General features: G+C 69.6%; 51 protein-coding genes and 1 tRNA gene (2 of these 52 cut by a window edge). 31 read left to right on the plus strand and 21 right to left on the minus strand.

What is annotated here, in order from left to right; genetic code table 11:
* Positions 1-488 carry the 5' end (the start) of a nitrate reductase subunit beta gene (gene narH / locus HBK84_RS10760; RefSeq protein ID WP_131333533.1) on the minus strand. 1255 nt of this gene lie to the left of the window's left edge, so 488 of the gene's 1743 nt are visible here — the first part of the coding sequence; its start codon is at positions 486-488; its stop codon lies off the left edge, out of view.
* The gene (locus tag HBK84_RS10765; protein ID WP_167318875.1) at positions 488-4222 is read right to left on the minus strand and encodes a nitrate reductase subunit alpha; all 3735 of its coding nucleotides are present in this window, start codon (positions 4220-4222) and stop codon (positions 488-490) included. The genes narH and HBK84_RS10765 overlap by 1 nt, the downstream gene beginning before the upstream one ends.
* A gap of 409 nt (positions 4223-4631) precedes the next feature.
* Between HBK84_RS10765 and HBK84_RS10770 the strand changes: the two genes are divergently transcribed.
* From HBK84_RS10770 to HBK84_RS10780, 3 genes are read left to right on the plus strand one after another with little or no spacing between them, the layout of a single operon-like run.
* On the plus strand, positions 4632-5021 hold the full coding sequence (locus tag HBK84_RS10770; protein ID WP_167318876.1) for a hypothetical protein: 390 nt from the start codon (positions 4632-4634) through the stop codon (positions 5019-5021).
* 3 nt (positions 5022-5024) lie between these two features.
* The gene (locus tag HBK84_RS10775) at positions 5025-5636 is read left to right on the plus strand and encodes a molybdenum cofactor guanylyltransferase (protein ID WP_167318877.1); all 612 of its coding nucleotides are present in this window, start codon (positions 5025-5027) and stop codon (positions 5634-5636) included.
* A 22-nt stretch (positions 5637-5658) separates the two neighbouring features.
* Positions 5659-7050, plus strand: a complete 1392-nt coding sequence (locus tag HBK84_RS10780; RefSeq protein ID WP_167318878.1) for a molybdopterin molybdotransferase MoeA — start codon at positions 5659-5661, stop codon at positions 7048-7050.
* 284 nt (positions 7051-7334) lie between these two features.
* On the opposite strand, the gene HBK84_RS10785 is transcribed toward HBK84_RS10780, so the two are convergent.
* A complete protein-coding gene (locus HBK84_RS10785) occupies positions 7335-7838 on the minus strand; it encodes a DUF456 domain-containing protein (RefSeq protein ID WP_085106516.1) in 504 nt (167 codons plus the stop codon).
* A gap of 233 nt (positions 7839-8071) precedes the next feature.
* Between HBK84_RS10785 and HBK84_RS10790 the strand changes: the two genes are divergently transcribed.
* Positions 8072-10819, plus strand: a complete 2748-nt coding sequence (locus HBK84_RS10790; protein ID WP_144931580.1) for a multicopper oxidase domain-containing protein — start codon at positions 8072-8074, stop codon at positions 10817-10819.
* Positions 10820-10872: 53 nt separating this feature from the next.
* Here HBK84_RS10790 and HBK84_RS10795 read toward each other — a convergent pair whose 3' ends face one another.
* Positions 10873-15945: an NAD-glutamate dehydrogenase gene (locus HBK84_RS10795; RefSeq protein WP_167318879.1), complete on the minus strand. Its 5073-nt coding sequence runs from the start codon at positions 15943-15945 to the stop codon at positions 10873-10875.
* Positions 15946-16297: 352 nt separating this feature from the next.
* Between HBK84_RS10795 and HBK84_RS10800 the strand changes: the two genes are divergently transcribed.
* On the plus strand, positions 16298-17131 hold the full coding sequence (locus HBK84_RS10800) for a formate/nitrite transporter family protein (protein ID WP_167318880.1): 834 nt from the start codon (positions 16298-16300) through the stop codon (positions 17129-17131).
* Positions 17132-17144: 13 nt separating this feature from the next.
* On the opposite strand, the gene HBK84_RS10805 is transcribed toward HBK84_RS10800, so the two are convergent.
* Positions 17145-17690 (minus strand): histidine phosphatase family protein, encoded by a 546-nt coding sequence (locus tag HBK84_RS10805; RefSeq protein ID WP_167318881.1) that lies wholly within the window; start codon positions 17688-17690, stop codon positions 17145-17147.
* 196 nt (positions 17691-17886) lie between these two features.
* The gene (locus HBK84_RS10810) at positions 17887-18333 is read right to left on the minus strand and encodes a YsnF/AvaK domain-containing protein (RefSeq protein WP_064845575.1); all 447 of its coding nucleotides are present in this window, start codon (positions 18331-18333) and stop codon (positions 17887-17889) included.
* 105 nt (positions 18334-18438) lie between these two features.
* Between HBK84_RS10810 and HBK84_RS10815 the strand changes: the two genes are divergently transcribed.
* The 3 genes from HBK84_RS10815 (at position 18439) to HBK84_RS10825 (ending at position 20855) form a co-directional block, all read left to right on the plus strand.
* Complete coding sequence (locus HBK84_RS10815) at positions 18439-19074, plus strand: tetratricopeptide repeat protein (RefSeq protein ID WP_035964882.1); 636 nt, start codon at positions 18439-18441, stop codon at positions 19072-19074.
* A complete protein-coding gene (locus HBK84_RS10820) occupies positions 19071-20120 on the plus strand; it encodes an aldo/keto reductase family oxidoreductase (protein ID WP_167318882.1) in 1050 nt (349 codons plus the stop codon). The genes HBK84_RS10815 and HBK84_RS10820 overlap by 4 nt, the downstream gene beginning before the upstream one ends.
* A 183-nt stretch (positions 20121-20303) precedes the next feature.
* Positions 20304-20855 (plus strand): DUF2617 family protein, encoded by a 552-nt coding sequence (locus HBK84_RS10825; RefSeq protein WP_167318883.1) that lies wholly within the window; start codon positions 20304-20306, stop codon positions 20853-20855.
* 33 nt (positions 20856-20888) lie between these two features.
* Here HBK84_RS10825 and HBK84_RS10830 read toward each other — a convergent pair whose 3' ends face one another.
* Entirely contained in the window at positions 20889-21365 is a 477-nt protein-coding gene (locus HBK84_RS10830) for a thioesterase family protein (RefSeq protein ID WP_064845578.1), read from the minus strand.
* 117 nt (positions 21366-21482) lie between these two features.
* On the opposite strand from HBK84_RS10830, the gene HBK84_RS10835 reads away from it, so the two are divergent.
* The 3 genes from HBK84_RS10835 (at position 21483) to HBK84_RS10845 (ending at position 23476) form a co-directional block, all read left to right on the plus strand.
* On the plus strand, positions 21483-22121 hold the full coding sequence (locus tag HBK84_RS10835; RefSeq protein WP_240918982.1) for a YdcF family protein: 639 nt from the start codon (positions 21483-21485) through the stop codon (positions 22119-22121).
* A gap of 288 nt (positions 22122-22409) precedes the next feature.
* On the plus strand, positions 22410-23273 hold the full coding sequence (locus HBK84_RS10840; protein WP_167318884.1) for a metal-dependent hydrolase: 864 nt from the start codon (positions 22410-22412) through the stop codon (positions 23271-23273).
* A gap of 119 nt (positions 23274-23392) precedes the next feature.
* Positions 23393-23476: transfer RNA gene (locus HBK84_RS10845), tRNA-Leu, on the plus strand.
* A gap of 179 nt (positions 23477-23655) precedes the next feature.
* Here the strand turns inward: HBK84_RS10845 and HBK84_RS10850 are convergent.
* From HBK84_RS10850 to HBK84_RS10860, 3 genes are all read right to left on the minus strand, one after another.
* Complete coding sequence (locus HBK84_RS10850) at positions 23656-23868, minus strand: DUF2087 domain-containing protein (RefSeq protein WP_035964901.1); 213 nt, start codon at positions 23866-23868, stop codon at positions 23656-23658.
* A gap of 168 nt (positions 23869-24036) precedes the next feature.
* A complete protein-coding gene (locus tag HBK84_RS10855) occupies positions 24037-25509 on the minus strand; it encodes an LGFP repeat-containing protein (RefSeq protein ID WP_167318885.1) in 1473 nt (490 codons plus the stop codon).
* 235 nt (positions 25510-25744) lie between these two features.
* The gene (locus HBK84_RS10860) at positions 25745-26584 is read right to left on the minus strand and encodes an arylamine N-acetyltransferase (RefSeq protein ID WP_167318886.1); all 840 of its coding nucleotides are present in this window, start codon (positions 26582-26584) and stop codon (positions 25745-25747) included.
* Between the two features lie 129 nt (positions 26585-26713).
* On the opposite strand from HBK84_RS10860, the gene HBK84_RS10865 reads away from it, so the two are divergent.
* The gene (locus HBK84_RS10865; protein WP_167318887.1) at positions 26714-27457 is read left to right on the plus strand and encodes a hypothetical protein; all 744 of its coding nucleotides are present in this window, start codon (positions 26714-26716) and stop codon (positions 27455-27457) included.
* Positions 27458-27545: 88 nt separating this feature from the next.
* A complete protein-coding gene (locus tag HBK84_RS10870) occupies positions 27546-28685 on the plus strand; it encodes a trans-acting enoyl reductase family protein (protein ID WP_167318888.1) in 1140 nt (379 codons plus the stop codon).
* Here HBK84_RS10870 and HBK84_RS10875 read toward each other — a convergent pair.
* The gene (locus HBK84_RS10875; protein ID WP_167318889.1) at positions 28663-29793 is read right to left on the minus strand and encodes a DUF808 domain-containing protein; all 1131 of its coding nucleotides are present in this window, start codon (positions 29791-29793) and stop codon (positions 28663-28665) included. The two genes, HBK84_RS10870 and HBK84_RS10875, sit on opposite strands and share 23 nt — an antisense overlap.
* Positions 29794-29922: 129 nt before the next feature.
* Positions 29923-30393 (minus strand): MarR family winged helix-turn-helix transcriptional regulator, encoded by a 471-nt coding sequence (locus HBK84_RS10880; protein ID WP_085106529.1) that lies wholly within the window; start codon positions 30391-30393, stop codon positions 29923-29925.
* Between the two features lie 151 nt (positions 30394-30544).
* Between HBK84_RS10880 and HBK84_RS10885 the strand changes: the two genes are divergently transcribed.
* Genes HBK84_RS10885 through HBK84_RS10895 form a run of 3 tightly spaced genes read left to right on the plus strand, consistent with a single transcriptional unit; the run spans position 30545 to position 32585 of the window.
* Positions 30545-31201: a carboxymuconolactone decarboxylase family protein gene (locus tag HBK84_RS10885; protein WP_370520537.1), complete on the plus strand. Its 657-nt coding sequence runs from the start codon at positions 30545-30547 to the stop codon at positions 31199-31201.
* Entirely contained in the window at positions 31198-32208 is a 1011-nt protein-coding gene (locus HBK84_RS10890; protein ID WP_167318890.1) for a pirin family protein, read from the plus strand. The genes HBK84_RS10885 and HBK84_RS10890 overlap by 4 nt, the downstream gene beginning before the upstream one ends.
* A gap of 29 nt (positions 32209-32237) precedes the next feature.
* Complete coding sequence (locus tag HBK84_RS10895) at positions 32238-32585, plus strand: GNAT family N-acetyltransferase (protein WP_167318891.1); 348 nt, start codon at positions 32238-32240, stop codon at positions 32583-32585.
* A gap of 33 nt (positions 32586-32618) precedes the next feature.
* Here HBK84_RS10895 and HBK84_RS10900 read toward each other — a convergent pair whose 3' ends face one another.
* On the minus strand, positions 32619-33224 hold the full coding sequence (locus HBK84_RS10900) for a bifunctional 2-polyprenyl-6-hydroxyphenol methylase/3-demethylubiquinol 3-O-methyltransferase UbiG (protein WP_167318892.1): 606 nt from the start codon (positions 33222-33224) through the stop codon (positions 32619-32621).
* Positions 33225-33344: 120 nt separating this feature from the next.
* Between HBK84_RS10900 and HBK84_RS10905 the strand changes: the two genes are divergently transcribed.
* The 10 genes from HBK84_RS10905 (at position 33345) to HBK84_RS10950 (ending at position 41890) form a co-directional block, all read left to right on the plus strand.
* Positions 33345-34676, plus strand: coding sequence for a DUF2254 domain-containing protein (locus tag HBK84_RS10905; RefSeq protein ID WP_206069154.1), 1332 nt, complete (start codon positions 33345-33347; stop codon positions 34674-34676).
* A 46-nt stretch (positions 34677-34722) separates the two neighbouring features.
* Positions 34723-35019, plus strand: a complete 297-nt coding sequence (locus HBK84_RS10910; protein WP_131333570.1) for a hypothetical protein — start codon at positions 34723-34725, stop codon at positions 35017-35019.
* A gap of 330 nt (positions 35020-35349) precedes the next feature.
* On the plus strand, positions 35350-35652 hold the full coding sequence (locus HBK84_RS10915) for an urease subunit gamma (RefSeq protein ID WP_035964916.1): 303 nt from the start codon (positions 35350-35352) through the stop codon (positions 35650-35652).
* Positions 35653-35665: 13 nt separating this feature from the next.
* The gene (locus HBK84_RS10920; protein ID WP_167318894.1) at positions 35666-35989 is read left to right on the plus strand and encodes an urease subunit beta; all 324 of its coding nucleotides are present in this window, start codon (positions 35666-35668) and stop codon (positions 35987-35989) included.
* Positions 35986-37713: an urease subunit alpha gene (gene ureC / locus HBK84_RS10925; protein ID WP_144931617.1), complete on the plus strand. Its 1728-nt coding sequence runs from the start codon at positions 35986-35988 to the stop codon at positions 37711-37713. Before HBK84_RS10920 ends, ureC begins: the two co-directional genes overlap by 4 nt.
* A gap of 146 nt (positions 37714-37859) precedes the next feature.
* Positions 37860-38345 (plus strand): urease accessory protein UreE, encoded by a 486-nt coding sequence (gene ureE, locus HBK84_RS10930; RefSeq protein WP_167318895.1) that lies wholly within the window; start codon positions 37860-37862, stop codon positions 38343-38345.
* A complete protein-coding gene (locus HBK84_RS10935; protein WP_035964923.1) occupies positions 38345-39166 on the plus strand; it encodes an urease accessory protein UreF in 822 nt (273 codons plus the stop codon). The genes ureE and HBK84_RS10935 overlap by 1 nt, the downstream gene beginning before the upstream one ends.
* Positions 39167-39200: 34 nt before the next feature.
* Positions 39201-39812 carry an urease accessory protein UreG gene (gene ureG / locus HBK84_RS10940; RefSeq protein ID WP_085106540.1) on the plus strand — a complete coding sequence of 204 codons (612 nt, stop codon included), beginning with the start codon at positions 39201-39203 and terminating at the stop codon, positions 39810-39812.
* Positions 39809-40810: an urease accessory protein UreD gene (locus tag HBK84_RS10945; protein WP_240918983.1), complete on the plus strand. Its 1002-nt coding sequence runs from the start codon at positions 39809-39811 to the stop codon at positions 40808-40810. The genes ureG and HBK84_RS10945 overlap by 4 nt, the downstream gene beginning before the upstream one ends.
* An 18-nt stretch (positions 40811-40828) precedes the next feature.
* Positions 40829-41890 (plus strand): HoxN/HupN/NixA family nickel/cobalt transporter, encoded by a 1062-nt coding sequence (locus tag HBK84_RS10950; protein WP_167318896.1) that lies wholly within the window; start codon positions 40829-40831, stop codon positions 41888-41890.
* On the opposite strand, the gene HBK84_RS10955 is transcribed toward HBK84_RS10950, so the two are convergent.
* Positions 41851-42867: an urea transporter gene (locus HBK84_RS10955; RefSeq protein WP_167318897.1), complete on the minus strand. Its 1017-nt coding sequence runs from the start codon at positions 42865-42867 to the stop codon at positions 41851-41853. The two genes, HBK84_RS10950 and HBK84_RS10955, sit on opposite strands and share 40 nt — an antisense overlap.
* A gap of 149 nt (positions 42868-43016) precedes the next feature.
* On the opposite strand from HBK84_RS10955, the gene HBK84_RS10960 reads away from it, so the two are divergent.
* Positions 43017-43766: a sulfite exporter TauE/SafE family protein gene (locus tag HBK84_RS10960; protein WP_167318898.1), complete on the plus strand. Its 750-nt coding sequence runs from the start codon at positions 43017-43019 to the stop codon at positions 43764-43766.
* 79 nt (positions 43767-43845) lie between these two features.
* Here HBK84_RS10960 and HBK84_RS10965 read toward each other — a convergent pair whose 3' ends face one another.
* The 3 genes from HBK84_RS10965 to HBK84_RS10975 form a co-directional block, all read right to left on the minus strand.
* Positions 43846-45069, minus strand: coding sequence for an MFS transporter (locus tag HBK84_RS10965; protein WP_167318899.1), 1224 nt, complete (start codon positions 45067-45069; stop codon positions 43846-43848).
* A complete protein-coding gene (locus HBK84_RS10970) occupies positions 45066-45677 on the minus strand; it encodes a GntR family transcriptional regulator (RefSeq protein ID WP_064845601.1) in 612 nt (203 codons plus the stop codon). The genes HBK84_RS10965 and HBK84_RS10970 overlap by 4 nt, the downstream gene beginning before the upstream one ends.
* A gap of 260 nt (positions 45678-45937) precedes the next feature.
* A complete protein-coding gene (locus tag HBK84_RS10975; protein WP_167318900.1) occupies positions 45938-46465 on the minus strand; it encodes a rhomboid-like protein in 528 nt (175 codons plus the stop codon).
* Positions 46466-46891: 426 nt separating this feature from the next.
* Here HBK84_RS10975 and manD point away from each other — a divergent pair, with 426 nt between their 5' ends.
* Together manD and HBK84_RS10985 are read left to right on the plus strand one after the other, a co-directional pair.
* Entirely contained in the window at positions 46892-48121 is a 1230-nt protein-coding gene (manD, locus tag HBK84_RS10980; protein WP_167319206.1) for a D-mannonate dehydratase ManD, read from the plus strand.
* The gene (locus HBK84_RS10985) at positions 48118-48657 is read left to right on the plus strand and encodes a gluconokinase (protein ID WP_240918989.1); all 540 of its coding nucleotides are present in this window, start codon (positions 48118-48120) and stop codon (positions 48655-48657) included. Before manD ends, HBK84_RS10985 begins: the two co-directional genes overlap by 4 nt.
* 167 nt (positions 48658-48824) lie before the next feature.
* Here HBK84_RS10985 and rlmC read toward each other — a convergent pair whose 3' ends face one another.
* Complete coding sequence (gene rlmC, locus HBK84_RS10990; protein ID WP_167318901.1) at positions 48825-49964, minus strand: 23S rRNA (uracil(747)-C(5))-methyltransferase RlmC; 1140 nt, start codon at positions 49962-49964, stop codon at positions 48825-48827.
* A 124-nt stretch (positions 49965-50088) separates the two neighbouring features.
* Between rlmC and HBK84_RS10995 the strand changes: the two genes are divergently transcribed.
* Together HBK84_RS10995 and HBK84_RS11000 are read left to right on the plus strand one after the other, a co-directional pair.
* Positions 50089-51042, plus strand: a complete 954-nt coding sequence (locus tag HBK84_RS10995) for a hypothetical protein (RefSeq protein WP_240918990.1) — start codon at positions 50089-50091, stop codon at positions 51040-51042.
* A gap of 215 nt (positions 51043-51257) precedes the next feature.
* Positions 51258-53009, plus strand: coding sequence for an alpha/beta hydrolase (locus tag HBK84_RS11000; RefSeq protein ID WP_167318902.1), 1752 nt, complete (start codon positions 51258-51260; stop codon positions 53007-53009).
* A gap of 162 nt (positions 53010-53171) precedes the next feature.
* Here the strand turns inward: HBK84_RS11000 and HBK84_RS11005 are convergent, their stop codons facing one another.
* The 3 genes in view from HBK84_RS11005 to HBK84_RS11015 are tightly spaced (each overlapping or abutting the next) and all read right to left on the minus strand, a layout consistent with a single transcriptional unit that may run on beyond the window.
* Complete coding sequence (locus tag HBK84_RS11005) at positions 53172-55970, minus strand: glycoside hydrolase family 2 protein (protein WP_167318903.1); 2799 nt, start codon at positions 55968-55970, stop codon at positions 53172-53174.
* The gene (locus HBK84_RS11010) at positions 55967-57073 is read right to left on the minus strand and encodes a DUF1839 family protein (protein WP_167318904.1); all 1107 of its coding nucleotides are present in this window, start codon (positions 57071-57073) and stop codon (positions 55967-55969) included. Before HBK84_RS11010 ends, HBK84_RS11005 begins: the two co-directional genes overlap by 4 nt.
* Positions 57070-57671, minus strand: the 3' portion of a protein-coding gene (locus tag HBK84_RS11015) for a hypothetical protein (RefSeq protein WP_167318905.1). The gene runs 340 nt beyond the window's last position; 602 of the gene's 942 nt are visible here — the last part of the coding sequence; the start codon falls outside the window, past its right edge; its stop codon occupies positions 57070-57072. Before HBK84_RS11015 ends, HBK84_RS11010 begins: the two co-directional genes overlap by 4 nt.

The following is a 57671-nucleotide window of genomic DNA, read 5'->3' on the forward strand; positions in this document are numbered from 1 at the left end:
CGCAGCTTCTGCACCACGGGGTCCAGGTGACCCATCTCGGTGGCGCCACCGAGATCGTCGTCCCAGTTGGCGGACCACTCGATCTTGGTGTCCTCACCCGTGATGAGGGACTTGGGCCGGGCCACGGGGAAGTCATCACTCGCGGGGGCGTTGACCAGGTTCTCGTAGTCATAGGTCCACGGCTCGTAGTAGTCCGCGAGTTCCGGCTGCACCGGGGACGCGAACAACTGCGCGAGCTTCTTGAGCCGGCCACCGGACTTGAGCTTGAGGTTGCCGCGCCGGTTCAGTTCCCAGCCGCCCTTCCACCGCTCCTGGTCCTCGTAGCGGCGCGGGTAGCCCTGACCGGGGCGGGTCTCCACGTTGTTGAACCACACGTACTCGGTGCCCGCCCGGTTGGTCCACGCCTGCTTGCACGTGACCGAACAGGTGTGACAACCGATGCACTTGTCCAGGGTCATCACCATGGCAACTTGGGACATCACACGCATCAGTACTCAACCTCCTGGGAACGCTTGCGGACCACGGACACGATGTCCCGTTGGTTTCCGGTGGGCCCCATGTAGTTGAAGGCCCAGGACAGGTGGGCGTAGCCACCGATCATGTGGGTGGGTTTGACCAGGATGCGCGTGACGGAGTTGTGGATCCCGCCGCGCTTGCCCGTGGTCTCGGACTTGGGGACGTCGATCGTGCGCTCCTGTGCGTGGTGGACGTACACCACGCCCTCCGGCATGCGGTGGGAGACCACCGCGCGGCCCACGAACACGCCGTTGGTGTTGACGCACTCGACCCAGTCGTTGTCCTTGACCTCGATCGCGCGGGCGTCCTGTGGGGCCATCCACACGGTGGTGCCACCGCGGGAGAGGGACAACATGAACAGGTTGTCCTGGTACTCGGAGTGGATGGACCACTTGTTGTGCGGGGTCAGGTAGCGCACCGCGATCGACAGTTCGCCCTTCTCCCCGAGCTGTGGTTCACCGAAGAGCCGGTGCATGTCCAGCGGGGGCCGGTAGATGGGCAGCATCTCCCCCATGTCCTTGAGCCAGTCGTGGTCCAGGAAGAAGTGCATGCGCCCGGTCAGGGTGTGGAACGGCTTGAGGCGTTCGATGTTCACCGTGAACGGCGCGTACCTGCGGCCACCGGTCTCGGAACCGGACCACTCGGGGGACGTGATCACGGGCACGGGGGCCTGCTGGGTCTCCGTGAAGGTGATCACCTTCTCCTCCGAGCCCCGGGAGAGGTCCGCGAGCGGTTTGCCCACGCGCTTCTCGAGGGTCTCGAAGCCCTGGGTCGCGAGCGCACCGTTGGTGGTCCCGGACAGGCTCAGGATGGCCTCTGCCATCCGGGCGTCCGAGTCCAACGCGGGGCGGCCTTCGGCCGGGCCGGAGTCGAACACGCCGTGCTGACGGCCCAGCCGGTCCACGACCCCGGTGACGTCGAACGTGACGTTCTTGGTGGTCAGCCCGAGCTTGTCCGCGAGCGGGCCGAGCGCCACGAACTTGTCCCCGATGGCCGTGTAGTCACGCTCCACGAGCTTCAGCTGGGGCAAGTTCTTGCCCGGCACGGCGGGAACGTCCGTGCCCTTCCACTCGGGCACGCGTCCGCCGGGTTGGGCGATCTCCCCCGGGGTGTCGTGCTGCAGCGCGGTGGCCACCACGTCCTTGCGGGTGTCCAGGTGCCCGGCCGAGAGCCTGCCGACCTCGTCCGCGAGCAACTGGAACAGCTTCCAGTCCGTCTTGGCCTCCCACGGCGGGGTGATCGCCGGGGTGAACGCGTGCACGTAGGGGTGCATGTCCGTGGAGGAGAGGTCGAACTTCTCATACCACGTGGCCGCGGGGAAGACGACGTCGCTCAGCAGCGTGGAGGACGTCATGCGGAAGTCCGCGGAAACCAACAGGTCGAGCTTCCCCTCGGGTGCTTCGTCGCGCCAGCGCACGTCGTGCGGCGTGGACTCCGCGTGGTCCTGCCCCTGCACGCTATTGCTGGTCCCGAGCAGGTGTTTGAGGAAGTACTCCTCGCCCTTCGCAGAGGAACCGAACAGGTTGGAGCGCCACAGCACGAGGGTGCGCGGCCAGTTCTCGGGGGCGTCCGGGTCCTCGACCGCGAAGTTCAGCTCGCCGTTCTTGAGCTTGGCCGCGATCCATTCGGGTTCCGACGCCGCTTCGCCGCGTTCCACACCCGCGATCGCCGCGTCCGCGACGTCCAGCGAGTTCTCGTGGAACTGCGGGTAGAACGGCATCCACCCGAGCCGCGTGGACTGGGCCACGACGTCCGCGGTGTGCATGCCTCGCAGGTGACCCTCCGCGAGCGGCGACTGCAGGGAGTCGGAGGAGTACCCGTCCGAGCGCCACTGGTCCGTGTGCATGTACCAGAACGCGGTGCCGATCATGAACCGCGGGGGACGCATCCAGTCGTTCGCGGACGCCATGGCCGCCCACCCGGTGATGGGGCGGGCCTTCTCCTGACCCACGTAGTGGGCCCACCCGCCGCCGTTGCGTCCCTGGCACCCGCACAGCATGAGCATGGCCAGGATGGCCCGGTACGTGGTGTCACCGTGGTACCACTGGCAGATGCCCGCGCCCAGGATGATCATGGAGCGTCCGCGGGACTTCTCCGCGTTCGCGGCGAACTCGCGTGCCGTGCGGATCACGGCCTCCGCGGGGACGGACGTGACCTCCTCCTGCCACGCGGGGGTGTAGGGGGTCCGGGCGTCGTCGTAGCCGGCGGACCACTCACCCGGTAGGCCCTCGCGACCCACGCCGTACTGCGCGAGCATGATGTCGAAGACCGTGGTCACCGTGCGCCCGGCCACCGTGGTGGTGGGTACGCCGCGGCGGATCGTGGAACCGGCCCCCGTGGGGTCGGTGAACGCGGGCAGATCGAGGTGGGTGACACCGCCGTCGTACCCGGCCGAATCCGCGATCGACAGTGCGGGCAGGGTGTCCCCCAGGTCCAGGTTCCACTTGCCCTCGTCCTGGTCGTTGTAGCGGAAGCCCATGGAGCCCTGCGGGATCACGGCCTTGTGCGTGTGCCGATCCAGCAGGACGGTCTTGAACGCGGGATCGGCCTGCCCCGCGGCGGCGGGATCACCCGCTGCCGCGAGATCCTCCGCGGTGATGAACTTGTCCGGGACCACCGTGCCGTCCGAGCGCTCGTCGAGCGAGATGAGGAACGGGAGGTCCGTGTACTGCAGCACGTACTCCTCGAAGAACCGCACGCGACGGTCCACGAAGTTCTCCTTGAGGATCACGTGACCCATGCCCATGGCGAGCGCGGCGTCCGTGCCGGCCTGTGCAGGCAACCACTCGTCCGCGAACTTGGTGTTGTCCGCGTAGTCCGGGCTCACCGAGACCACCTTGGTCCCGCGGTAGCGCACCTCCGCGAGCCAGTGCGCGTCCGGGGTGCGGGTCACGGGGATGTTGGAACCCCACATCATGAGGTAGGTGGCATCCCACCAGTCCCCGGACTCGGGGACGTCCGTCTGGTCGCCGAAGACCTGCGGCGAGGCCACGGGCAGATCGGCGTACCAGTCGTAGAAGCTGTTCATGACCCCACCGATGAGGTTGATGAACCGCGCACCCGCCGCGTGGGACACCATGGACATCGCGGGGATCGGCGAGAACCCCGTGCACCGGTCCGGGCCGTAGGTCTTGATGGTGTGCACGTGCGCGGCCGCGGTCATCTCCACGGCCTCCTGCCAGCTCGCGCGCACCAACCCGCCCTTACCGCGGGCCTGCTGGAACTCACGACGCTTGACGGGGTCGTTGACGATCGACTCCCACGCGAGCACCGGATCGTGGTGGAGCTGCTTGGCCTCGCGGTACATCTGCAACAGCACGCCCCGGATGTACGGGTAGCGCACGCGGGTGGGCGAGTAGGTGTACCACGAGAACGCCGCACCGCGCGGGCACCCGCGGGGCTCGTACTCGGGGCGGTCCGGGCCCACGGAGGGGTAGTCCGTCTCCTGCGCCTCCCACGTGATGATGCCGTCCTTGACGTACACCTTCCACGAGCACGACCCCGTGCAGTTCACACCGTGGGTGGAGCGCACCACCTTGTCGTGGCTCCAGCGGTTGCGGTAGAAGGCGTCACCCGCGCGACCACCCTCACGGAAGACGGCGCGGCCGTCCGGCGTCTCCTCCCAGCGGGAGAAGAAACGTCCCATTTTCAACAGCGCATCTGATGCCGGTCCGTCGATCCCGGCAGGGGTCTCGGTGGTTGCCATACCGGCATGCTAGGTCGTTTTGGTATCGAAAATGCGTATTTTGTTCGGCGTGGCTCGGACATTGCGGTGAACCCGTGTGACGTGCGGGAATACGGCATATTTAGCTGGACTAATAAGCCTGGGTGCTGCCGCTGGTTCCCGAGGTTTTCAGGAGCGGTCTCGCGGTTCGCCGTCCCGGTCCCGACGGCGGCCGCATGGACGGTCCCTCCAGGCTGCCGGGCGATTCCCGACGGCGTCTGCGCACCGGTTCCCGGGGGCTCGCGAGGCAACCATGCGACGTCGTTCCCGGATGTCCGTGCGAACGGCTCCAGGCGCTCGCGGGGCGACCGAGCGACGTCGCCCCCTCCCGGCCGACGGTGCCCGACCCGGTCGCGGAGGGCCGGGGCCCGCGCCCGTAGACTGGTGCCCCATGAAGTCGTTCGTCGCTCCCGTGTTGCTCGTGATCACCGCGCTCGTCCAGGCCATGGGCATCTACCCCTACGTCCAGGACGGCATCACGCTCACGGGGCAGCTGCTGTTCCCCATCCTCTTCGCGCTCGCGGCCATGTACCTGGCCCGCAAGGGTCGCCCCGGCGCGTTCGGCACGGCGCACATGGTCATCCTGGTGCTGTCCGTGGTCCTGGTGGTGCTGTCCCTCGTGGGCATGAGCCAGCAGCTCCCGTACTTCTACCCCACCATGATCCTGTACTACATCGCGTTCGTGCTCGTGGCCGTGGAATGCGCGCTGCGCATCGCCGGGTTGCCCAAGAAGTCACGTGCCGTGGGTGCGGAGTCCGACGACGTCGCTCCCACCCACTGAGCCGTGCCCTCCTCCTCCCCGAACGCGTCCTTGCAGCTGCCCTTCGACACCGTGGTCGTGGCAGGGGGCCGCTCCTCCCGACTCGGAGGCGCCCCCAAAGCCCAGTTGTCCTTCGAGGGCTCCACGCTGGTGGCCCACACGGTCGCGGCGGTGCGCCTGTTCGGTGCCGTGGTGGTCGTGGGGCCCGAGGATCCGCGGCTGCCGCCGGACGTATTACGCGCCCGGGAGGATCCGCCCTTCTCGGGACCGGCGGCGGCGGTGGCCGCGGGCGTCGTCGTCCTGGACGGCGTGAGCGGACGTCACGAGTGGACGGCGGTGCTCGCATGCGACATGCCGCATGTCGACCGCGCACTGCCCGCGCTCGTGCGGGCTGCGCAGGACGTCCCCCCGGAGGTCGACGGCGTGATGGCGTTGTCCGACGAGGGCCGGGCCGAGAACCTCGCCGTGCTGATCCGTTCCGCGGCGCTGAGCGCGGTGCTGCGCGAGGTGCCCACGGTGGACGTGTCCGTGCGCTCGGTGTGGCGTCATCTGACGTTGGACACCGTCCCCGTCCCCCACGCCAGCACGAGCGACGTGGATACATGGGAAGATGTGCGTAGATTCGACCTGCACTGAATCGCCACGTCGAGGAGACATCATGCCCGGACTTCCGCACCAGCACGATCCCGCCGCTCACGAGGACGACGACCAGCGCGAGAACCGTTCGGCGGCGTCGGAACCGACCGTGCGCTGGGCCTCGTGGGACGAGGCCCGACGGATCGCCTACGGCACCCCGCACTCCCTCCCCAACATCCTGTTGCCGCTGACGAAATGCCTCGACGAGATCCTCGCCGAGTCCGTGACCGCCGAGATGCCCGTGCCCCACTACCCCTCCGCCGCGGCGGACGGCTGGGCCGTGGCCGGGGAGGGCCCGTGGCGGATCCGCATGCCGCGCCCCGCCGAGACCGACGAGCGCCTGCTGCTGACCCTGCCCCCGGACCAGCGCATCCTCCCGGTGGTGGAGCTCAAGCCGGGTGAGGCCACCCATGTCAATGCCGGGGACGCCGTCCCGTTCGGGACCCGCGCGGTTCTCGAGGCCCACCGGGGCCACGTGGTCCCCGCCGACCCCGCGGCCCGCGACATGCCGACCGGTGAGCACGGCCGCGGACCCGAGGAGGGCGACACCCTCGAGGACGCCACACCCGCAGCGACCCTCGTGAAGAACCAGGACGTCCGGGCCGTGGGCGAGGAGATCGAGCAGGGGGACCTCCTGCTGCGCGCCGGTCGCAAGCTCAACCCCGCCCACCTCGGTCTCGCCGCGAGCGCGGGCCACGACATGCTCCCCGTACGACGCCGCCCGCGCGTGACCGTGCTGCTGGGTTTCGCCAACGTGGTCGAGGACGGCATTCCCGGCCCCGGTGAGGTGCGCGACGTCCTCGGACTGCAGCTGCCCGCCGCGCTGCGCGAACTGGGCGCGAACGTGGATCAGGTCCGGCGCGTGGCCGACGGCGCGGACGGAATGATCTCCGCATTCACGGAAGCCCCCATGGGTGCGAGCTCGCTGCTCGACGCCCGTGCGGAGATCGTGGTCTCCACCGGCGGCACGGGTCACGGGGAGGACGATCACGTCCGTAAGGCCCTCGAGGATCTCGGGGCCCACCTCATCATCGACGGCGTGGCGCAAGAACCCGCCCACGGGGTGATCGTGGCCCAGCTGCCTGACGACGGTCCCGTGGTGCTCGCGCTGCCCGGTTCACCGCTGTCCGCGATGACCGGTCTGCTGAGTGTGGGCCACGCCCTGATCGCCGGGGCCAAAGGTGAGGCCATGCCGTTCACGCGCCGCGTCACCGCGGGTCAGGACCTCGAGGCCACAGGCCGCACCCGCGTGATTCCCGCCTACCTTCAGGACGGCCGTGTGTTGCCGGAACCCACCGTGGGTCCCACGATGCTCTCGGGTCTCGCCCACGCGGATGTGCTCCTGGTGGTTCCGGAGGACGGCATGAGCTCGGGCCAGGACGTGGAGGTCATCCCCCTCCCCTGGCGGGGCTGAGGCGGGGGCGTCACGGGGTGGGCCTACGGGGTGCGTCCGGCCGCCAGGAACTTTTGGGTGCCCTGAGGCCCCCGCGCAATTTTCAGGCGCCGTGAGGCCATGGAGCCCAGCCGATGGTGGCTCCAGAGTGACTCGGAATTCGCGAATGGCCTTGGAATGACTGATATGTCCACGACGGCTTTGGAACGCCTGGGAGTTCCTCAGCGGCCCGGGCATGGCTGAGAGTTACCGCGTGGCCCGGGGTGACTCATAAATTCGCCCGCGGGCGGGCACCGGGGTGGACCTCAGTTCACGGTGACGAAATAGACGATCGCCCCGATGATGAACGTCAGCGAGGCCAGCAGTGCGCACGACAGTTCCACCAGGATGCCCACGCCCATGGCCTTCGCGGCCACCCAGGATGTGCTCAGTGCGGTGTTGAAGTCTCTGTTGCGCACGGTCTCGGACAGCAGGAGCCCCACCACGAAACCGATGAACAGGCCTACCACGGGGATCACGAACATCCCGATCACCGCGCCCACCACACCGAAGAGCAGCGTGCGGTTCGGGATGGCCCGGCGTTTGAGCTTGCTGCCGGTGAGCACGAGACTCGCGGACATCCCCGCGAGGAGGAGCGTGCCGCCCAGGGCGAGCACGACCCACCCCTCGGGGGCACGCACCACGAACGCCCAGATGATCAACCCGATCAACGCGGTGATGGAGCCCGGGAGCACCGGGACCACGATCCCCACGCAGCCGATGACGATGAGGACGGCTGTCGCGATGGTGGCGATGATGTCTGCGGTCACGCCCTCATCGTACGGGCAGGGCCGCTGACGAACGGCCCGCCGCGGCGGAACGCGGCGCGCGCGGGGGTCGTCATCGACTGCGCAACCCATGCACAACACCCGGCGGCACCGGTGGCTCCGCAGACCCATGGCCCGTGAACCGCGATCCGAACAGCGGTCCCCGTGGCGGTCCGGGCGGCACTGGCAGCCGCCTATTATGGTATTTCGTACACCAATTATGGAACGGATTCAGCGTGCCCCCCATCAGTGCCCCGCAGCGGCCCAGCACCTCCACCGCCCGCAGGGGCCGCTCATGGCACCGCACCGCGGGCAAGCCCGTGCGCTGGTGGCTCGTGGCCCTCGTGATCGTGATCGCAGCGCACCGGTGGATCCCGGACACCCGATGGCTCATGGTGCACATGGTCACGCTCGGGCTGATCACCACGTCCATCATGGTGTGGTCCCAGCACTTCACCGAGGCACTGCTGCACCACAAGCTCCCGGACTCCGGCCGTCCGCGGCAGATCGTGCGGATCTACGGGGTCACGGTGGGCACCGCCCTGTTGATCGTGGGGATGCTCGCGGGGTGGTGGTGGCTCACTGTGGCCGCGGCCACCGTGATCGGCGTGATGCTCACCTGGCACGGCCTGGCCCTGCTGGCACAATCGCGCACCGCACTGCCCGCGAGATTCGGACTCACCGTGCGCTGGTACGCCACGGCCGCGTTCTTCTTGCCCGTGGGGGCGGTGTTCGGCACGATCCTGGCCCGCGACCTCTCCGCGACGTGGCACTCCCGGCTCCTGCTGGCCCACCAGGCCGTCAATGTCCTGGGTTTCGTGGGCCTCACCGTGTGCGCGACCCTGCTGACGCTGTGGCCCACGATCCTGCGCACCCGGATGCGCGACGACGCGGTGCGGTTGTCACGTATCGCTCTGCCCCTCATGGCCGCGGGCAGTCTCCTCGCTGCCGTGTTCGCGGTGCTCGGAACGGCCCCGCTCACGGCCGCCGCGTTGCTGCTCTACGCCGCCGGCGCGGCCACGGTGGGGTGGCTCATGCTGCGCACCGGGATGCAGCGCCGCCCCGAGGGTTACATGGGATGGTCCGTGGCCTCGGGCATCGCCTGGCTCGTGATGACCACGGTGCTGGCCGCGTGGCTCGTGCTGACCCGCGGGGTGGAGACCTCCGTGGCGCAGTCCCTCACGATCCCGTTCGTGGCGGGATTCCTGGTGCAGACTCTCTTCGGCGCCATGAGCTACATCCTGCCCTCGACCATGGGCGGCGGCCCCGCAACCGTGCGCGCATCTCTGGCCGCCATGAACCGTGCCGGGGTCTACCGCGTCACGGTCGCCAACCTGTGCATCGCGTTGTTCGCCCTGCCCGCCGGGGTCCTGCCCTCGTGGGTCCGCGCGCTCGTGTCGATCGTGGGGGCCGTGGTCCTCGCGGCCTTCATCCCGCTCATGATCTCCTCGGCCAAGGTGGCCATCGCCGCACGACGCCGCGCCGTCGCCGAACGCGCGGCCGGCACAGCACCCACGGACCGCACCGGGGCAACCGCTGCCGAGTCCTCCCGCCGCGGGACGGGAACGGCCACCCAGTTCCTGGCCGGGGTACTCACGGTGCTGCTCACGATCGCGGCGGGGATCGCCGTCGCACCCCAGTCCGCGGGTTTCTCTCTCACGGGCAGCAACAGGTCGAGCGCGGAGGGCACCGGGGAAACCACCGAGGTCAGGATGCATGCCCAGCAGGACATGCGTTTCGACCCGTCCGAGATCCGGGTACCCCAGGGAAACCGCCTGGTGATCCACCTGACCAACGACGACCCCACCACGGTGCACGATCTCGTCGTCGCCAACGGCGCCACCTCCGGCCGCCTGGACCCGGGAGCCTCCGCGACCGTGGACGTGGGAGTGATCACCGACAGGCTGGAAGGCTGGTGCTCGGTGATCGGTCACCGCTCCATGGGGATGACCGTCGACGTGATCCCCGTGGACGCACAGGGCCAAGAGGTCACCGCCACCGGAACGGATGGCGCCCACGGTTCACACGGGCACGCGGAGAACACCGGAACGGACCCGGCGCAGGCGGCGGATCTCAACGCCGCCCCCGGTGAGGGTTTCACGACCCGTTCCCCCGAGCTGGCCCCCGCATCGAACGAAACCGTGCACCGGATGACGCTGGACGTCCAGGAAGTGGCCCGCGAGGTGGCCCCCGGCGTGACCCAGGACGTGTGGACCTACAACGGTCAATACATGGGGCCCACGCTGCGCGGGAAGGTGGGTGACACCTTCGAGATCACTCTGACCAACGGCGGCACCATGGGTCACTCCGTGGACTTCCACGCGGGGGACATCTCCCCCGACCAGGCCATGCGCACGATCGCCCCCGGCGAATCGCTCGTGTATCGGTTCACGGCCCACCGTTCCGGGATCTGGCTCTACCACTGCTCCACCATGCCCATGAGCAGTCATGTCGCAGCGGGCATGTTCGGCGCGGTGATCATCGATCCCCCGAACCTGCCGAGCGTGGACCGTGAGTACCTGCTCGTGCAGAGCGAGACGTACCTCGCGGCCCCGTCCCCGGATCAACCCGGCCTCCCGGAGGGGGTCAACGCGGTTGTGGATCCGGAGAAGATCGCCGCGAAGCAACCCTCGTTCACGATGTTCAACGGCCATGCCACCCAGTACATGCACGACCCGCTCACGGCCCGCCCGGGAGAGCGCGTACGGATCTGGGTGCTCGCGGCTGGCCCGTCCGAGGGGTTGAGCTTCCACGTGGTGGGCGGCCAGTTCGACACCGTCTACGCGGAGGGCGCGTACCAGCTCTCTCCCGATGGACCCGGTAATCCCGGTGGGACGGGTGGCGCTCAGGCCCTGGATCTCGCACCAGCGCAGGGCGGCTTCGTGGAACTCCACTTCCGCGAGCCCGGGACCTACACGTTCGTCAATCACTCGTTCGCCGAGGCCGAGCGGGGCGCCCGGGGGCTGATCCGGGTCCAGGAGTGAGCGGGGCCCGGGCGACGTCGCATCGTCACCCGGACCCCCGGTCACGTCCCGACTCAGTCGGTCAGTGCGCTGCGCAGCGTCCGTAGCGCCACGGACAGCGCGGCGAGTTCGGCGCCGGCGTCTCCGCTGTCGGCCATGGACTCGATCTCGTCCAGGACCTCCCGCAACCGCTCGAGCCGGTCCGCGTTCTCCTGCTCCCACGCCTGGATCTTCTCCTGGGCGTTGTCCCCCGGGGAGTCCAGGGCCTGACCCGCGAGCGCCACGAGCGTGGAGTACAGGTCCTCGCGCATGGCGATCCGGGCCATGTTCTCCCACCGCGTGGTCTGCGGCAGGGCCGTGATCCGGTTGAGCAGGTTCTCCAGGCCGTAGCGGTCGAACAGGGCGAAGTACACGCGGGCGATCATCTGCACGGTCACGCCCTCGCCGGAACCCTGCGCGGTATCGTCCGACGATGCCGCGGCGTCGCCGGGCTCGTACCCCGCGATGCCCTGCGCCTGGGCGAGCCGGGCGACGTCGAGCAGTGCGAACGCGTCGAGCAGTTCCGCCCATTCCACGGCGAGTGCGCGGGGCACGCCCTGGCGCTCGGCGAGCTCGGCCTCGGTCCGGGCGCGCTCGGCGGATTCCTCGCCCAGCAAGCGGTCGTTGCCGAAGCGCAGTGCCACGATGGGCCGGTACATCTCCACGAGCTCCTGGATTCCGGAGTCGGTGTCCTGGCGGTGCAGGAACCAGCGGACCACGCGGTCCAGCAGCCGCCGCATGCGCAGCGACATCCGGTTCCACAGCTCCAGGGGCACCTCCGCGTCCAGCTGGGCGTGGCGGGTGGCATAGCTCTCGAGCTCGAAGATCTCCATGGCCACAGTGAACGCGCGGGCCACGTCCACGAGGTCCGAACCGGAGTCGTCCACCACGCGGTACGCGAAGGCGATCCCGCCGTAGTTGATGATCTGGTTGGCCACCACGGTGGCGATGATCTCCCGGCGCAACGGGTGGGTGTCCAGCTTGTCATCGAAGCGCTCCCGGATCTGGGCCGGGAAGTACTGGGACAGCGTGCGGTGGAACCAGGGGTCGTCCGCGAGGTCGCTGTCCACGAGTGCCGCGGAGAGCTGGATCTTCGCGTACGCCGTGAGCACGGACAGCTCCGGGCCGGTCAGGGGCTGGCCCTGGGCGGCGCGCTCGCGCAGCTCGGAGTCGGAGGGCAGGAACTCCAGCTCCCGGTTGAGGTCCGCGTGCTCCTCCAACCAGTGCATGAGCCGGATGAACGTCTCGGTGAATTCCACACCGCGAGCGCGCTCGGTGGTCAGCAGGACGTTCTGGGCCACGTTGGTGCGGAGTACGAGTTCGGCGACCTCGTCCGTCATGGACTCGATGAACTCCGCGCGCTCGTCCGTGGAGAGCAGGCCGGCCTGGACCATGCCGTCCACCAGGATCTTGATATTGACCTCGCGGTCGGAGGACTCCACGCCGCCGGAGTTGTCGATCGCGTCCGTATTGACCAGGATCCCGTTCAGCGCGGCCTCGGTGCGCCCGAGCTGGGTGGCCCCCAGGTTGCCGCCCTCACCGATGACCTTGACGCGCAGGTCCTCGCCGTTGACGCGGATGGCGTCGTTGGCCTTGTCCCCGACCTCCTGGTTGGTCTCGGTGGACGCCTTCACGTAGGTACCGATGCCACCGTTGTACAAAAGGTCCGCGGGCGCGAGCAGCACCCTGCGCACGAGTTCCTGCGGGCTGAGCGACTCGACGTCGTCCTCGATCCCGAGCGCCTCGCGCACCTGCGGAGTGATGGGCACGGACTTGTCCCGGCGCGAGTACACGCCGCCGCCCTCGGAGATCACGTCCCGGTCGAAGTCCTGCCACGAGGTGCGCCCGGCGGTGAACAGCCGTTCGCGCTCCTGGTAGGAGGCCGCGGCGTTCGGGGCGGGGTCCAGGAAGATGTCCCGGTGGTCGAACGCGGCGATCAGGTGGATGTGCTCGGACAGCAACATGCCGTTGCCGAACACGTCCCCGGACATGTCGCCCACGCCCACCACGGTGAACGCCTCGGACTGGGTGTCCACGCCGAGCTCGAAGAAATGGCGCTTCACGGACTCCCACGCACCCCGGGCGGTGATGCCCATGGCCTTGTGGTCGTAACCCACGGACCCACCGGACGCGAACGCGTCACCGAGCCAGAAGCCGCGCTCCAGGGAGATCGCGTTCGCGGTGTCGGAGAACGCGGCCGTGCCCTTGTCCGCGGCGACCACCAGGTAGGAGTCGTCGTCGTCGCGGCGCACCACGTTCTCGGGGTGCACCACGGTGTCCCCGGCCACACCGGAGGTCTCGGCCGACTCGCTCGCACCGCCCTCGGAGCCCGGGGTGGAATCACCGCGGGACGACGACGCCGTGTCCCGCGCGGTCCCGTCCTGCGCGGTGCCGGTCTCGGCCTCGCGCTCGATGTTGTCGGTGACGTCCAGCAGGGAGGCAATGAACAGCTTGTAGGCCTCCCGACCCTCGGTCAGCCAGCCCTCGCGATCGGTCGCGGGATCCGGCAGCTGCTTGGGGAAGAACCCACCTTTCGCACCCGTGGGCACGATCACCGCGTTCTTGACCATCTGCGCCTTGACCAGCCCCAGCACCTCGGTGCGGAAGTCCTCGCGCCGGTCGGACCAGCGCAGACCGCCGCGGGCCACCTGGCCGAAGCGCAGGTGCGTGCCCTCCACGCGCGGGGACCACACCCAGATCTCGAAGGCCGGGCGCGGTTGCGGGGCCGCGGGGATGGCCTCCGGGTCCAGTTTGAACGCCATGGTGGGCCGGCTCTGGAACACGTTGGTGCGCAGCGTGGCCGTGACCACGTCCGCGAGCGCGCGGAACAGCCGGTCCGCATTCAGGCTGGGGACCTCGTCGAGCACCCCGGCCAAGCGCTCCAGGGCGCCGTTGCGCGCCTCGTCGCGGGCGGCGTCGTCGTCGGTGAAGCGGGAGGGGTCGAAGCTCGCCGAGAACAGCTCCGCAAGCTCGTGGGTGGCCCGCGGGTAGTCCACCAGAGTGTCCGCGATGAACTCGAACGAGTTGGGGTAGTTCAGCTGCAGCAGGTAGCGCACGTAGGCGCGCAGCACGGCCACGGTGCGCCAGCCCATGCGCTCGGTGAGCACCAGGCGGTCCAGGCTGTCCGACTCGGAGCGGTTGGAGAGCACCGCGCACAGGGTGTGCTCGATGAGGTCCTCCGTCTTGGCGTCCTCGGGGCCCTGGGGGTCCACACCCTCGGGCAGCTCCACACCGAAGTCGTAGAGCTGGAACTCGCGCCCGTCCGCGGGGGTGACCGTGTAGGGGCGCTGGTCCAGCACGGTCAGGCCCATGTTGTGCAGCAGCGGCAGCAGCTCGGTGAGGGACAGCGCCTGGGTGAGGTAGATGTTCAGCCGGACCTGGCCGTCCGCGGTCTGCGCCACGCGCACCTCCGCGGGCAGGTCAGGGTCGCGGCCCCACAGCTCCTCGCAGCGCTTGAGGTCCTGGATGGCCTCCTCGATCTCGTAGTCCTCGCGGTACGAGCCCGGGAACGCGTTCTCCCACACGGGGCCCAGCGCACCGGCCTTGTCATCCTCGAACTCCAGGCCGATCGCCCGGCCCAGGGACTCGGGCCAGGAGCGCACCGCCGCGCGCAGGCGGGCTTCGAGGTCCTCGTGGTCGAAGTCCCGCACCTCACCCGTGTAAGGCAGCCGGATGCGGAAGAACAGGCGGGCCAGGGAGGAGGAGGTCAGGCGCACCTCGAAGTCGATGGCCTCGGCGTCGAAGACCTCGAACAGCTGGGCCTCGATGCGCTGGCGCACCGAGGTGTTGTAGCGGTCCCTGGGCAGGAACACCACGGCGGACATGAAGCGCCCAAAGGTGTCCTGGCGCAGGAACAGACGGGTCTGGCGGCGTTCGTTGAGCCCCAGCACACCCCCCGCGGTCTCGTAGAGCTTCTCCGCGGACATGTGGAACAGCTCGTCCCGTGGGTAGTCCTCGATGATGCCCATGAGGTCACGGGCGGAGTGGGAGTCCGGGAGGAAGCCGAAGCGCTCGACCACCCGCTGCACCTTCTCGCGCACGAGCGGGGTCTGCTGGGCCGGGACCGAGTAGGCGTGGCGGGAGAACAGCCCGAGGATCAGGTACTCGCCATCCACATCCCCGTTCTCGGCGAACGTGCGCACCCCGATGTAGTCCAGGTACTCGCGGCGGTGGATCGAGGAGCGGCGGTTGGCCTTGGTCACGAACACCACCTGGTGGTCGCGCGCGTGGGCGCTGCCCAGGCCCGTGAGCTTCTGGGCATGGCCCTCGGTGCCCTGCTCCCGCAGTAGCCCCAGGCCCGTGTCCGGTCGCGAGTGCAGCACGGCGTCCTCGCCGTCCACCTCGAGGTCGTAGCGCTTGATGCCCATGAACACGAAATTGCCGCCGCGCAGCCACTCCAGGAACTCCTGGGACGCGCCCACGTCCGGCAGCCGCGAGCCGTCCTCGAACGTGATGTCCTCCAGGGGCGCGAGGGAGTCGGCGATGCGTCGGGCCTGCTCCAGCATGGCCTCCTGGTCCTCCGCAACCCGGCGCACGTCCGCCACGAGCGCCTCGATGTGGCGCGCGAGCTCCCCGCGGGCCTGCTCGTCCAGGGTGCGGTGCAGCTCCACGCGGATCCAGGACTCCACGGCGGTGTGTGAGCGCCCACCGGCGGCGCCGCCCACGAGCTCGTCCGTGATGGGGATCGAGGTGGTGTCCCCGGAGGAGACCGCGGAGATGTTGGGGACCTCCCCCAGGGATCTCAGCACGTCCTCGGAGTCACGTGCGGCGAGCAGCAGCGGGTGCAGCACGAGCTTCGCGCCACCCCAGTTGGCGGCGATCTCCGTGGTCAGCGTGGACACCAGGAACGGCATGTCCGTGGTGACCATGTACAGCACGGTGTCCCCGTGGTCCTCCCGGACCTCGATGCACAGTTCGTCCGTCCGGCGGCTGCGCCCGACCTCCCGGTGGCTCTCCGCCCGTTCCGTGAGCACCTGCTGGTCCGTGCCCGCCATGTCCGCATCCGGGACCGAGCGGTAGTACTCGTTGAGCCACGCCTGCTCTGCACTCCATCGCGGCCGCTGCCACACCGTGGGGATGGCCTGGGTGGTGGCTTGAGGAGAGGTCACTGCTGCATCACGCCTTAGCTGTCGTTGAGTTGGGATGTCACTCCACGGCGTGGCTCGTGGTGCCCGGTGGGGCACGGCACACAGACCTCCGCCGGACCGCTCGCCCCGGAACCCATGACGTCTGCCTAACCCACGGCCACACTGCCGCATGTTCCACCACCATAGGACCCCGCGAGCACCGGGACCAGGCGCCGCGCGTGTTCGCGCGAGCGTTGCACGGCCCTACACTCATGCAGTTACGGTTTTCCCCTCGCACCCCGCCCACCGGCGACTGCGGGTGCCCGTGACCCCGCAGCCAGGGCGACCCCGCAGCCGGGGCGCAGCCCCCCCCACGACAGAAAGCAGAGCAGTCATGACCAACGTGAACCCATCGGATGTGGTGGCGAACGCCGTCACCGCCGGGGAGGCCAAGGCCACAGCGCCCTCCGGCGCCCTCGTGCTGCGCGGCGTGCTGGGCGGTGCCGTGCTCGCGGCCACCACCTCGTTCGCGGTGTCGGCCACCGTGAGCTCCGGCTCGCCCGTGGTGGGCGCCCTGCTCTTCCCCGCCGGCATCACCATCGTGATCCTCATGGGCATGGAGCTGCTTACCGGCGGCTTCGCCCTGACCCCCATGGCCGCGCTGCGCGGACTCGTCCCGTGGTCGGCCGTGGCCCGGTACTGCCTGATGGTGACCATCGGCCACATCATCGGGGCTGCGCTGTTCGCCCTGCTCTACGCGGGCACCCTCACGGGCTTCGGCTCCCACGACGCCGGCGCGCTGGGCAAGAAGTTCGCCGACACTGCTGCGGCCAAGACCACTGCCTACCAGGCCATGGGCTTCGCGGGCATGGTCACGGTGTTCGTCAAGGCCGTGCTGTGCAACTGGCTCGTGTCCCTGGGCGTGTTCATGGGCATGGTCTCCAAGGACACCATCGGCAAGATCGCCGCCATCTGGCTGCCCATCATGGCGTTCTTCGGCCTGGGCTTCGAGCACGCCGTGGTCAACTTCTTCATGATCCCCATGGGCATGCTCATGGGCGCGGACGTGGGGCTGGGCGACTGGTGGATCTGGAACCAGATCCCTGTGCTGCTGGGCAACCTGGTGGGTGGTTTCGTCTTCACCGGACTCGCGCTGATGTACGCGCACCGTCCGGCCCGCACGGAGGCCACCGAGACCGCGGCCGCTCGCCCGGGCGCAGAGCAGTAGTCCGGTAGGTCGGTCAGGGGGCGGCAGCCAGCTGCTGCGTGGTCACCTCGACCACTTCCCCGTTCTGCAGGCTCGGCAGCTCGACCCCCAGGATCCGGCCCGCGGTCAGGCGGATGAACGTCCCGTGGGCCACGATCATCACGTCCTGCTGCGGGTACCGCGCGGCGATCTCGCGCAGTACCGCGATCCCCCGCTGCACCACGTGCTCGGCCGCCTCACCGTGCTCCTCCATGAACGCGTGCCGCTCGTCCTCTGTCATCCCGGTGCAGTCGTAGCCCTCCGCGTCCCCGAAGGAGCGCTCCGCGAGGTCCGCGTAGGTCCCCGCCGGCGCGAGTCCGAGCTGCGCCCCGATGATCCGGGCCGTCTCCCGTGCGCGCTGCAGGGGAGAGGAGACCAGCGCATCCCAGTGTCGCCCCGACGCCGCGAGTTCCCGGCCCACCGCGCGGGCCTGTTCCCTGCCCGTGTCGTTGAGGGGGATGTCCGTGCGGCCCTGCAACAACCGTTGCAGGTTCCAGTCCGTCTGGCCGTGGCGGATCAGGGTCAGGGTCGTTTCGTTCACCCCACCAAACTACCCCGCGGGCACCCTGATGCCGCAGCGGCGTCGTCACCCTGTGACGCGGACGCGGACGACGCCGCATCCACCGCGGGTGCCGCTGGCCGGGGGTTCCGTCGCGAGGGCGGACGACGACGGACCGGCACCCCGCTCGGAGATGCCGGTCCGTTGGAAGCTCTTGCCGCGGGCGACGCCGCGTGGCTCAGTGCGCGGGGCGCTCGTCCGTCTCGATGTCCACGCGCTCCTTGCGCAGGGTCTCCTCGATCACCTCGGTGCGCTCGACACGCTCGGCGACCAGGCGGACACGCTGGTACGGGACCCGCATGGTCTGCACCACGGGCTCGGTGCGGTACAGGATCAGTTCGTCCTCACCCACGGGCAGCTCGCGACCGTCCAGGAACGCCTGACGCTCCTCCTCGGTGATGGGGGTGCGCACCACGTTGGCCTCCTCCGAGGCGAGGGTGACCTCCTGGCGGACGGGCTCACTCACCACGTACTTGCGCAGCCGGGCACGGCCGGTGACCTCCTCCTCGCGGTTGATCACCAGACGCTCCTCGTGACGGATCACGGAAGCATGCTCGTCGTCCGGGGCTGCTGCGTGGCGGGGATCGCGCGAGTCCTGCCCCGGTGCGGTGTTCTGTACTGCCATCCTGACCTCCTGGGAGAGTGTGGTTTTGAGATTAGCAGCCGGGTTCCGAATCGGCCCACCATGTAGCATCCTTAGATTCTTACTGGGTCCCGGGAGGTTGATCTGATGAGTTACTCGGATGACGGCAACGGTTATTTCACGCGTGCTCTGGACGCCGAGGACCGCGGTGAGCACGCCCTCGCGGAGACCGCGTACCGGCAGGCCATCGAGCTGTTCCACGAATCCGGCGACACCGCCAAGGAACTCGCCGCGTGCCACTACAACCTGGGCCACATCTACGTGGTCATGGAACGCACCAGCAAAGCCGTGGCGGAATACCGCACCGCGCTCGAGTACTTCTCCCAGCTCCCGGGCAGTGGCAAGCATAAGGCCCGCGCGCACCTGATCCTGGGGTCCCTGCTGGTCGAGACCGGGGAGTTGCGCGCGGCCGAGACCCAGTTGTTGGACGCCCTGGGCCAGTACCTGGACGCCCCCCACGAACCCCGCGACCAGGCCGACTGCTACAGCAACCTCGCACGGGTCTACCGCGAGACCCAGCGCAACGCGCAGGCTGTGACCGCGTACAACCGCGCCGTGGACTTCTACGAGGAGGTCCCCGATTCCCTGCGCGACCGCTCCGACTGTTTCACGGAGCTCGGAACGGTCTACGAGAGCACGGGCAAACTCGACGAGGCCGCCGCCGCGTTCGCCGAGGCCGCCCGCCTGCGCCGCGGCGCCGAGCAGCAGGGCGGGCGCCCGTGAGCAATCCCCTGATCTACGGGTGCATGACCCTGGGTGGCTCCTGGGGTCAGGAGTCCGTCCCGGCGTCCCAGTACGACGTCGCTCGCGAGGCCGTGTACGCCGCGCACCGGGCCGGGTTCGAACTCTTCGACCACGCGGACATCTACATCGGCGGCGCCTCTGAAACCCTGTTCGGTCGCATCCTGGCCGAGGACGCCCTGCTGCGGCGCGCGGTGCGGATCCAGACCAAGTGCGGGATCAAGCTGCCGGGTAACACCGGGCCCCAGGGCTCACCCGTCCACTACCGACTCGACCGTGACTCCGTGCGGTCCTCCCTGGAGGGGTCCCTGCAGCGGCTCGGCGTGGACCACGTGGAGCGGTTGTTCCTGCACCGCCCGGATCCGCTCACACCCCTGGGCGAGACCGCGCGGGCCCTGGACGAACTGCACCGTGAGGGCCTGATCGGTTCCGTGGGGCTGTCCAACATGACGCCGCATCACGTGGCCGCGTTCCAACAACTGTTGAGCGTGCCCGTGACCGCGGTGCAGATCCAGATGAGCCTGGCGCACCGCGATTTCGTGGAGTCCCAGGTGCTCGCCAATCACCCGGAGGGGACCGGGGTGTCGTTCCCCGGTGGGCTGCTCGCCCAGTGCATCGCGGACGAGATCGAGTTGCAGGCATGGGGTGCCATGGCCGGCGGGATCTATTCGGGTGCACCCGCGCCCGCGTCCGGAGCTACGTCCGCGCCGGCCGCCTCGTTCGGGGAGGACGGGATGGGCGGTGCGGAGACCGGGGGTGCGGCGTCGTCCTCCGGCGGTGCGAACGAGGACCCCGTACGGCGGACGAGCGCCCTCGTGGAGCAGCTCGCCCAGCGCATGGGCGTGTCCCGCGAGGCCGTGGTGGTGGGTTGGTTGCTGCGCCACCCGTACGGTATCCGCCCGATGGTGGGGACCTTGAACCCGCAGCGGATCGCCGCGTGCGCGCAGGCGCCGCGGGCCGCCGAGCTCATGACCCACGAGGACTGGTACGCACTGTGGACGGCGGCGCGGGGCCGTCCGCTGCCCTGATCCAGCCCCTGTCACCGCAGCCGTTCCGGCACGCACCGCGTCCGTGTGGGCCCGGGTGGCATATATGCGTCGTCATCAAACGGTGACCTTCCGGTGCTTGCTCGCGCACCCGCTTGGTGGATATTTTCTTCTGTAAAGCCGATGCGGCGGACTGCCGCGGGGCCGAAGAGGGAGAACAAGGCTATGGAGCATCGCTGGCTGACCCCGTTGCACGGGCATGTCGTGTGCCGCCCGGAACAGTTCGGGTACCGCACGGACCTGGGCGTGCTGGACGCACCGGCCGGGCGCTCGCTGCGAGTGGACGAGCACACGGTCGTGGAACTGCGTGTGGGTTCCTTGCACCACCAGTGCGTGATCACCCACGCCGGGGAGCAGTGGGTCGAGACCGTGGGTCTGTTCGACGACACCGCAGCGCAGCTGCCCACGCTGTGCAGCATCGCCCACCCCACGCCGTTCGCCTCGCACGTGGAAGTGGGCTGCACGGTCACCGAGCACTCCCCTCGCGGTCTGCAGCGGGAGCTCGCGCGCCTGCACGACACCCTGGATGCGGCGCCCCTGGCGGTGTGCGTCCAGGACACCGAGGACCCCGCGGCGGTCACCGCTGCCACATGCCACGCGGACCCGGACTCCCACGCCGTGCTGTGGTGGACGTGGCGGGTCTTGCCGGAAAGCGGCCACATCCTGCGCACCCGCGCGCAGCTGCGGTTGCGGACCCCGGTGAAGCTCGCCGCCTGAGCGGCGTCGGCGCGGTGCGCGGGTGTGCGCAGGTCAGAACGGCGACGGCGCCGTATACGGTTCCAGCAGTTCGCGCTGTTCGGGGGTCAGGCGCACCACCGTGCGCGTGCTCGGGAGGTAGAACGCGAGCTGGGTCTGGGCGCGGACGCAGGGAGCGCCGTCGGCGAAGTCGAGGATCTCGAATCCCAGGACCAGGGTGGCGGCCCGGGCGGAGACCACCCACACGCGCACATCCACGGGGACGTTGCGGTACGCCAGGGGGCGCAGGTACTTGACCCGGTGCTCGGCGATCAGCGCCTGGGTGCCCTCCGGGAGCACTGAGAACAAGGGGATCTTGGCCGGCAGGACCTGCTCGCCCGTGCCTACGGGGACGCCGAACGCGGCGATGCGCGCTTCCTCGAGCACACGGACGACCTCCACGTTGTTCACGTGGCCGTACGAGTCCATGTCCCCCCACCGGAGCGGAACCTGGCAGGTCATCGAACGTTCGAGGTGGTCGTTCGAGCGCATGAGCTGACTCCTTGGTGGGTGTTTACCGGTACGAGATGCAGAAGCCTCGGAAGGGGTTCCGCTGGATGAGATGATATCCGCGGCATTCCTGTAAAGCCCCACATCGGAAGGACATCCGTGGCACACGCGGCCCCCGGGCAGACCCTCGCCAAGAAGCGGCGGTGGCCCCTGCTGGTGTTGACCGTCCTGACGATCCTCGTGGTGCTGTGGCTCGCGGTGTGCCACGCCGTGCTGGACAACCCCCGCGTGGATCCGCCGAAACGATCTGACGCGGTGTTCGTGCTCGGACCGCCGGACACGTCCCGTATGGCCTACGCGGAGGACCTCGTGTTCAACCAGCACGTGGCGGACACGCTGGTGATCTCCGCCCCGGACCCCCAGCCGTACGAACCACCGCAGCTGCAGGAGTACTACTCGACCCGCCCGTTCTGCGCGCCCCGGGAGGGCGTGGAGGTGATCTGCTTCAAACCGGATCCGTCCACGACCCAGGGCGAGGCCATGGAGCTGCAGAAGCTTTTCGAGGAACGCGGGTGGGACACCGTGACCGCCGTGACCTTCACCCAGCACGCGCCCCGATCGCGGCTCATCCTCTCCCGCTGTTATCCCGGTGAGCTACGCATGTCCGCCGTGGACTTCCACATCACGGGCAAGAGCTTGCTCATGCAGTACCTGCACCAGACGGGCGGCTTCCTCAAGGCCTGGCTCACACCGGGGTGCGATCAGCAGCTCCCCTGGAACCCCAAGTCTCTGGACTGACGCTTCACGCTCACGAATCGAGGGGTGGTGCGCGGACCCACCCACGCTGGTTCGGCAGGGCAGGACATGGCCCCACGCGGGTGACTGAGGCGCGGTGCACCGACCGTCGTGAACGGATGGCGCGGGGCATGGACGCGCGGTGGTCGACTGCCGCGCACAGTGCGGATCCGAGCAGGTCGCCGAGGCGGCCTCCGCAGCCGCTTATGCAGGTCGGAACCGGTTCCTACCCTGGGGTCTGCTCCTTCCCCGAGGTCTTGAGAGGACCACCACCATGCCCAGGTTCCCCCGATGATGGGCCCCAGCCATGCCGCGTGCGGTGCAGCCGCGTGGGTGGCGCTGACCGGTACCTACACCGTGCACCTCGCCGACGTCTCCGTCCCGGTGGGTCTGGGGGTGATGCCCGTGGGCGACCCCGGCGTCATCACCGGCGCGCTGATCTGCGCCGGCGCGGCCCTGCTCCCGGATCTCGACCACCCCGGGGGCACGGTCGCCCGCTCCCTCCCGCCACTGTCCACGTGGGTGGCCCGGGCGGTCGGCAAACTCTCCGGGGGCCACCGCAGGGCCACACACTCGCTCGTGGGGCTGCTCCTGATCATCGTCCTCGCGCTGTTGTCCCAGCGCGCGTCCGTCCCCGTGGGGGACGCCCTGCGCTGGAACTCCTTCTCCTGGCCCGGGACGGAAGGTCAGGCGGGAGAGATCCCGGACGCCGCGGCGTCGTTACCAGGACAGGTGTGGCCCCTGGCGGCGGTGCTGTCCGTGCTGCTCATCGCGTGCGCGGTGAAGGTCCTGGCGTTCGTCCCGGACCGGCTCTCCCACGCGAACTGGATCGTGGGCATCCTGCTGGGGGCGTTCGTCGCGGCGAATCCCCCGCAGAACCCGCGCTGGTTCGTGGTGGCCGTGGGTCTCGGGTACGCCGTGCACATGCTGGGGGACCTGCTCACGACCCAGGGGATCCACCTGTTGTGGCCCCTGCGCACGTCCCTGCCGCTGCCCACCACGTTCTACAAAGGCCGCTCGTTCGTGCGCTTCCCCGTGCTCGGCAACGCGGGCTCCGCCCGGGAGATCGCCCTGCTGGTCCCGGTGACGCTCTACGCGCTCGCCGGACTGTTCTGCGCCGGCGTCACGTGGGCGGGACTCACGGTGAGCATCTGAGGCGCCACAGCGCCGTCGCCCCTACCGGGAGTTCGACGGCGCCGCGATTCGCCAAACGTCGCACGCGTCAGGTATTCTTTTCGACGTTGCTCACCGACGAATGCCGCGTGGAACAACGAGCGCGAGTGGCGGAATAGGCAGACGCGCACGGTTCAGGTCCGTGTGCCCGAGAGGGCGTGGGGGTTCAACTCCCCCCTCGCGCACCGCAAGAAGTCCCGTTCGACCGGAAGGTCGGGCGGGACTTCGTCATTCGCGGGGCCGGTCCAAGGCAACCGTTATCCGGCGCTCCCCACCGGACGGCTCCGTAGAACCGAAGCCGACGGAGACCGCGGGAACCCTCCGTATCGATGGTGCGGCCGGCCCCTCGCGCCGCGGCCCCCGCTCAATCCTCGGTCAGTTCGTACCGGGTCCCGTCCGGAGCGCGCCTGAGCACTCCCATGTCCACGGCGTGCCGGCGGAAGAACGCGGCGTCGAGCACGAACATCCGCAGCCGCTCGTTGAGCGCGGACTCCGCGACGGCTTCCCCGGGGCGCACGACCCGCCGGGCCACCGCGGCCACGACGTCGTCGACCCAGCGCACGGGCAGGCCCGGCACGCTGCGGGTCAGATCCGCGCGCTGGCCAAGAAACTGCAGGCGCCGGTCGTGTCCCTGCGCGGGGGCCGGGGCATCACGCCCTCGTCCGGACCATGGACGCAACACCCCGGGTGGCACGCCCCGGACGCACGGTGGTTGCCGTGCGTCCGGGGCACCGGTCGGGTACCGCTACCCCCGACTCACCGTGACCTTGCCGGTGGAGCGGTGCCACGTGGCCACCACACCGCGGGAAAAGCGCTGGGCCATACCGCCGGAGACGGCGTACTCGTCGGTCGCGGGGTACCCCCACGCGTGTTCGTGCCCGGCCTTCTGCCAGGCGGTACCGATCCCGCCGCTGAGCTTGATCACGCGGGTGCCCGTGGCCGGGGAGTACATGGCGCGGTAGCGGGCGTTGCCGTTGCGGAAGTCCTGGTAGGCGCCGCCGGGGATCTTGCGCTCCGCCATTACGGGATAGCCCCACCCGCGCTCCAGACCGGCAGCCTTGTAGGCGTTACCGATGCCGGTCCCCCACTTCACGGGGTGGGCGCCGGTCGCGGGGCTCCAGTAATACGTGTAGTTCTTCGTGAAGCCCTGGTAGACCCCGCCCGCGCGGCCCGTGGGCTTCTCCGCCGACGTCGGTTGCCCGTATGTCCCCATCCCGCCCGTGGCGACGTAGTCGGTCCGGATGGCCCCGCGCAGCCAGGACGTCTGAGGGGTGCCCAGTGTGGCGTTCTGGCCCGTCGTCGTCGGCGCGGGCGGCAGCGTGGCCAAGCCCTGGGCGATCAGGCCCACGATGTCGTAGTCGTCGTGGTTGTAGCCCTGCAGGGTCTTGAGGGAGGTGCGGGTGAACCCGTCCGCCCGGAACCGCTTCATGCCCTGGGCTGCGGCGGCGGACGCGGACCACGTGGGCGGGTTGGTGCTGCCGGCCACGTCCTTGGTCCCCGCGTGCCACGTGATCGGGAGGGAGCGCACCGCGGCACTCGGCGCGGTCTGCATGCCGCTGGCACCGCCGCCGCCGATGATTGTCGCACCGCCGCCACGGATCCAGTTCTGCCGATCGGCCAGCAGCTCGTACGTGATGAACTCCGCGCCACCCGAGTAGCCGGCGAGCCACACGCGGGAGGTGTCCAGGTCGTAGGTCTTCACGAGGCTGTCCTTGAGCGCGCGAAAGTAGTCGCCGTTGCCGTCCGCGTCCTCCCACCACGTGATGCCGTTGGGCTTGAGCTTGTGGTCCGGGGAGATGGGGACCACCAGGATCATGTTCTTCTTGCGGGCCTGAGCGGCCAGTGCTGTGAGCGCGGTCCCTTGGGGGCTGTGCACCCAGGTCTCGCCGGGGTTGTCGTAGTCGCCGCCCAGGTAGAACAGCACACCCACGGCCTTCGAACGGTCGATGCCGTTCGTGTAGATGTGGTAGCTCGAGTTCTTGCCCGCGGCCTTGAAGGGTTTGTGATGGGCGGTCGCGGGAAGGGCGGGGGCCTGAGCCGCGTGCACGGGCGCCTCGGGAACCCGCGGCGCGGTCCGGACCGCGGGAACTGCGGGAGCGGCCACTGCGGGAGCGGCGTTCGCCGGGGCCAGGAGTGACGAGGAGAGCGCCAACGGGGACAGCGCCGTGACCACGGCGAGGGCCGCCGCGGGCACCACGGAGGAACGGAAGAAACGCATGGGGGGCTGCTTTCTACATGGGGGGGTATTCAGTTGTGGCCCGCTCGGTCAGCTCATTCCGGGCGCAGCACTGGCAGAGCATCGGGGGAAATGCTCAGCCAGGTGAAGATCATGCCATCGGCGTGATGGAATTTTGCGAACGCGAAGCCCGTGCCGCGTTAATTTTTGGTGTCCCGGCCGCTCGCAGTCGTCGCCCCCCACGACTGGCCGCCTGCGGCCGCCGATCCCGCCCCGATCAGCCCCTCATCCGGGTCACGGCGTCGGTGAGCTGCGCGTCTTCCTCCTCGGTGATCCGCACGCCCAGATCCCGGACCTCGGTCACGATCTCCGGGGCCGTCAGTTCCCGCTGCCGGGTCGGCCGCCCAGGGGTGCGCACGGTGGTGCCGTGTTCGGTCACGGTCACGTGGCCCCGCGGGGTGTGCTTCATGACCATGAGGTGATGGCGGAATATGGACTCCGCACCGGTCGAGGTCTGCAGGTGGCCCATCCGCACGTCCGCGGGGTGGATGGTGGACTCGTCCAGCACGTGTTCCATGGCCCCGTCCCGCTCGAACGACCACACGGGCCAGCCCTCGTCCGTGACCCGCCCGATCGAGAAGGTGCGGTCCCCCTCCACGCGGCGAGCGCCGTCGTGCAACGGGATGGGACCCGTGATGCTGAAACCGAAGCCGGGATCGCACAGGTAGCGTGTGCCGGCAAGGTCCACGAGCACGGTCATGTGGGTGCGGGGGCTGTCGAACGAACGCACGCGGCCCAGGGCGCGGCGCACGGTGAAGCCCAGCGTTTCCAGAACGGCCGCGAACAACTGCGAGTGCTCGAAGCAGTACCCGCCGCGGCGGCGTCGGACGAGTTGGTCCTGCACGGTCGCCAATTCCACCCCGGGATGCCGTCCGAGCAGCACCTCCACGTTGCTGAACGGGAACGTGAAAACATGGGCGCGGTGCAGCCGTTCGAGCAGGCCCAGGTCCCGCGGGGCGGCGGCGAGCTGCGCGGCGTTGACGTCCAATGCCGCGAGGTAGCCGGGGACATCCACGTCCTCGATCCGCCACGGGGACGCGGGGCGTTCGTTCATCATGACCTCCGGGGGCACGGGAGCGGGCCGGTACGCGGGGCGCGGCAAGGTTGACCCGGCATCATGGTGACACACGACCGCGCCCCGATAAGGACCCGTCATGCACCCGCACACCACGTCCCCGTCCCCCTCATGAGCCGCGCTCCGGGACGCGCCGCCGGCTGGACGTTGGGTCTGCTCGTAGTGCTGGCCCTCGTGGTGGGTGCCGTGTGGGCCGGTTCGGGACCGCTGCGTTCGATCGTGTCGAGTGCCCCTCCCGCACTGGGCAGGGCGGAATGCACGGTGACCACGCAGGACGGGGACGTCCCTCTGACCCGCGAGGAGGCCAAGGCCGCGACCACCGCCGTCACGCGCGGTGCGGACGCCTCCGCAGTACCCGGCGTGGAGCCGACTGTCATGGAGCGTCTCATGCACGGCCCGCCCGACGACGCCGGGCCCAGCCTGCGCTGCCGCGGGCACAGCAGCGGGGGACTCGAGGCGCAGGAGATCACCCCCTCCGGGCTGACGCCCCGGGCCGAAGCGGTCCGGGACGCGATGATCGAGGTCTTCGGCCCCCTGAGCCTCGGCGGTTTCGCCCCGGGCGGTGTGGGCCACGGACATGGCGAGAATTCCACGCACTACGACGGGCGCGCCGTCGACGTGTTCTTCCGCCCCGTGACGGAGGAGAACCGCCGGCAGGGGTGGCAGCTCGCGCACTGGCTCGTGGCCCACGCCGAGGACCTGGACGTCCAGTACGTGATCTTCGACGACATGGTCTGGGGTTCGCGCTCCCCCGCCGGGCGCTGGCACCCCTACAACGCGCCGCCGCCCGCGAACGAGATCCTGCGCCACCTGGACCACGTGCACGTGGACGTGGTGCGCGGGGAGCCCGCGTAGTCGTCGCGCACTCCGGCTCCGTCCCGTAACGTGATGAATCAGCCCGCACGACATCCGTTGCGGTCCGTCCGAGCGCAGGAGGACACCCATGAACGCTCACGTGGTGGTTTTCGGAGCCACCGGATACACCGGCCGCCTGGTGGTCGAGTCCCTCGTGGAACGGGGAGTGCGCCCCGTCCTCGCCGGACGCCGCGAACGGCCCCTGAACCAGCTGGCCTGCACGCTGGGCGGCCTGGACGTGCGGACCGCGGACCTGGCCGAGCCCGATTCCGTCCGCGCGCTGGTCTCCGAGGGGGACGTCCTGGTCACCACCGTGGGTCCCTTCGAGCGACTCGGGGACGTGGCCGCGGACGCCGCCGCGGCCCAGGGTGCCCACTACCTGGACTCGACGGGTGAGGTGGGCTTCGTGCGTCGGCTCCAGGAGCGCTATCCTGCCGCCGCGCCCGACGACGCCGCTGCACCGGGTGATGCGCCCCGCGGCACCATGCTGCCCGCATTCGGTTATGACTACGTGCCCGGGATCCTCGCGGGATCCCTGGCTCTGGAACGCGCCGGGGACCGCGCCGAGACCCTGCGGGTGGGCTACTTCGCCCCCGGGGCGGGCCCTACCGGGCTGAGCGGCGGGACCATGACCACCATGCTCGAAGAGCTGAGCAAACCGTTCCTGGTGTGGCGTGATCACCGGTGGCAGAAGCCGGGGCGGATACCGCGGCAACACACGTTCACGGTGGACGGGGCGAAGCGCAACACGGTGATGGTCCCCGGGAGCGAGATCGTGTTCCTGCCGGACGCGTTCCCGAAGGTCGCGAACATCGAGGTGTTCAACGGGTGGTTCTCCGCGCCGGGGCCAGTCATGAAGGCTGCGCTGCCCGTGATGGCCGTGGCCGGTTCCTCGTCCCTGGCCCGCAAGGCGCTCGGCAAGGGCATCACCGCCCTGACCGGTTCCGAGGGTGGGCCCAGTGCCAGTGAGCGGGTGAAGTCGTCCTCCCTGGCCATCGCTGTGGCCACCGATTCCCGGGGCGAGACCGTGTCTGAGGTCCGCGTGGCGGGTCCCAATGTCTACACGCTCACCGGCCACCTGTTGGCGGCCGGCGCGGAGCACGTGCTCAAGGACCGTTCACGGGCGCGCGGGGTGGTGGGCCCGCTGCAGGCCTTCGGCATGGAAGGCCTCGTGGAGCTGTGCGCTTCGGCGGGGTTGCGGGAGGTCAGCCCCGGGGCGGCTCGCTGACCGCGGTCGAGCCGCCTTCCACGTGAGGATCTGCCGATGACGACGCCCCGGTCGCCGAGACCCCGGACGACGGCGCTCCGCGCACCGCGGCGACGTTCCCCCGGTGGGTAGACACGGCGTCGTCGGCATCCGAGGACTCACGGCCGGCGGCATCGGAGGAGTGAACGTCGTCGTCGCCGTGCTTCTTGCCGAAGGGCAGCACGTGGACGATGCCCACGATGATGGAACCCCACACGATGCCCAGCACTAGGGCGCAGAACGTCTCCACGAGCCACGCGAGCGCGGGGCCCACCCCGGCCACGTGGTGCACGGACTCGCCCAGGTGGTGGACCCAGTCGTACACGGGGGTGAACCCAAGGTCGGCCATGCCCACCAGGATGATGTGCCCGCCCACCCACAGCATGGCGAAGACACCCACGATCGAGATCACGGACAGCACCGTGGGCATGGCCTTGACCAGGCCCCGGCCGAACTTCTGGGCGCCCTCGGATTCCTTCTGGGCCAGGGCCAGGCCGATGTCGTCCATCTTCACGATCAGGGCCACGACGCCGTAGACGAGCACCGTGATGAAGATCGCCACCACGATCAGGATGAGCGTGCGGGTCAGGAACGGCTCGTGGGAGACCTCGTTGAGCGCGATCACCATGATCTCCGCGCTGAGGATCAGGTCCGTGCGGATCGCCCCGGAGGTGATCTTCTTCTCCGCCTCCGGACCGCGGTCCGCGGCGGGTTCGTTGGGGGCGTGATCCTGGTGGGACAGGTGCTCGATCACCTTTTCCGCGCCCTCGAAGCACAGGTACGTGCCGCCCAGCATCAGCAGCGGCGTGAGCAACCACGGCGCGAACTGGCTCAGGATCAAGGCCACCGGCAGGATGATCAGCAGCTTGTTGCGCAGGGAGCCGATCGTGATCTTCTTGATGATCGGTAGTTCCCGCTTGGGGTTAACACCCTGCACGAATCGCGGGGCCACCGCGGTGTCGTCGACGACGACGCCCGCGGCCTTGGCGCTCGCACGCCCCGCCGCCCCGGCGACGTCGTCCACACTCGCGGCGGTCAGCTTGGCGAGTGCCGCGATGTCATCCAGCAGCGCAGCCAGTCCAGCGGCCATCAGGCTCCCTCAATCCTTGTGCTCAGCCATCTCGATTAAGCACAAGCGTAAAGGGTGCCGCGGCCGGCGCGAACCACGAGCGGCATCGGCCCCTGTCCGAGGTGGTTCGCGCCTCGGTCGCCGAGACCGCTACGCGCGGTCGATTCCGCTGCGGTGCAGATCGGCCATCGCCTGTGCGACCACGACGGCGCGTTCGGGGCCCAGGACGTCCACGAACGTGGCCGTCATCGTCTCGGCCACAAGATCACGGACCTTCCCGGCCGTGGTGCGGCCTTCGGCGGTGAGCTCGAGGTAGACGACGCGCCGGTCCTCGGGACACGGGGCACGCCGGACCAGGCCGCGATTGGTGAGCCGGTCCGCGACCTTGGTGAAACCGCCGGTGCTGAAGGCCACCTGACGGGCCAATTCGGCCATGGGCATGCGCTGGTGCGGGGTGCACGTCAGCCGCAGCAACGCCTCGGCCTCCGCGGCGTTCAACGCATGGGCCGCGGCCACCTCTCGGTGCAGGTTCTTGTTGGTGCTCTGGAACCCCTCGATCACCTGGCCCCACAGGGTCACGGGGTCCACCGCCTGGGCAGCGGTGTCGGTATGCGCGGTCATGATCTCCCCTTTCGAGCCCTTAGAACTCGTTGAGCTGAGGGATGATTTTAACTCGCCTCGGAAACATTTGTCTAAGAATCTTCTTGCGCAGCCACCTCCAGCCTCGCACCCTGTCCCGCCCCCTTGAGCGGACCCCGACCGCAAGTTAGCCTTGCGAGGAAGATATTTCCGTTTAAATAATTTCATCTCCACCCGGACCGCCCCGTCGCATCCCGGACCCGCGCCGGGTGGCCGCGACAGCAGCGTCGTCGACCCCGGCGAATACAGTCGGCGCACGAAACCACGAGGAGCCGCCACGACCGAGCAGGACCGTTTCTTCCTGGACAAGTCCGACCCCTCCAGCTGGCGGGCGGTCAACGCCTTCTCCCGCAAGGTCGGTGCCGCTGCAGAGGATGCGGGCACCCCCGCCTCGGTCGTGGAGCTGGTCAACGTGCGAGTGCCCCAGCTCAACGGGTGCGCGTTCTGCCTGGACCTGCACGTCCGCAAGGCCGAGGCTGCCGGGGTGACCGCGCAGCAACTCGCCGTGCTCCCCGCATGGCGTGACACCGTTCTTTTCAATGCCGTGGAACGGGCCGCCCTGATCATCGCCGAAACGGCCACCCTGCTGCCCGACGAGAACACGCGGCACGCCGAGCAGGCCGCGGCCCGGGAAGCACTGAACGACGAGCAGTACTCCGCCCTGCAGTGGACCGCGATCGCGATCAACGCCTTCAACCGGATCTCCATCCTGTCCGGACACCCCGTCCGTCCCCGTAAGACTGCGTCCGCGCCGGCCGGTGCGACCACGAGCACCGAAGGTGCGCGATGACCAACCTGGAACGCAACCCGCAAGAGGTCCTGTGCACCGAGGCGATCGGTGCCGGGGCGGCCCTGCTGACCCCGCGGGACGTGCCCCTGGGTGGCCCGCGGGCGATGACCGTGCGCCGCACCCTCCCCCAGCGCCATCGCAGTCTCATCGGCGCGTGGTGTTTCCTGGACCACTACGGCCCCGATCCCGTGGCGGACACCGGGGGCATGTCCGTGGCGCGCCACCCGCACACCGGCCTGGCCACGGTGAGCTGGCTGTTCACCGGTGGCATCTCCCACCTGGACTCCGCCGGGTACAGCGCGGACGTGCGCCCCGGGGAGGTCAACCTCATGATCGCCGGGCGCGGGATCTCCCACCAGGAGTTCTCCACCCCGGACACCACCACCCTGCACGGCGTGCAGCTGTGGTACGCCCTGCCGGACGACACCCGTCACATGGCACCGACCTTCGAGCATTACACGCCAGAGCCCGTGAAGAACCACGGCGCCGAGCTGCGGATATTCATCGGTGAGCTGGCCGGATCCACGTCCCCGGTGAACACCTATACACCCCCGCTGGTGGCCGCCGAGATCCTCATGGAGCCGGGAACGGAACTGGAACTGGACCTGGACCCGTCCTTCGAGCACGGGGTCCTGGTGGACACCGGGGACCTGAGCCTGAACTCGGCGTCGATCCCGGAGGACCACCTGGCCTACCTCCCCAAGGGGCGGGACAGCGTGATCCTAACCGCCGGTGAGAAGCCCGTGCGGGCCATGCTCCTTGGCGGGGAGCCCCTGGGGGAGCAGATCGTGATGTGGTGGAATTTCGTGGGCCGCACCCACGAGGAGGTCGTGGCCTACCGTGAGCAGTGGCAGGCCGAGATCGACCCCGAACCGGACCCCACCCCAGAGTCCGGAACTTACTCGGACGGGACCCCGTACCCGCGCTTCGGCCCCTTTCCCGACGGTCAGCCCGCGCCACTGTCGGCCCCGACTTTGCCCACCGTCACTTTGCGACCCCGCGGCTGAGCCCGCCCGATCCCACCCAGGAGAGTCCCGTGGAAACCGAATCCGACATCACCGTCCGCCACAACGCCGACGGGCACCGCTACGAACTCCTCGACGGTGACGCGGTCATCGGCGAGGCGCACTACCTGCCGTTCGACGGCGCCGACGAGCCGCGGCGGATCTTCTACCACACGACCGTCGACGACGCTTACAGCGGTCAGGGTCTCGCCTCCAAGCTCGCGCGGGGGGCCTTGGACGGCACCATCGCCGACGGGAAGACCATCGTCCCGGTGTGCCCCTACATCAAATCCTGGCTCGGCAAGCACGACGACTACCAGCCCCACGCCACTGCGGTCCGCCCGACGCATTTGCAGGCGTTGTCGGGGATGAATCGGTAACTTCTATCGGCGCCTCAGCACAGCCGCTTCCACTCACCCGTCCGCGGCGCCCAACACGGTCACGAGGAACTCGCTGTCCGGGGACCAGGGGCGTACGTCCCACCCCGCCAGGGTGAGTTGCGGTGTGAGACCCTCCGCAGCGGCGTCGGCGAAGAACTCCTCGGCGGAGTAGCCGCGCCCCGCGCCGAAACCGACCACCGCGCGGCCGTCCTGACCCAGGTGACTGCGGAAGCCGCGCAGCACGTCCCGCCGGGTGTTTTCCGCTAGGAACGTGACCACGTTGCCCGCGCACACGATGGCGTCGAAGGCGTCCCCGAGGTCCATGTCGGCCAGTACGGCGAGATCGGCCACGCGATACTCAGGGCCCGGGTAGTCCTGCCGGGCGGCGTCGATCAACTCGGGATCCACGTCCACCCCGACCACCCGATGCCCGGCCGCGTGCAGGTACCCGGACAGCCGCCCCGCTCCGCACCCGGCATCCAGGATGCGAGCGCCGCGGGGAACCATGGCGTCGATGAGCCGGGCCTCCCCCACGATGTCCTCCCCGCGCGCGGCCATGGTACGGAACCGTTCGATGTACCACTGGGAATGCCCGGGGTTCCGAGCCACCTGGGCAAGCCACTTGTTCTGTTCCGTCATGGGGCCAGGCTATCGAGGTGCCGCCCCCTTGCCCACGCTCCACGTGCCCGCCTCCGTGAACGGTCTGGGTAGGCTGACGATCGGCAGGCTCGTCGGCGAACAATGCTCGGAGGACAGACAGTGGCTGGACGTGGAGGCGTCTCGTGGCGGCTGCGCCTCGCGGCGCTGCGGTACCGATTCGAGGAGAGCCTGTTCCTCTATCCCGCCATCATCATGCTGGGCGGGATCGTGTTGGCAATCATCGCGACGTCCGTCGATCACACCCTGGGGTACGACACCCACGTGCCGTTCACGCTGGAGATGAGCAGCAACGCGGCCACGTGGTTGCTGGCCACCGTGGCCGGGGCGATGATCACCACCGTGGGCGTGGTGTTCTCCCTGACCGTGGTCAGCCTGCAGTTGGCCAGCAGCCAGTTCTCCCCACGGGTCATGCGGTCCTTCATCCGGGACCGGCTGAGTCAGCGCGTGATCGGCCTGCTCGTGGCCACCTTCTTCTACTGCGTGCTGGCGCTGCCCAGTGTCAGCGGGGAGACCACGGCCCCTGCGCCGAAGGTGTCGCTGACGCTCGCCGTGGTGCTGACGCTGATCACCGTGATCGGCATCATCGTGCACCTGGATCACCTGGCCCACGGGCTCCAGGTGGGCAACGTGGCCCGGGTCATCGCGGACGAGGGAGAGAAGGTGGCCGCCGCACTTGACGAAGTGCCCTCCGGGATGCGTGAGGTCGACCCCCGGGACTTCCACGATGCCCCCGATGACGCCGCGGTCATTCCCGCCACGCGCAGCGGATGGATCAGCCAGGTGGATATCCGCCAGCTTCTCGCGGCCGCCTCTCCCGGCACCACCGTGCGCATGGACACCCGCGTGGGCGCTTACATCCACGCCGGTGAACCCCTGTTGACGGTGTGGCCCCGCCCCTCGGCCGCCAGCAGGAAGGGTCTCGCCGAGTCGATCGGCGTGTCCGATATGCGCACCACCCTCCAGGACGTCGACTTCTCCATCCGGCAGCTCGTGGACATCGGGCTGCGTGCCCTGAGTCCGGCCGTGAATGACCCCACGACCGCCGTGGAGGTCATCCTGCGGCTGGGGAGTCTGATGCGGACGTTGCTCATCACTCCACTTCCGCCCCCGGCGTTGCAGGACGGATCCCGCCGGGTGCTCGTCCAGCCCTGGAACCTCTCCCATGAGGAATACATCGCCCACGCCTTCGATCAGCTCCGGCAGACGTGCCTCGACCAGCCGGACGTGGCCGCCACCATGTTGCGGGGGCTGCGGATGCTGATCACCCACCTGCGGGACCAGGGGCACCCCGATCTGGTTCCGGCACTGCAGCGACAGATGCAACTGCTGCTCGACGGGCTCGAAGCGCAGAAGGACATGCACCCCGAGGATCTACGCCACCTCCGCTCCCTGTCCTCCGACCACACGGATCCCGCCGACCACAGTCGGTGACCCGCCCCCGCCGGGTTACGCGGAGAAACCCGAGAACGGACACTTCGTGACCCTCGATGTGTCCGCTGAGACCGGCCCGAGGGAACAGTTCCAAGAGGCCTTCTACGGCACTGATTACATGTTCAATCCGCACGAATGGAAATTCATCACTCCGGCCGGGACCACGGCGAACTCGGTGGCATCAGCCGCGTCCTACATGTGCTTGCCCGATGCAGAGCGGATCCCGGAGATGGGGCCCGCCGAGCGTGCGACCGGCAAGATTGTGTTGGACGTGCCCGCGAAAACGGGAACCCTGGTCTATGCGCCCGGTTTCGTGGACCAGGCCTGGGAGTGGAAGCTGTAGGCTCCATCCTTCGTGGTGCCCGCGCGTAGCGAACGCGCCACGACCACTGCACGACGACGACGCCCGGGTTCCGCACACGAAGCCCGGGCGTCGTCGTACCCGCGGAGCGCACCCAATGCGGCGTCGGGCACTGCGCGGCGTCGTCGACCGGGCCCGGCGACCTGTGCCACTCGGGCACCTCCGAGCGCAGGCCCGGACGGCTCCCGGGCAACTCCTAAGAACACGACGGAGCACTACGGGGTGTGTTTTCACACGTCAGGCGTAGCATGCCGATTGTTAGGTAGTCTTCTTTCCCTGCCGGACGTCCTTCTGACCATCCTTGGAGCCGCAATGCACTTGATCCCTCGCGAGCAGGAGAAACTGCAGATCGTCGTCGCCGCGGACCTCGCACGCAGACGCCAGGCCCGGGGCCTGAAGCTCAATTACCCGGAGGCCGTGGCGATCATCAGCTACGAACTGATCGAAGGTGCCCGGGACGGCCGCACGGTGGCGGACCTCATGAGTTGGGGGACCACCATCCTCGGCCGGGACGACGTCATGGAGGGTGTGCCCGAGATGATCTCGGACGTCCAGGTGGAGGCCACCTTCCCGGACGGCACCAAGCTCGTCACCGTCCACACCCCCATCCGATAGGCAGGAGACTCCCATGATCCCTGGCGAATACGTCCTGGCGGACACCCCCGTGGTGTGCAACGAGAGCCGCGACACCGTGGAGCTGGACGTCACCAACACCGGCGACCGCCCGGTGCAGGTGGGCTCCCACTTCCATTTCGCGGAGGCCAACCCGGCGCTGCGCTTCGATCGGGACGCCGCCCGCGGCTTCCACCTCGACATCCCCGCCGGCACGGCCGTGCGCTTCGAACCGGGGGACAAGAAGACCGTCCGCCTGGTGGCGATGGCCGGTGACCGTGCCGTGTTCGGATTCCGCAACGCCGTCAACGGCCCCCTGGACAGTGAGGAACGCTCATGAGCTTCGAGATGTCCCGGCAGCAGTACGCCGGTCTGTACGGCCCCACCACGGGGGACGCCGTCCGGCTCGCGGACACGGACCTGTTCCTGGAGGTGGAGAAGGACCTCACGAGCCACGGTGACGAGACCGTGTTCGGCGGCGGCAAGGTCATCCGCGACGGGATGGGTCAGGACGGCAACACCGTCCGCGACGGCGCCCCGGGTGACCTGGCCGTGGCGGACACCGTGATCACCAACGTGATCGTCCTGGACCACACGGGCATCTACAAGGCGGACGTGGGGCTGCGGGACGGACGGATCCTGGCCATCGGCAAGGCCGGCAACCCCAACATCATGGACGGCGTGGACGTGGTGATCGGTCCCGCGACCGAGGCCGTGGCCGGTGAGGGCCGCATCCTCACCGCCGGGGGCCTGGACACCCACATCCACTTCATCAGCCCCGACCAGTTCGCCACCGCCCTGAACTCGGGGATCACCACCATGATCGGTGGCGGTACCGGACCCGCGGAGGGCACGAAGGCCACGACCATCACGCCCGGGTCCTGGAACCTCGCGAACATGCTGCGCGCCGTCGAGAACTTCCCCATGAACGTGGGCCTGCTGGGCAAGGGGCACGCGAGTGCGGTGGAACCGCTGGCCGAGCAGATCAAAGCCGGGGCCATCGGGCTCAAGGTGCACGAGGACTGGGGCGCCACGCCCGCGGCGATCGACAACTCCTTGAAGGTGGCCGACCATTACGACGTGCAGGTGGCCATCCACACGGACACCCTCAACGAGGCCGGGTTCGTGGAGGACACGATCAAGGCCATCGACGGGCGGGTCATCCACACGTACCACACCGAGGGTGCCGGCGGCGGCCACGCCCCGGACATCATCAAGATCGCCGCGTTCCCCAACGTGCTGCCCGCCTCCACGAACCCCACGTTGCCGTTCACACGCAACACGGAGGAGGAGCACCTGGACATGCTCATGGTGTGCCATCACCTCAACCCGGACATCCCCGAGGACGTGGCGTTCGCGGATTCCCGCATCCGCCCGGAGACGATCGCTGCGGAGGACGTGCTGCAGGACATGGGCATCTTTTCCATCACGAGCTCTGACTCCCAGGCCATGGGCCGCGTGGGGGAAGTGATCCTGCGGACGTGGCAGGTCGCGGACAAGATGAAGAAGCAGCGCGGCAAGCTGGACGGGGACACCGAGCGCGGCGACAACTTCCGGCTCAAGCGCTACATCTCCAAGTACACGATCAACCCCGCGCTCGCCCACGGTGTGGGTGACTACGTGGGCAGTGTGGAGGCCGGGAAGTTCGCGGACCTGGTGCTGTGGGAACCTGCGTTCTTCGGCGTCAAGCCGTTCATGGTGTTCAAGGGCGGGCAGGTGGTCTCCTCCCTCATGGGTGATTCCAACGGGTCCATCCCCACGCCCCAGCCCATGACCATGCGCGGTTCGTTCGGCGGGTTGGGTTCCGCGGTGCACTCCTCCTCCATCACGTTCATGTCCCAGGCGGCCGTGGACGCGGGCGTCCCGGAGCAGCTAGGTCTGCGGAAGACCGTCAAGGCGGTCCACGGCATCCGGTCCCTGCGCAAGTCCGACCTCGCGTTCAACGGCGAGACCCCCGAGCTGGACGTGGACCCCGAAACCTACGAGGTGCGCGTGGACGGCGAGAAGGTCACGTGCGAGCCCGTGGACGTGCTCCCCATGGCCCAGCGGTACTTCCTGTTCTGAGCCCACGCGGCCGCCGGCAATCCGCGGACGACGGCACTCGGCGGGCACCCGGCGCCGCCAACCAGTCGTTGCGGGCCCGTCGTTGCCGCCCCGGCACCGGCACCCCGAACAACCATTCCTGACACGTTCCCGACAAGGAGGATCTCGTGATCGTCGACCGCGTCCTGGGCAACCTGGCCGATTTGTCCCCCTCCGAACGGCAGGGGCTGCACGTGGAGAAGGTGGTGCTGCCCAGTTCCGAACTCGTGAAGCGGATCCAGCGCGTGACCACGGATCACGGCCGCACCCTGGGGTTGCGCCTGGACAGTCCGCGCGGCGCGGCCGGCGACCTCCAGGACGGGGACATCCTGCTCCGGGACGAGCGCGGCGTCGTCGTCGTGTCCGTCGAGGCCACGGACGTGCTCGTGATCGCCCCGCGCACCATCACCGAGATGGGCATGACGGCGCACGGGCTGGGCAACCGGCACCTGCAGGCCCAGTTCTTCGACGCGTCCTCCGAATACGGCGCAGAGGTCATGGTGGTGCAGTTTGACCACACGGTGACCCAGTACCTGGACGAGCACGGCGTGCCCTACGAGCGGCAGGAGCGCGTGATGCCGGTCCCGTTCCGCCACGCGGAGCATACGCACTAATGACCGGGGACGCGCAGGACTGGGCGGGTTCCCTGTTGCCGCTGCTGCAGATCTGCGATTCCGCGCTGCCCACGGGGGCGTTCGCGCACACGTTCGGCATGGAGACCTACCTGGAACGCGGCACCGTGTCGGACCAAGCGAGCTTCCAGGACTGGCTCGAACGTTTCCTCGACCACCAGCTCGTCTACGCGGACGGTCTGGCCGTGCGGCTCACCGCGGAGTTGTTCGCGGGGACGACGGCGAACGGAGCCTCGGCGGGCACGGCACCTTCCGCGCTGGCGGCCGCCGATGGCGCGGCGTCGCCCGCGGATCCCCCCGCAGCCCCGGCGGACGCGACACCCGACTCCGATATCGACGCCGGCCTCGTCCAACTCGACGCCCTCCTGTTCGCCCAGGCCCTACCGGCCCAGGTGCGACAAGCCGGGCTGACCATGGGACGCCGGCTGCTCGAGATCGGCACGCTGTCCCTACCCGGCCCGGGACTGGAACGCTACGCCCGCCTCGTGGCGGAGGGGACGTGCCACGGCCACCAGGCGATCGTGTTCGCGCTGATCGGGGTGGACCACGGTGTGCCCCCGGCAGCGGTCACGCAGGCGTTCCTGTTCTCCACCCTCACCTCGCTGACCCAGAACGCGGTGCGCGGGATCCCCATCGGGCAGAACGCGGGCCAGCGCACCCTGGGAGCACTGCGCCCCCGGGTCGCGGCCGCATGGGAGCGCATCTCCACGCTGGACATGTCCGATCTGGGCGTGGTCTCCCCGGGGTTGGAGATCGCCCAGATGCATCACGAAACCCAACGTGCGCGCATGTTCATGAGCTGAACCGCGCCACCGAACGTACGGAGGAATAAACCACATGACGGCAGTGAAGATCGGGATCGGCGGACCGGTGGGCGCGGGCAAGACCCAGTTGATCGAACGCCTCACCCGGGCGCTGAGCCAGGACATCTCCATGGCGGCGATCACCAACGACATCTACACGATCGAGGACGCCAAGATCCTCTCCCGCAACAGCGTGCTACCCCTGGACAGGATCGTGGGACTCGAGACCGGCGGGTGCCCCCACACCGCGATCCGCGAGGACACCTCCATGAACCAGGCGGCGATCGACCGGTTGGAGCAGGAGCACCCGGACCTCGAGGTCGTGTTCGTGGAATCCGGCGGGGACAACCTCTCCGCCACGTTCAGCCCCGAGCTCGTGGACTTCTCGATCTACATCATCGACGTGGCCCAGGGCGAGAAGATCCCCCGCAAGGCCGGCCAGGGCATGATCAAGTCCGATCTGTTCATCATCAACAAGACGGACCTGGCGCCGCACGTGGGGGCGGACCTCACGGTCATGGAGACCGATTCCCGCCAGTTCCGCGGGGACAAGGCGTTCTGCTTCACCAATCTGAAGACGGACGAGGGCCTCGAGCACGTGATCGAGTGGTTGCGCCACGATGTCCTCATGCAGGACCTCGCGTGAGCCCAGCCGCACCGGTGACCGACACGCACGCCTCCGCCGTGCCAGCGGTCACGCGGGACGACGCGTCCGAGTCGGCGTCGACGACCGCGGGGACAGCTGCGACCACACTGACTGTGGCGGCATCGGCGAACACGGTGACCGCGGCGTCGTCGTCCCCCGGAACTGCGCGAGAGACGTGGCGCGGTGAACTGGAACTGGGAATCACGGCGCGCCCGGGGCGTTCCGTGGCAACCCACCAGTTCCACCGCGGGGCGCTGCGCGTGCTGCGCCCGCACTACCTGGACGCGAGCGGGCAGGTGACCTACACGGTGGTCAATCCCGGCGGCGCGTACCTGGACGGTGACCGTTACCGCGTGGCCGTCACGGTCGGGGACGGCGCGGACCTGCTGCTGACCACCCAGTCCGCGACCAAGGTCTACCGCACCCCCGTGGGTCTTTCGACCCAGGAGATGACGGTGTGCCTGGGCTCGGGCGCGCGGCTCGAGTACCTGCCGGACCAATTGATCGCCTACCGGGACTCGCGCTACCGGCAGCACACGCTCGTGGACATGGACCCGTCCGCGACCCTGGTGCTCGCGGAGGTCGTCACGCCCGGCTGGTCCCCCACGGGCGAGCCGTTCCGCTACGACAGTGTCCGGTTGCGCACCGAGGTGCGGATGTCCGGGCGCCCCGTGGCGCTCGACAACATCCGTCTGGAACCCTCCGGGGATGAGTCGGGGTTTGGCGGTGTGGGCTCGTTCGAGGGGTTCAGCCACGTGGGTTCGCTGCTGGTCCTGGATTCCCGCGTGAACGACGCCGCTCTGGCAGCCGTCCGCGCGCTGCTCACCGAGCGCGCGGGGCACCTCCGTGGCGGCGCCTCCGCCCTGGCCGTGCCCGGGTTCGCGTTGCGTGTGCTGGGCAACTCGACGCAGGAGATCGACGAGCTGATCCTGGCCGCGGTGGCCGTGGTTCGTGAACGGTTCTTCGGCCAGGGGCCCGTGAACCTGAGGAAGTACTGACGTCCGTTGGAGGTAGAGATGACGCGCACCGGTGGAAGTACGGCGGTGACCCGCACGGCAGTGAGTGAGTGGAGTCTGCGCTCCCGGGTGCTCGCGACCCTGGGCGCGGTGGTGCTGCTGCATGTCCTCGCGCTGGGCATGTTGGGTGCCGGGGCCCTGGAGAGTTCCGTTCCCTTGTCCATCGGACTCGTGGTCACGTGCTACCTCACGGGGGTGAAGCACAGTTACGACTGGGACCACATCGCCGCGATCGACAACTCGACCCGCCGGTTCATCTCCCAGGGCAAGCGACCGGCGAGCGTGGGTCTCGCATTCAGCCTGGGGCACAGCTCGGTCGTGATCCTTGCGGGAGTCCTGGTGGTGCTCGGGGCCACGTTCGTGTCCTCGTTCATCGAGGAGGGCACCACCGCGAACACCGCGCTGGGGATCATCGGTGGCACGGTGTCCGGGGTCTTCCTGCTGGTGCTGGGAACGTACAACGCCACCGCGAGCGTGCGGTCGTGGCGGCTGCGGCGCGCGGTGGCGGACGGGCAGCGGATCACGGAGGAGGACATGCGGTCCCAGGGGTTGATCGCCCGCGTCCTGGACCGGCCGCTGCAGCGGGTCAAGAGCCCGCGCAACATCTACGTGCTCGGTTTCCTCTTCGGTCTGGGTTTCGACACCGCGAGCACCGTGTCCCTGTTGATCATCACGGCGTCCGCGTCCGTGGCAGGAGTGTCCACGTGGACCCTGATCTCCCTGCCATTCTTCTTCGCCGCGGGCATGTGCCTGTGCGATTCCCTCAACGGACTGGCCGTGCTGCGCATGTACGGCTCCACGTGGCGCGATCCCGTGCGCAAACTCGGGTTCAACGCGGTGATCACGGGCATCTCCGCGGTCTCCGCCCTGTTCATCGCCTTCATCACGGTGGGCGCGGTGCTCAACACCGCGTTCGACCTGAACGATCCGCTCACCACTTTCCTGGCCTCCGTGGACCTGGGCCACGCGGGACTGTTGTTGATCGCGGGGCTGCTCGCGGTGTGGGGGATCTTCGCCCTGGTTCACCGCTCGTCGTGGCGGGCCTCCCCCGCCCTCCACTGACGGGAGCGCAGCGCCAGAACGGTCCACGTGACGAGCACGAAGGGCCACGTGTACGGCGCGACCCCCACGGCCGTGATGACCCACCACAGCGGCACGGTGAGCGCGGCGGCCAGGACGGGCACCCCGATCCGCAGGATGCGAGACCCCCGCGCGGGGAACGCGACACCGAGCGCCACGGTCACGAGCAACGCGCCGTAGCCCAGCAACCCGGATGCGGCGGGGCCCTGCCCGATCCCCACGAACCCGGCGAGCGTGCCCACCAGGGTCCCGGCCGCCGCCCACACACCGGCCCGCCAACCGGCGGCGAACATCCCCGCGAGCACCAACAGCCCGCCCAGCACGGAACCGCCCAGGATCACCTGGTGCGCTCCCCGCACGGCCCCGGCGAGTACGTCGTGCACGGGGGAGCCCAGGGGCACCACGGCTCCCTGGGTGCGTTCGAACGGGACCGCTACGGCCACCGCGATGCTGTTGACCAGGCAGAACGGCCCCGTGAGCAGCGGAAGGGATTCGGGCCACGAGAGCTTGGGGGCGCCCCACACGATCAGCGCGCAGACCGCCGAACCCGCGAGGGTCCACAACGCCGCGGGGATCCCGGGCCCGCACGCGAGCACCGCGGCACACCCCGTCAGCGCACCGTTGAACCCGTGCAATCCCTGGTCTACCTCTGCGGGGATCACCCCGGCTCGGCTCCGGGCCATGGCCTTCGCACCGGCCCGTGAGCTCTCGGGATCGTGTCCCGGGATGCCACTCCGGGCCCGGGTCCCGCCCTCCCGGAGACGGTGCAGGCCCCGCGCGTCGTCCCACCCGGCGAGCGCCAGCGCACACCCTGCCTGGACCGCCGCCCCCGCGAGCGCGGCGAGCGCGAACCACGCGGACGCCACCGTCATGGCGGCGAGCGCGAACACCGCGGGGCCCCATCCGGCCTGCAGGAAGATCTGGCCTTGGGCCCGGACGATGCCGCGGAGGAAGTTCATACCCCTATCCTCCTACCGTCATCCCCAGGTCGCGACCCATGTCCCGGGTGCAGCACCCATGACATGCGCTACGGATCCCACGCGGTGCCACCCGGCGGCGCACACGCGGTTACCCTCGAACCACCGACCCCGCTCACCGGAAGCCGCCCATGTTGATCCTCATCGCCGCCCTGCTCGCCGTGCTCGTGGGTACCGTCCTGCAACGGGTGTCCGGCACCGGGGTGGGCCTCGTGGTGGCACCGGTGCTGTCCCTGATCATGGGTCCCGGCCCGGGAGTCCTCGCGACGAACGCGGCCACCACGTGCTCCGGTTTCCTGATCACCCTGTCCGTGCGCCGATTCGTGGAATGGCGGCACGCGGCGGTGCTGGTCGCGTCCGCCGTGCCCGGGATCGTGGCCGGAGCGCTCGTGGTGCGCTGGGTGCCGAGCGCGTGGTTGCAGGTGACCGTGGGTGCGGTGGTGCTCGCGGGCCTCGCCGTCACGCGCTTCTCCCCCGCGACCCCCGAGCTCTCCCGCCGCAAGGCCATGGTCCCGGCCGGGGTGATCGGGGGATTCTTCAACTCCACCGCGGGTGTGGCGGCCCCCGCCATGGTGATCTACTCGCGCGTGACCCGCTGGGACCAACACCGGTTCGCGGCCACGATGCAGCCCGTGTTCATGTCCATGGGGGCCTTGTCGGTGGTCTCCAAACTCGCGGCCGGGGTGCACTTCGCCCTGCCCGTCCCCGCGCTCGCGGCCGTGGGCGCGCTCGTGCTCACGGTCCTGGCCGGGATCGCGGTGGGGACCTGGCTGTCCCGCCACCTCACCAAGGCGACCGCGCAGAAACTGGCCATGGCGCTCGCAGCCGCGGGCGGCGGCGTCGTCCTGTTGCGCGGCGCGGCGACCCTGGTCCTCGGCTGAGCACGGCCGCCGCGCGACGACCCGGCATCACCCGCCGTACGGGCGCATTCGTCACGGGTCGACGACGCCGCTGCCCCTGCTACCGCGCGGCCGCCGCCTCGAGCGCGTCCAGGTCGCGCACCTCGTGCCGCCGCCCGTAGGCCATGACGCCCAGGCACAGGGCCGCGATCACGGCACCGGAGGCGAACAGCCACGGGTAGGACGTGAACCGGGCGATCAGCGCGAGGACCATGGGCACGAAGAAGCCCACGTAGGTCAGGGAGTAGAAGACCGCGGTGAGTCCCGCGAGGTCGTCCGGGCGGGCGATGCGTTGGACCTCCTGCAACCCGGAGACCAGCACGAGCCCGTAGCCGCAACCCAGGACCCCGGAGGCCGCGAGGACCACCAGGATGTTCAGGGTCGAGGCGGCGGCCACCCCGGTGAGCATGCCCAGGATCACCGCGACCATGCCCACGGCGAGCGAACGGATGGAACCGTCCCGGTCCAGATGACGGCCCAGGGGCTGGATGAAGAACCCGCAGCCCAGGCCCACCAGGCACATGAGCCCCGAGAACGCGATGCCGTAGTCCGGGCCCACGACGTCCGCCATGAGCGCCGGGAGGATCGCGTACGAGGACGCCGCGCATCCGAACACCCAGGGCGCGGACGGCGCCACCACGAACCAGAACCGGTGCTGACGCGTGGCCGGGATCTTCAGATCGGACAGGAGGGAGCCATGCGGTGCGCTTGCGTAGCGGGTCTCGGGTGCTCCCGCGACCAGCAGGACCGCGGGCAGACAGATCAAGAGGTTGATCACGTACGGCAACACGGTTTGCAGCGGGGCGAACTGGGCGAGCGTCGCTGCGATCACGGCACCCAGGGCGAATCCGGCCGTGAGCGACAGGGACGCCCTGCGAGCGCCCGAGACCCGCTCCGGGTGCTCCTCGTACGGCCGGTCGGAGAGCTCTTTGATCCACGAGGTCCCCACGGCCATGCCCAGTCCCAGGGCCAGCCCGGAGAAGACCCGACCCACGAAAAGCAGCACCAGACTCCCGGCCCCCAGGGCCAACAGGATGCTGCCCACCATCGCGAGGATGGGCGCGGGGATCATCAGTGCCCGCCGCCCGTGCCGATCGGACAACGGCCCGCCGATCAACAGGGCCGGCACGATCCCCAGGACGTACGCGGCCAGGAGCATGTCCACGGCCACCTGTTCGTACCCCTCCACCGTGCGGTACATGACGAGCAACGGGGTGAACTCGTTGCCACCCCACGCCACCGCCAACAGCGCCGAACTGACCCTCATCCAGGGTTTCACACTCATGACACGATCCCTTCGTACACGCGCTGCAAATGCTCCGCCAACAGGGCTTCCACCCGTTCCGTATCTTTTTCCCGAACGCCCGCCACGATCTCCGCGTGCTGCGCCAGGATCTCGTCCGACCGCTCCTGGGCCGTGCGCACCGCGGTGGCGATCAACCGGATCTGCCGGTCCCGCAACCCCTGGTAGAAACCGCTCAACAGACTGTTGCCCGCGGCCTCCACGAGAGCGGTGTGGAACGCGGCATCCAGCTCACCGAATCGCGGCGTGCCCGCAGCCTTTCGCTGCTGTTCCAGGAGGTCGGCGAGGGTGTCGGGCAGATCGGGATCCCCGATCGCCTCCTTCACGCTCGCGCATTCCACGACCCGCCGCGCAGCGAGCACCTCGCGGGACTCGTGCGGGCCCACCGGCACCACGAGCGCACCGCGCTTGGGGTAGAGCCGCATGAGCCCCTCCACCTGGAGCCGCAGGAACGCCTCACGGACCGGAGTCCGGGAGACCCCCAGCTCCGTGGCGAAGACGCCCTCGGACAACATGTGCCCGTCCAGCTCACCCGTGAGGATCCTGGCCTTGACGTGCTCGTACGCGCGCTCGGCCGCGTTGTACGCCATGGTGCCCCCTGTTCGACGTCGCTCCGGCCGGTTCCGTACCCGCTGGCACGGCCGCGTGCCCCGGGGTGTGGGGCGAGCGGCAACCCACCGCGATCAGTCCGCGGGTTGCATAGATACAAGCTGCATACTAGGGGTCGCACGTCATGCGGGCAACCGGGACGAGTGGCTCCGCAGCGTCGTCGAACTCTGCTGCGCCGTCGCAATCCGTAGCGCGGTCCAACTCTGCCGATCCGAACCCACGGGCCGAGGCCCGTGCCGGATCAGTGCTCCATCCCGTACAACCGCCGGGCCCGGACGCGCGCCTCGTGGTGCACGGCGGCGTCGGGATTCACGAGTCGGTAGCACGCGAAACCCAGCAGCACCGCGATCGCGTGCCCGATGGCCGTCCATCCGAAGTCCAGGACCATTCCCCCGGCCGCCGCGGCCACGAGCCCGGCGGCCCACAGGAGCCTGCGGCGCACGGAACCGTGATAGGTGGCCAGCGCGGCGAACGCGAAGAACCCGTAGCTCGCGCCCACGTCGATCCGTTCCGGGATCAGGTCGGGGTTCGGGAAGGCCTGGGCCTCCCACATCTGCAGTGCCGCGGTGGACACGGTGGCACCCACGTGCCCGATCACGAAGCCGGCGAACACGCGTCGCCACCCGAAGCGATGTTCCCTGGGCGCCACGACCAGGGAGAACACGATCCACCACACCGCGAGCTCGATGGGTGAGACGTACATGGCGCTGCGCAGCAGAACGGTCACCGGATTGATGCCCAGCTCATGCAGACTCGTGGACTGCTCCACGAGGAACGCTCCCTCGCCGAGCGCGCCCTGCCGCTCGTGGACGCGCGAAGGCGCATGGTGGACAAGACCATGACCCGCTGGGACACGTTCCGCCCGTTCCTGCTGTGCTACTCCGTGCCCCTGCTGCTCTCCAGCCTGCTGTGCTTCTGGATACCCGTGGAGTACGGCGAGTACAAGACCGGAATCCACACCGAGGGTGCCACCTACTCCGCCGTCTGGTTCACCCGCAAGATGGGCCACGAGCAGCTACGCCCCGGTGAGGTCCCGGCTCCCGCGGGGACCCGCACCGACCGCCCCGGCCCGGGATTCCCACCCCATGACCACCCAGGGCCCGTCCGTGCCGTCCGAGCGCGGCGACGGGTCCGGCCCGTCCACACGCTGATCCGCCATAATCGAGCGGGCCCACCGTTCCAGAGAGGAAACACCATGAAGATCACCGAAGCCAAGGTCATCGTCACCAGTCCCTCACGCAACTTCGTGACGCTCAAGCTCACGACCGACGAGGGTGTCACCGGGATCGGTGACGCGACCCTCAACGGCCGCGAACTGGCGGTGGCCACGTACCTGTCCGACCACGTGGCACCCCTGCTGATCGACCGCGACCCGGCAAACATCGAGGACACGTGGCAGTTCCTGTACCGCTCCGGCTACTGGCGCCGCGGCCCCGTGACCATGGCCGCGATCGCCGCGGTGGACATGGCCCTGTGGGACATCAAGGGCAAGGTGGCCGGCATGCCGGTGTACCAGCTGCTCGGTGGCGCCTCCCGCCGCGGGCTGTCCACGTACGGCCACGCCTCCGGGCGGGACACCGAGGAGATCTTCGACTCGATCCGCTCCGAGCAGGAGCACGGCTACACCGCGATCCGCGTGCAGTCCTCGGTCCCGGGGATCACCGCGCTGTACGGCGTGGCCGCCCAGCCGCAGGCCTCCGGCGAGCGCTCCGACTACCAGCCGGCACAGCGTGCCGCGCTGCCCGCGGAGGAGAACTGGGACACCCGCGCGTACCTGCGCCACATTCCGTCCGTCTTCGAGGCCGTGCGCAACGAGTTCGGCCCGGAGCTGCCCCTGTTGCACGACGGCCACCACCGCATGACTCCCATCCAGGCAGCCAAGCTCGGCAAGTCGCTCGAGCCCTACGACCTGTTCTGGCTCGAGGACTGCACCCCGGCGGAGAACCAGGAGGCCCTGCGGCTGGTGCGTCAGCACACCACGCAGCCGCTCGCCATCGGCAAGGTCTTCAACACGATCTGGGACATCAAGGACCTGATCTCCGAACAGCTGATCGACTACGTGCGCTGCGCGTCCACGCACTTCGGCGGGATCTCCCCGCTGAAGAAGGTCATGGACTACGCCGCGATGTACCAGGTCAAGTCCGGCTTTCACGGCTCCACGGACGTCTCCCCCGTGGGGTTCGCGGCGCAGCTGCACGTGGGCATGGCCATCCACAACTTCGGCCTGCAGGAGTACATGCCTCACTTGGAGAAGACCAACCAGGTCTTCCGTCAGTACATGACGTTCGAGAACGGTCTGCTGCACCCCTCCGACACCCCGGGCCTGGGCGTGGAGATCGACGAGGATGAGGCGGAGAAGTACGAGTACACCACCGCGCACCTGCCCTACAACCGCCTCACCGACGGCACGGTGCACGACCGGTGAGCGAGGTGAGCACGGACATCGCACCGCTCGTGGTGGTCATGGGCGTCTCGGGGTCGGGCAAGACCACGATCGGCACGCTCGTGGCCCACGAGCTGGGTGTGGACTTCGTCGACGGGGACAGCCTGCACCCCATCGAGAACGTCCAGAAAATGGCCTCGGGCACGCCGCTCGACGACGACGACCGCTGGCCCTGGCTCGAGATCGTGGGCCGCACCCTGCACGAGCGGGGTGAACAGCACGAGGGCATGGTGATCGCGTGCTCCGCGCTCAAGCGCAAGTACCGGGAACTGATCCGCTCGCAAGCGCCGTCGGCGTTGTTCCTGCACCTGGATGGGTCCGTGGCGGTGCTGACCCGGCGGATCGAGGGCCGCAGCGGGCACTTCATGCCGGCCACGCTGCTGCAGTCCCAGCTGGACACCCTCGAGCCGCTCGCGCAGGAGGAGGGCGGCTACAAGCTCGACATCGATCAGTCCGTGCCGGACATGGTGAACGAGGCGGTGACCAAGCTGCGGGCCATGGCGGCGGCGAACTCGTAGTCCGCGCCTTCGCGGTAAGCATCCGAAGCGTCCCAGGGTGCTCGACAGGGCACCCCGGGACGCTTCTTCGATGCGCGTGCCCGTCCGCGACCCGGGACGACGGCGCCGGGCCCGGCGCCGTCGTCAGCCTCGCCGGGTCGCCGGCATCGAACCGGTAGTCCCGCCCCTCACCCCCTGCGCAGCAGGACCGCGACCTCGTAGTGTCCGGTGTGGGGAAACATGTCCAGCAGTCGTGCTTCCACGGGCCGCAAGGACGGCATCCGGCCCAGGTCCCGCGCGAGCGTCGTGGCGTTGCACGACGAGTACACGACATGATCCACCGATGAGTTCTCGAGCCACGCACACAGGGACGCTTCCAGCCCGCGGCGGGGCGGGTTGACGATCGCGAGCTCCGGGGTGCCGGGCAGATCCGCGGGGGTCGCGGCGGCGTCGTCGGCGAGGAAACGCACGGAGCCCGGACCCTCATCCGGTAGCTCCATGGCGCGGGCGGTGTCCCGGGCGGAGGCCACGGCCTCGGCGGAGATCTCGGTGCCCACGACCTCGCGCGTGGGAGCGGCGACATGCAGCGCGAAACCCCCGACCCCGCAGTACAGGTCCCACACGCTCGCCGGGTCCACGGCGTCCACCCAGTCCGCGACCTGGCGGTACAGCTGCTCCGTGACCCGTGTGTTCGTCTGGAAGAACGAGCGCGGCCGGACTCGCAGGTCGATGCCGTTGACCGGCATGATCAGCTCGCCCTGCCGCGAGAGCAGGATCTCCTCGGCGCCCTCGATCACGGCCTTGTGCTCGGGCTGGATGTTCACGGAGAGCACGTCCGCGTGCGGCACGAGCTCGCGCAGCAGATCCGTGTTGTCCCGGATCTTGGCCAGCTGCCCGGTGCTGCGCAGCACGAACCGGATCATGAGCCGCCCGTCCGGGTTCCCCGTGACGATCAGGTGTTTGAGCTCACCGCGCCGCTTGGCCACGTCGTACGGCAACAGCCGCACCCGCGCGATGAACTCGGCGAGCGCGTGGATCGCGCGCGTCACGGGTTCTGGGTAGAGCGGGCAGTCGCGCAGGTCGACCCCGCGGCCCCCGCGGTCCAGGATGCCTAGGGTCGGTGCGCCGACCTTCCCGGCCACGACCATCTTGGCCTTGTTGCGGAACCCCGCCTCCACGGACGCGACCGGCTCGAGCCACCGCGGCTCACCGTGTGAGTCCACGAGGTCGCGCACGAGCTGTTGTTTGCGAGCGAGCTGCCGCGCGTAGGGCACCTCGATCACCGTGCAGGATCGGCACAGGTCCCGGTCGTAATATCCGCATTCCACCCGCTCGATTCTACGACGACGCCGCACGCGCCCCTTCCCCGCTCGGGCCGCCCGCCCGCTGGCAATCCCGGCGGTATCGTGACAGCGTGGCACGGACACCGCCCCTTCCGCCCGAGGACCTGCCATGAGCACTCCACACCCCTCCCCCGCCGCGATGCGCGGCCGCAAGGACCCCGCACTGGGCGTCCGTCCGGTGGACTACACCTCGTGGCGCCCTTCCGAGCGGCAAGGGGACGCGGACGCCGTCGGCGATGACTCCGAACCTCGGGCCGGAGCAGCGCCGGACGGGATGCCTCGGTCAGGTCCCGGGCCCCGAACAGTTCCCGGCGCGGACGGCACCCGTGCTGTTCCTGCCACGGGCGGGGCACCCAAACCGGGCCCCGGGCCGCGCACGGTCCCCGCCGGGGAACCCACCACGCCCATCGCGTCCGAAGCACCACGCGAGCTCACGGTGGACCCGCAGCTCGCGGAGTTCGTTCGCCTGTTGCGCGCGGGCATCACCCCCGACACCACTGCCCCCGAGCGTGCGTTCTACACCGTGGACTCCGATCTGTCGGGGGCCCCGACGCTCGAGGTGCCCGCGGACGGCGTCGTCGTACAGGGCGTGTGGGACGTGAGCGAGAGCGCGCTGCAAGCCGTCGTGGCGGACCCCGAGGACACCTGGACCGCGGACCTCGGGCGCACCGACTACTACGTGCGCGGCCGGCTGTGCGTACAGGTGACCCGGGCGGAGCACCGCGTGGTGGGGATCTACCGCAGCGGGTGGGCGATCGCCCGGCGCCCGGACGAGACCTGGGCGGACACCCCCGACTCCCTCGAGCACACCGGCGCGAAACCCGGGGGCAGCGGCACCCGCTATCCCACCAACCGCAGGGAACTACTCGAACGGTTGCGCGGGGCGGGCTTCGAGGTCACCACGTCCGGGCCCACCCACGGGAAGATCACCCACCCGGACGTCCCCGGTAGGTTCCTGCCGTTCTCCTCGACGCCGTCCTCGCAGCGCTATGGCCGCCACGTGACCACCGCGGTGAAGCGGGTCTTCGGGATCGACCTGCGGGACCCCGCGAAAACCCGGTAACTGCCCTAAGTACCCCCTAAAGGGAGGGCAGGCATTTCCCCTCGGGAACCCCGGAATCACGTGCCAAAGGCGTATGCTTTTGCACAGTTCACTCCGCCCGTCCCGGGGAAAATGGTTAGTCTGGGCAAAAGTTCGTCAGGGGGCAAGCGCGCCGAGGTTCTTGGGGAAGAACCGGACGCCCGCAACGGAGACACGTATTACTTGGGGGGTCATTCATGCTCACGTACTCGCAGCTGCGCCGTTCCAGGCCCGGCCACCGCTCACGCGTTCGCGAGGAGGACTCCGTACGCCACGGGTGGGTGCCTGCCGGGAACCGGTGGATCGCGGTGGACGTGCACGAACCCACGGCCACCGAGCGCGGCGGGACCGTCATCATCGTGGGGTCCCCGGGACGCGAGCGCGTGACCCTGACCCGCAGCATGATCCACACGGCCCGGGCGCTGGCCGCTCACGGGTGGCGTGTGGTGCGCCTCGACTGGTCCGGGACCGGTCAGAGCCCCACCGCCGAGGAAGCCGTGGACGCCGGACTGTGGGTCGACGACCTGACCACCGTCCGCGATTGGGCGAGCTCCCACGGTCCCGTCCACGGGGTGGGCTTCAGCCTGGGCGGCACCGTGCTCGCCGCCACCGAGGATCATGGCTGGGCCTCCCGGCTGGTGCTGGCCCCCGTGTCCGGTAAGCAGTGGGTGCGCCACCAGAGCGCGCTGCGCCGCATGGGCGGGCCCGACTTACCGCCCCGCGTGAGCGAGGGCACGGAACTGATGAACCTGCAGCTGTCCTCGCACGGCGCGGCCGCGCTCAAGGCGCTTCCCGAGCCCGCGGACAGTCCCGATCGTCGGATCCGCATCCTGTCCGACGAAGAAGCAGGCGCACTCCCGATCAACGTGCACCCCCGCGCGGCTGCCGTCCCCGCCCGTCTGATCGCCACCGTGCGTGCCGCGCTGGACGCCGCCCCGGCCGGGACGACACCGGATGACACCGCTCGTCCCGACGGGGACGGCCTGGTCCCCGAGCAGGAGATCACCGTGGACGTGGCCGGGACACCCGTGGTGCTGCGGCGCTCGACCAGCGGGGCCGCCCGACGCCCGGCCATCATCACCGAGCCGGTGACCCGCGACCACGACGCCCCCGGGCTGGCGTTCGTCTCCCCAGGTTCGGAGGTCATGGAGGCCTCCGGCGGTCTGTGGCTGCGCACCGCGCTGCTCGCGTCCGCGCGCGGCGCCGTGTGCTTGCTCGCCGAACGCTCCGACACCGGCGAGCTCGTGCGCTCGGACATCACGCAGGACTCCAACCCGTACGCGCACCACACGCTCACCGAGTCCCGGGAACTCGTGATGCACCTGAGCGAACTCACGGACGGTCCGCTCCTGGGGGCAGGCATCTGTCTGGGCGCGTGGGGCCTGGTGGCCTCGGCCCACGAACTGCCCGCAACCGTGAGCGAACGACTCACGCTCATGGTCATCAACAACGTCGCGTGGCAGCGGGCACCGTGGCGCTACTGGCGCCAGGGCCTGCGCGGCGGCCCCCTGGCCCCGACCCTGCCCGGGCAGGATGAGGCGGCGGCAGCGCCGTCGTCCGCTCCCGCCGCCGACGACGCACCCGCCGGCTCCCGCTGGGATGCCGTCCTGGCCGGGCTCAACGCCTACGTGGGGACGACGGCGCGCACTGTGGTACGCGGCACCCGTCACCGCGCCCGCAACGCGTCACCTCGGGTCAATGCGCTCGCGGCCGGGGTGGGGGTCATCGACGTCCCGCAGCCCACGCTGCGCCGGCTCGCCAAGATCCCCGGACTCACGGTGGACGCGGTCTTCGGACCCGCCGATGCCAAGCACTGCGGGGTCACACCCCAGCGCCTGGGCCCGCGCAGCACGCTCACCGTCCTGGACCCGTTGGACCACTCGCTGTTCGCCACAGAATCGTGCCGCCGGATGGTGGATTACGTCCTGGCGTACGTGCCCGAGGTGTGAACCGCGGCGCGTACGGGACAGCGGGCCGATGACAGCCGCCGGCAAATGACTCAGGAGCCCCGCACGGGTGGCGTTGCCAGCACGTGCGGGGCTCTCTCGTCGATACGGCTCATGGGGCCGTCATGAGGTGACGCTTCACCCGGCCCGTTGAGAGATCGTCGGCTACTCGGACTCGGCGCCCACCGGTACCGATGGGACGCCCAGCGCCCGCACCCGCGCGGCCGCACGACCCTCGTCGGCGAGGGCTCCGCTGACCGGAACGTGCACCGTCTCACCCGGGAGTACATGGACGTAGCCGTCCTCGGCCACGGCCCCGCGGGGCAGGTCCAGGGCCACGAATCGCGCAAGTCCGAACGCCGTCACGGCCACCGACCACTCCCCCTGTTCCGTCCTGACCCAGTGAGCGTCAAGTCCCGGATCGGGTGCATCGTTGCGTCGCGGTCCGCCGGTCAGGTGGACGTCCCGGGCGAGCACGCGACCGGAGGGGTTCACGAGCTGGGCGGACACGGCGTCGTACTCCCGCTCGCCGAAACCGTACGCGTGGTCAAGGTCCCGGAACGTACCGTCCGCGAGGTCCGCGCGGATCACGGTCTCGCCGCGCGCGGGCACCGTGACCGGGATGTCGAGGGGTTGCTGGCAGCCGCCGTGCACCGTGGCCACGGTCAGTCGCAGTGTGGCCGTGAGCGGGGTCGGGCCGTCGTTCCAGACATGGACGGGTAGTCCGTCGCCGCCGGCGGGGAGGAAGGACACGGCCACGGGCGCGCACGCCCGGCGCATCCCGTACCACGCGGCGGTGGGCCGCCCGGAAGCATCCAGGACACCCCACCCGGGCCCCGCGGCCATGGACAGCGCCGAGAGCACGAGCGCTCCCCGGCACGGCGAATCCCTGCTGCGCCACTGGGCGAAAGTCCGCTGGAACACGTGGGCGAGCGCGGCGCGCTCGTACTCGAGGCGCTCGACGTGACCCGTCCCTGCGCCGTCGGACGCTGGCTGCCCCGGGGTCGCCAGACCGGCGTCCGGATCGCTGTCCCGGTCCAGGAACAGTCGGTGGACATAGATCGCGGTGGTGTCCTCGAAGGTCCATTCCGCCCCCGGGTCGTGGGCCACACCGGCGCGCCACGCGTCCGCGGAATCCCCATCGTCCAGCGGACCGTCCGTCCCGAATTGCTCCCGCACCGCGGCGGGTTCCGGCGGCACCGCGAAGGCCAGCGCCTCCGCAGCGAACCGCACCCCGCGGGTCACCGCGTCCTCGAGCGGTCGCCCGTAGGCCCCCACCCCGAAATAGTGGGACACGCCATCGGCCGCGTCCGTGGGAGCGACGGTCGGCACCGACGACGACGACGCCCGCTCCCCCGAGGCCTCGCCCGTCTCGTACGCGTGCTGCGCGGCGTCCAGGTCCGCGTCCGAGCACGGAGAGGACGGGACGACCACCACGTCCGCATCGGCCTCCCCGACCGCGCGGGGAACGTCCCGCAGGACCACGTCTGTGCGCCACTGCTCGGCGGGCCGGCCCGCGAGCACGGGGGCCTGGATGACCTCGGTGCCCCCGGAGATCACGACCGTGGACGGATGAGAGGCCAACCGTGAGGCGAGGTATCGGACCTCGTGGCGCAGCCCGGCGCGCCACTCGGGATCGTCCGGCGGGTCCTGAGGCCCCAGGGCCACGTCTTGCCAGACCATGAGACCCAGCTCGTCGCACGCGCGGTGGAAGTCCTCGGTCTCGTAGCACGCCGTCCCCGGGACGCGGATCATGGTGCTGCCGCCCGCGTGCAGGCGTTCCAGCACGTCGCGGGTGCGCTGCGGGTCCGCGGCCACCTCGAAGGGGTCCGCACCGGCCCACACGGCACCCCTCGCGAACACGGGGACGTCATTGATCCGCAGGGCCAAACCGCGATGGTCCCGGTCCCGCGGTTCGGCACACACCGACCGGAACCCCACGGCGTACGTGCATTCCCCCTGCCCGGTGCGCACCCGCACCCGGTACAGCGGTTGCTCGCCCATCCCGTGCGGCCACCACAGCGCGGGGTCGGGCACGGCCACGTCCACGGTGAACGTTTCGCGCGATGTGGCATCGGACGCGGTCACGACGCACTCGGCGGTCACCGGCTGCGCGTCCACCTCATAGGGAGGCTCCACGGTGATGTGTACGGTTTCACGCGCATGTTCCACCGTAGCGCCGCGGGCCACCGGAACATCCGGGTCCGCTGAACATCCGACGCCCGCCAGCTCCGCGGCCGCGCCCGCGCTCCCGGCCGTGTCCGCGCTCCCGGCCGTGTCCGCGTAAAGATCCGGGGTCGTACCCGTGGTCGGGCCGAGTTCCACGGTCACGACGCCGCTACCGTCCTCCCCGACCCGCGTGCGCACCGCGCGCGGTACGAGTCCGAGCGAGGGGTGGGGAGTGTCGTCGTCGGCGGCGGAAGAAGGAAGTGGGACAGCGCGCAGGCCGCCCCACGGACCCAGGACGGGCAGCGCACCGGGCCAGTCGATCGAGCCGATCAGCGGGGTGCGGCGCCACCGCAGGGAGCGGTCGGACACGAGCGGCGACAACCAGCGGGCGCGCGGCTTGCGCGGCACACTCACGGACGCCGTGGGCAGGACCCGCAGGGCGATCTCACACGGCCCGGACGGTAGCTCCACGATCACGTCCCACGGTGCGAAGGCACTATGGGACTCGTGCACGACCCGGTCCGCAACCAGCAGCTGCGCCACGGTGGCCACGCCCGTGGACATGAACCGGTGCCGACCACCGGCGGTGGTGACCCGGGTGCGGTACTCCCACACGGTGTCGGGACCGTCAGTGGCCAGCACGGTGGCCACGCGGTCCTCCCCGAGGGCGTCCCGCAGGGCACCGGACACCGTCCCCGGGACCCGCGCGGGAATCCCACGAGCGAGGGCATCGCCCGGGTCCTGCGACGGGTCGAGGCGCCGGAGCGTCCACGCGGCGTCGCGCACCCCGGTCACTCCCCCAGGCCCAGGGCCTCACGCACCGCGCGCATGCCCGCGGTGTGCCCGGCCACGAACGCCTCCGCGGACGAGTCGATGCGCGGTGTCCTGCCCGAGGCCGCCCGGGCGAGCTTGAACTGCAGGGCCTTGGCGGCGCCGGCGGCGGCATCGAACTGCTCGGCGGCCTCGATCAGCTGCTCCGCGTCCACGTCGCTCGGCCACTCCTGCGCACCGCGGGACAGGTACCGGCACGCGTGGGCGGCGAGCCCGGACGTGAGACCGGCCTGGCGCGTCGTCGCGAACGAGTACTGGTGGAAGTACTCCATGCCCCGCTCGGCGAGCACCGGGACGTGCTCCCGGATCGCGGCCACGAGCCGGTCGGCCGGATCGGGGCGCGCGGAATTCCCCGCCCCGGCATCAGGAGCGCGGCGCACGTGCCCCCGCGCGATCTCCACGGCGCGCTGCCACAGCGCCTCGGGCGCCAGGGACCGGATGCCGTCCAGGCGCACGAGTTCCACGTACGGGTACGGGACCCGCCCGGAACCCACACCCGTGCCCAGCGCGTTGTCGAGGTCCTCCCCGTGCAGCACGTGGACACCGTCGTTGTGCAGGTAGACGAGCTCCCCCGCGAGCGGATCCAGGCGCAACGGCACGATGGACGTCTTGGTGTGGGCCCGCCCGTAGGACACGCCCTCGGTGTCCGGGAGGTGGTACGCGTCCACCTCCACGATCAGGGCGTCCCCGCGGGACATCACCAGCTGGATGTGCTCGGCCAGGGGCCGCCACGTGTCGTACTCCCCCACCGTGAGGCCGTAGAGCGTCTCGAGGTCCTCCTGCCGGGGCTTGAGGAACTCCCATTGGTCGCCCAGGAAGTCTGCGCTGAACGCGGCCCCGAGCATGGGCAGCGGGTCCAACCCGAGGGTCGCGATAAGCCCGATCCACACGTCCATGTAGCAGTTCGTGGGCGACCACGGTTCCGCCGGGTCGTGCAGCACGGAACGCGGGGCGTTGGCCACGGTGAGCGACTCGCACCCGCGCACCGCCAGGACCTCGTGGCCGAAGGGCTCCCGCACGGACGCGGTATCCGCCGGCCCACCGTGGTTCACGGTCACGGCGGTCATGGCAACCCCAGTTCCTGACGCACGGTCACGGGCCACGCGGCGGTGTCGAAACCGTGGCGCATGGCCAGGGCCAGGGCCACCCGCTCCAGACCGAAGCCGAAGCACGCGGAGTGGGCCACGGCACCGTCGGCGGTGTGCATGCTGAAAGCCTCGCCGAAGTGGTCCTCGTGCAGGTTCGCCGAGGCGATCGCCGTGGGGTGGCCCGGGTAGACCTCCGTGAGGATCTCGAACTTCAGCTGCGCCTCACGCTGACCCGCGCTGAGCAACTTGCCCGCGCGGCCGAAGAACGGGTCGTTGGCGGTGTCCGCCTGGACCTCGAGCCCCAGGGAGCTCAGCAGGTTGGTCCCCGCCTCGAGCCACTTCTCGCGGTGCTCCCGGGCCTCCTGCGGCGTGCCCAGGCACACCGCCTCGAACATCCGGAAGGTCACGAAACGCATGGGGTCCGGGCTGGGCTCGTGGCGGTAACACTCGCCCACGAGCTCGAACACCGAGCCGTCCACCTGCGAGCCCTCGAGGTACGCGTACAAGGGGTGGCACACCGCGGGGACCAGCGCGTGGCCGGCCGGGGTGAGCTGGGCGGACCAGTCACCGTGCTCCT

The sequence above is a fragment of the Kocuria sp. KD4 genome (assembly GCF_011769905.1).
Classification (GTDB): Bacteria; Actinomycetota; Actinomycetes; order Actinomycetales; family Micrococcaceae; genus Kocuria; species Kocuria marina.

Excerpts from the sequence above, each read along its gene's own strand:
- HBK84_RS10765 (WP_167318875.1), bottom strand. The coding sequence starts at position 4,222 with ATGGCAACCACCGAGACCCCTGCCGGGATCGACGGACCGGCATCAGAT.
- HBK84_RS10770 (WP_167318876.1), top strand. The coding sequence starts at position 4,632 with ATGAAGTCGTTCGTCGCTCCCGTGTTGCTCGTGATCACCGCGCTCGTC.
- HBK84_RS10780 (WP_167318878.1), top strand. The coding sequence starts at position 5,659 with ATGCCCGGACTTCCGCACCAGCACGATCCCGCCGCTCACGAGGACGAC.
- HBK84_RS10800 (WP_167318880.1), top strand. The coding sequence starts at position 16,298 with ATGACCAACGTGAACCCATCGGATGTGGTGGCGAACGCCGTCACCGCC.
- HBK84_RS10810 (WP_064845575.1), bottom strand. The coding sequence starts at position 18,333 with ATGGCAGTACAGAACACCGCACCGGGGCAGGACTCGCGCGATCCCCGC.
- HBK84_RS10815 (WP_035964882.1), top strand. The coding sequence starts at position 18,439 with ATGAGTTACTCGGATGACGGCAACGGTTATTTCACGCGTGCTCTGGAC.
- HBK84_RS10825 (WP_167318883.1), top strand. The coding sequence starts at position 20,304 with ATGGAGCATCGCTGGCTGACCCCGTTGCACGGGCATGTCGTGTGCCGC.
- HBK84_RS10830 (WP_064845578.1), bottom strand. The coding sequence starts at position 21,365 with ATGCGCTCGAACGACCACCTCGAACGTTCGATGACCTGCCAGGTTCCG.
- HBK84_RS10840 (WP_167318884.1), top strand. The coding sequence starts at position 22,410 with ATGATGGGCCCCAGCCATGCCGCGTGCGGTGCAGCCGCGTGGGTGGCG.
- HBK84_RS10855 (WP_167318885.1), bottom strand. The coding sequence starts at position 25,509 with ATGCGTTTCTTCCGTTCCTCCGTGGTGCCCGCGGCGGCCCTCGCCGTG.
- HBK84_RS10860 (WP_167318886.1), bottom strand. The coding sequence starts at position 26,584 with ATGATGAACGAACGCCCCGCGTCCCCGTGGCGGATCGAGGACGTGGAT.
- HBK84_RS10865 (WP_167318887.1), top strand. The coding sequence starts at position 26,714 with ATGAGCCGCGCTCCGGGACGCGCCGCCGGCTGGACGTTGGGTCTGCTC.
- HBK84_RS10870 (WP_167318888.1), top strand. The coding sequence starts at position 27,546 with ATGAACGCTCACGTGGTGGTTTTCGGAGCCACCGGATACACCGGCCGC.
- HBK84_RS10875 (WP_167318889.1), bottom strand. The coding sequence starts at position 29,793 with ATGGCCGCTGGACTGGCTGCGCTGCTGGATGACATCGCGGCACTCGCC.
- HBK84_RS10880 (WP_085106529.1), bottom strand. The coding sequence starts at position 30,393 with ATGACCGCGCATACCGACACCGCTGCCCAGGCGGTGGACCCCGTGACC.
- HBK84_RS10890 (WP_167318890.1), top strand. The coding sequence starts at position 31,198 with ATGACCAACCTGGAACGCAACCCGCAAGAGGTCCTGTGCACCGAGGCG.
- HBK84_RS10900 (WP_167318892.1), bottom strand. The coding sequence starts at position 33,224 with ATGACGGAACAGAACAAGTGGCTTGCCCAGGTGGCTCGGAACCCCGGG.
- HBK84_RS10915 (WP_035964916.1), top strand. The coding sequence starts at position 35,350 with ATGCACTTGATCCCTCGCGAGCAGGAGAAACTGCAGATCGTCGTCGCC.
- HBK84_RS10920 (WP_167318894.1), top strand. The coding sequence starts at position 35,666 with ATGATCCCTGGCGAATACGTCCTGGCGGACACCCCCGTGGTGTGCAAC.
- ureC (WP_144931617.1), top strand. The coding sequence starts at position 35,986 with ATGAGCTTCGAGATGTCCCGGCAGCAGTACGCCGGTCTGTACGGCCCC.
- HBK84_RS10935 (WP_035964923.1), top strand. The coding sequence starts at position 38,345 with ATGACCGGGGACGCGCAGGACTGGGCGGGTTCCCTGTTGCCGCTGCTG.
- ureG (WP_085106540.1), top strand. The coding sequence starts at position 39,201 with ATGACGGCAGTGAAGATCGGGATCGGCGGACCGGTGGGCGCGGGCAAG.
- HBK84_RS10950 (WP_167318896.1), top strand. The coding sequence starts at position 40,829 with ATGACGCGCACCGGTGGAAGTACGGCGGTGACCCGCACGGCAGTGAGT.
- HBK84_RS10955 (WP_167318897.1), bottom strand. The coding sequence starts at position 42,867 with ATGAACTTCCTCCGCGGCATCGTCCGGGCCCAAGGCCAGATCTTCCTG.
- HBK84_RS10960 (WP_167318898.1), top strand. The coding sequence starts at position 43,017 with ATGTTGATCCTCATCGCCGCCCTGCTCGCCGTGCTCGTGGGTACCGTC.
- HBK84_RS10965 (WP_167318899.1), bottom strand. The coding sequence starts at position 45,069 with ATGAGTGTGAAACCCTGGATGAGGGTCAGTTCGGCGCTGTTGGCGGTG.
- HBK84_RS10970 (WP_064845601.1), bottom strand. The coding sequence starts at position 45,677 with ATGGCGTACAACGCGGCCGAGCGCGCGTACGAGCACGTCAAGGCCAGG.
- manD (WP_167319206.1), top strand. The coding sequence starts at position 46,892 with ATGAAGATCACCGAAGCCAAGGTCATCGTCACCAGTCCCTCACGCAAC.
- HBK84_RS10995 (WP_240918990.1), top strand. The coding sequence starts at position 50,089 with ATGAGCACTCCACACCCCTCCCCCGCCGCGATGCGCGGCCGCAAGGAC.
- HBK84_RS11000 (WP_167318902.1), top strand. The coding sequence starts at position 51,258 with ATGCTCACGTACTCGCAGCTGCGCCGTTCCAGGCCCGGCCACCGCTCA.
- HBK84_RS11010 (WP_167318904.1), bottom strand. The coding sequence starts at position 57,073 with ATGACCGCCGTGACCGTGAACCACGGTGGGCCGGCGGATACCGCGTCC.